Below are 56,675 nucleotides of genomic sequence, written 5' to 3'. Positions count from 1 at the left end.
CAGTACTGCTTCGGATAACTCATGATCTCCCCTTGGGTTCCCCATTCAAGCAAAAATGCATAGCGGTGTTTTTGTAAGTATCATTATCCTGTCGCTATACATCTTAATTGAGCTTTTTCTTAACAACCGGTTACCAAGCCAACATATTCCCCAAAAGACCTTGGCGCAAATTAGAGTCATTCACATAGCGCACGTTTTCTAGCTGTTGGTAGGTGGCGTAACGGTGGGCTTCTGCTTGGATAACGGCAGAGCAATCCTTGGCACTCATGGAACCGATGGTTTGCATGCCCCAACCAGTATTTTGGGCATCGATATGCTGGGTTGTGGTACTGTCCGGGGTGCTGGTGCTATCGGTCACTGTGGCCTCGTTGTGGAAACTGTTCACCTGGGTCATGTCTTCCATTTCCTGGGTATTACAGAATTCTTTGGCCTCTTCTACGCTTAGCCAGGGTTGATAGTCGTCGGCGATCGCCCCAGGGACAAAACTAAGGGGCAGTAACATTGTTAAACCAAAAACAGCGAGCTTGTGAGTTGTGTTAAACATGGTTGGTTTCTCCGGGGGCGAGTAAAAAGTAAGTGGTCGATTTAAGGGCTGAGGGGTAATCCCAGGGACTCCATGAAATTTGGATCATGGGCGGGACTATAGATATCAATGGGAACACTAATTTGGGTGCCAATGGTCGGACTTTGGATGCCGTAGGGAGCCAGGGGACTCGCGCCATTGCCATCAACAAAGTGACTACTGGTGCGTTGTTGGGTGGCGTTACCAGAGCCGACATAAAGCTGGCTGCTCGTGTTGGTCGTGGTATTGCCCCAGCAGGGTTGGTTGCCCGTACCCATAAAGACTTGGTTACTTTGGTTAGCGGGAGTTGGAGAACCGTGGATTGCCACTTGGAGGGACACATCGGTCATCACACAGGCGGCCTGGACGGGCATCCCGATAGAAGTCACGGGTACAAGTAAGGAAGGGGTAAAGATAATCCAGAAGGGGGAACCAGCAAAGAGAATTTTCATTGATTTGGCCTCGGTGAAGGGAACAGGGGAAAACAGGGCAGTTGTGAACGGAGAGTTGGGTTAAACCACTGCCCTGGTGTTGGTCTTAGAAAGAAAAAATAGAGCTTTGGTTTTGGAAGCTGTTCTGGAAGCTGCTGTTGTTGACGCTGTTGCCGAAACCAATCCCCGCGCCTGTTTGGCTGGCACCCACCTGGGCGACACTGGCATTATTGCCGAACCCAAAGGCGTCGGATTGGAGTTGGGTGCTGGATTGACCGAGGTTGTTGTTGACGTTGTTGAAAAAGCCATCAGCCACGGCAGTTTGGGAACCGACAATTGTAGACTGGGCGCCGTTGTTACCACCACTAAAGAAGCCGCTCTGATTTTGGAAATTTGATTGGCCCATGGTGTTAGAAGTGGAGTTCCCCACACCGACGGCGGCACTGGTTTGATTAGAAATCATTGTGCTGCTAGAAACATTATCGGCTTTAGCAGGTTGAGCGATACTTAGGACACCGAGAGCGAGGAAAGCACCAGCGGTAGCAAGTTTGAGGGATTGGGGACGAGAGAAAGTGAAAGTAGTCATGGGTCAGTTACCTGTTGATTGATTGTTGTGTGTTGCCAGGTGATAGTGACCAGAAATTTTGCTTATGCAGTTTTTTTCTTCCGCCCCAGAAAATTATCTAGAAAAGTTCAGTGGCGATCGCCTTGAGGGGAGACTCCGTTGTGATTGGTTTTTTCTCAGAAGGAACGAGGGTAAAGTCGGGTTCGAGGAGAGCATCGTCCACCCAGCCGGAAAAATAATCCACGGTGGTACTGTCTAGGTCGAGGGCAAAAAGTGTTAAGTCTCCCCGCAGGGCATTGAGATCCTGGATCCCTTCAGGGTTATAGCCCTGCTCACTAATGCCCACTGGCCCCAGGCCCACCTGTTGCCCCATCACTTCATCGAAACTCCGCCCAAAGCGATCGCCTGCCCAATGCCATTCTTCGCCGGGCCAGTAGAGGCGGTCTTCCCAGGGGAGTAAATCGGTTGTGTCTGGTTCACTGTCCCACTGAAAAGCCCCTTCTGGTACCGTCACCCGAAAACCCGTGGGATAAGCGACTTCAAAGCGTCCCTTCTTCGGCTGTTCATGGGCAATGCCAAAGGGGACGGTACTCGCCCACCAGAGCACCTCGGCGGTGGCTGCGGTTAGGGTGGTGCTGGGAGTTTCTGCCAACAGACTGCGATAAATAGGTAAGCCTGACTCTGGCACCTGGGCTTCTAGGGCAAAGCGCCAACAATTCCACGCGTCCCACTGGTCAATATTGCGCCACTGAATGTTACAAATCCCATTCCCCGTCGCCACCCAGAGCACATCGCCCTCAGCGTGGAGTTGGGTGGGAATCGCCCCGATCAAGGGACTGTTGTGAATCGTGTGAAACGAGATTTTGCCATCACGCCAATCTTGATTAAATTCATAGGCCACCAAGCCCCGTGCGGGAATGAGGCTTGAACCTTCGGCGGCATATTTTGTCCCCAACCAAAGAGTTGTTTGATCGTCGTTGATTGTGGCCTGGATGTCAGTAATTTGGGTGGCGATCAGTTCGTCCGGCTGCTGTAATTCGAGGCTGTCGGTGCTTGGTTCATAACGAATCAGGCTACTCAAACCGCTAAAACCTTCCCCTTGCTCTGAGGAAACCGCAAAAAATAACGTGTCTTCGACAGGAATGGCCGCTGTCACCGTGGGAATGCCTAGATCCGCACCAATGCCACTGGCCCGCAACTGTTCGAGGGTATAAAGATCTAAGGCGATCGCCTCGGTTTCCCCTGGGGGAATCAGTTCAAAAATTGCCTTTTCGGGGGGATTCTCAAAATCTAGAAAAGGATTTGGCCGTAAGAGGACACGGTATTGATAGGCTTCTCCCGCTAGCTCGACTGTTTGAAACGCCGGATCTTCCCCTGCTAAAAGCAACTCCTGATCCTGAACGGCATTAGAGGTGTTGTCCGTGGTTGGCGGCAGAATCGCCCAACTCTGGGTTTCCCGACAAAAAACCAATTGATGATGCCGAGTTTGCACCGTCACAGTATCTGAATCAGCTTGAATGTCCCACGCCGTAAAATCGAACTGATCCGCCACCGACAGATCCGCTTGAATCGTTAATCGTTGGGCTGCTCCATCGGTGCTGGGACAATTGGCCGGGGTAGATGGCGCTGTTACGTCCCCTGGCTGTTCCTCCAAACTAATAGACTGTCCATTACAAGCACCAAGGCAAATTAACCCAACCCAAACCCAAGGCGATCGCCCCAACCCATTTTGTCTAGCCCATAAACTTTGTCGCATCACCTTTACTGACTCCCTAAAACTATTGAAATAAATTTCCCTGCCGTTTTCACCTGAGAAAGTTTGCCAGGGGAAAGCTTGTGACTTATTTTGATAAAGATTTCTTGTTTGTTCCCTTACCTAATCCCAATTCTGAGCCGAATTTAACCATGGCGCAAATCCGCATCGACCCCCTGGCGATCCAACTCCAAACCCTCGAAACCGAAACTCTCCTCAAGGCGCTCCTGCGGGCCAAAGTTCACCTCGATGCCATCTGTGGCGGCAAAGGCTATTGTGGTACCTGTGTCGTTCATGTTGTTAGTGGTGCGACCCAACTCAGTCCGGTGACGGCCCAAGAACAAACCATCCTCAACAATCTGAAAAAATCTAGCGACACCTATCGCCTCAGTTGCCAAGCCTATGTGCGTGACGGAGAAACCGTTGTTTGTGACCTACCATCCCGCACCCTCACAAAATTACAACAAATTCTCGATCGTCTAAAAAATCGCTATGCCCCGAAAGATATCCGCCACCCCCGCACCGGAGAACTGCTTGTTAAGCAGGGGGGCATTGTGACTCAGGATATTCTCGAACGCCTGTTAAGTGCCTAAAGTCCTTTTCTGGGTGATGTATAAATTTTTATTAAGAGACAATTAAGTTTTGTTGATTGATTGTGGGTTCCGCCGGGGGTCTGAGATTTCCATGCTATGTTTAGTTTCCATAACAAAGTCCTAGTCTTATAACTCTCGTTTTTTAAGGGGTTTCTTAGATATCGTCCAAAATCCAGGACTTTCAAAGGGTTCTAGTCCCCTTTGAGAATGTGTAATGAGTTAACTCGATTTTTAGCCATACTAACCAAACAAATTACGGACTTGGACGTTTGAATTGCTTGGTTCCAGTGGTGCCCCCCTAAAAAATTAGATTTAGACATCGACAATGTTGTCGCCAATGACAATTTGTTGAGTTTTGTATCGTCGTTTGCTTGTTCCAAGCTACCGCCTATGGTTGGTACATCTACTTTGCACAACCAGATCATTCTCATCGCGGAAATGAATGAGCGTGTGTATAAGCCCATTGCCACGCAGCTCACCCGCGCTGGAGCCGTTGTTTGCGTCTCTGAGACGAGGCAGGCTTTACTCAAAGAATGCGACCGTCGTCATCCCCAGTTACTGTTACTGGGCACGCTCCCCCATACCAACAGTCTCGATTTATTTCGGCAATGTCGAGATTTTTGGCAAGATTTACCCGTGGTACTCCTCGCCCACCAACCCCTAGTCAATGATTACTTTCGTGATTGGGCGCTGAAACAGGGGGTGCGAGCGGTACTCAGCAGCTATGTGCAACATCTCGCCCAGTTACAGGCCACGGTACAGGATATTTTGTTTCCTCTGTTGGAGCCCGTTGCCGCCACGGCCAAGCGCACCATGCCGCCCACCCCAATCCCGGTGGTCACAAATCCAGCTAAGGGTACGGATATTTCCCGGGCCAGGGCCATCATTGCTTTGAATCAAATTAGTGAATTTAGTCAAAAGTATTTTGGGAACCTTGCCATCGGTAATTATTGGCGAAAAGCCCAGCAAACGCTCCAGTCAGAACATCCCCTTTTGGACTTTTGGGTGGTGGATCACTGGGGCAGTTTTGATCCGGAGCAAGGGGCGATCGCCTCTCCCGAACCGCACCTCAGTCAGGCCGAACTACAGAGCCTCAAAGTATGGGTAGCGACCTTTACCCAAGAGTGCGAACGCATTGTTGTAGACTTTGCCCAATTGCTCCGCCAATATGCCCTCAGCGAAGCTGATTGTCGCTTTCTCCTTTAGATTTTTTACCCCCCCAATCCCCCGTGAATAAAATCTCAATCCAACCCCTCGATAAAACCGTTCCCGTCCAGGGCCAAGAGACCTTACTCGATGTGCTGCTCCGGGAAGACATGAGTGTCATGCAGGCCTGTGGAGCCCAAGGGCGCTGTGCCACTTGTCATATTTACGTCAAATCCGGCGGGGAAGCCCTCAGCCCGATGAATGACCAAGAACGACTGACCCTCAGTTTCATTGCCACCGCCCAAGCCAATTCTCGCCTTGCCTGTCAAACGAAGATCTGTGGTGATGGGGCCGTTATCGAAGTACCCAGGGGGATGTACATCGGTTCCATGGGCGAGCTCAAATCCCTCGTTGGCACCCGCGCTAATCAAAATATTATTCACCCTTTGACCGGAGAAATTCTCGTCGAAGAAAACAAATTAATTCTGCGCTCGGCCCTCGAAAAAATGGCCAATATTGATGCGGCTTTAGAAACCAATCTTTTGGATGTGTTCCAACCCTCTTCTGTGTCAAATATTGCCAACTACTTTGATTAGTTTTGGCTTTTCTCGCTTTTTTAAGCTTGTCTTTCTAACTGTTGTGATTGCGATTTATTGATCCTATGGTTTCTTCTGCCCGTTCCCAAACTCTCCCATACCACCGTTCCTGGCAAAAAGCCTGCCACTATAGTCGTCATACCTTCTTTCAGTTTGATCCCACCCAAGGCACCGTAAGCGATCGCCATGGCCAACGGAATCTCCTTACCACAGAAGATTTTATTATCGGGTTACAAAAGGGCCTTGAGCACGAAGTCGGTGAAGCTTCCGGTTGGTTAATGTACCTGATCGGCCAGGAGTGGGGCGTCGAAGATGCGGCCCAATTTAAGGTTTGGTTCCAGGATGAGTTCGGCCTGTATTTTAAAGATGCGGCGCTCCGGTTTGCCCTCGAAACCTGGTGGTGGCCCCTGACGGCCCAGGGGTGGGGAAAATGGCAGGTGGATTTGTCTTCGATTAAGGAAGGCTTTTTATTTATTGATCTATTTGACTCGGCGGTGGCGAAAACCCTCGGTGATGTCGGTAAGCCCGTGTGTTTCCTTTATGCAGGGCTATTTGCGGGGTTCTTTTCGAGCTTTTTTGACCGGGCCTTGAGTAGCACCGAAATTCAGTGTTATTCCATGGGGAATGATTTTTGTCGGTTCCTAATCGGTTCGGAAAAACGGGTGAAAGCGGCGGAATTTTGGCTGACATCTGGGGCAACGGCGGCGGATATTGAAGCTCGCTTCCAGGCGCTCAAAACGGAAGCGGCACTTGATGCGGTTGGGCGCGAATAAAGCAAAGGCACACTCCGAGGACAAATCACATGGCACAAGATGATTCTCTACTCCGGCGCTGGTTTCCGACTTTTGTGGGACTTTTTGAAAAACTCAAACCGCCTACGGCAGCCCCTGCCCCTACCCGTGGGGCAACCCCTGCCCCTACCCTCGTTCGGCGATCGCCTCGACCGGATGGCCCTTTTTTTCTCAAGGGGTTTGAGGAAGCAGCTTTTCTCTCCCGGGATGATCTGCTGTTAGCTCTACAGTGGAGTGCGCCGCCTTCCGAATTGGATCAATACGCTGCCACTCTCCAAGGGGTTTCGCCGAGGCGATCGCCCGTTGTTGAAACCGAGGAATCTGATACCGACTTTTTCATTCGGGGTCTACAGAATATCGAAACCGTCGATGGCCTCAAAAATTTAGACCTTGTCGCCCTCCTCACCTGGGAAGAGCAAGGTCAAACTCTCCGAGAAGTTGACCCCGATGACTACGACCTGCTCGACGATTTGTTAGATGTCGCCGATATTTAGGGCGTTAGGTGGCTAAAACTCCTTGCAAAAACAGGATTATTAAAAAATAAAACAATTTACCGTCCCTTTTCGAGAAAAACCTAGAATTTTTCCAGCGTAAATTTTGCCTACTTTTTTCATCAGGATAAATTTTTATGATCACCCTCTTAGAAACCCTCCTTGAACGTTCCGACGGGGCTTATATTGAACCCCAAGATCTTGATCAAGTCGATCAGACTCTCCAATCCTGGGGCGATCGCCGGATCACCTATCAATTGATCCAAGAAAAAGAAGAAAAAATCGTCGACGAGACCCTCCGGCGCTTCCAAACCGAAAACGAAGTGCTATTGCGCTCGGCCCCGGAGACAGTTCTCAAAAAATGCAAAGGCGACCTCATCTCAGTCCTCCGCAACTGCGCCACAGCGATGCTCCTCCAGGACGAAGAACTCCTCAAAGATCGCTTCCTATACTGGATGCAAAATATTATGCGGGCCTTGAAAAATCAAAAATACAACAACGAAGTTTACCGCATTATCCAAGAGGTCATCCAAGCAGAACTTCCCGCCCCATACGCCCAACTGATGCTGCCCTATCTCCAAGTCACCCACCAATACCTGAGCGAATAACCATGACTTTGTCCCCTGTCCCTGGGAATTACTTTACCCCCCGCACCTATATTCAATGCCAACCGGAAACGGGCCTTTTAAAAACACGCCACGGGAATCGCCTTTTGGCCGTCCCAGAAGTGTTGCTCCGGAGCATCCATAAAGCCCTACGGGAAGAAACAGGTGAAGCAACCCCTTTCGCCCTCTATACCTTTGGTTTTTGGTGGGGGGGTGCTTTTTACGACCGCTTGAAAACAGAAATTGAAGCATACTACCAACGCACGATCCCCCAGATGAATGCCCTAGAATTTTTGGTGATGATGCGGCAAATTTGGGAAACCCACGGTTTTGGGCATTTAAATTTAGATTTTACCCACCGTGATTTGGGCCTAATCAAGGTACAGGTAGAGGCCTCGATGATGCAGTTGGGTACGGAAATTGGCCTGAAACCAGAACAAACACCGTCCTATCATTTGGAAGCGGGTTTTATTGCAGCTTGGTTTTCCCGTTGGGCTGGGAAAGGCATTCGGGCCTGTGCAGTGGATTTACCGAAGGATGCGGCAACGTTAATGGCGAATCCGCCACAATTTGCCAACTTCTTGGTGGGCTTAGGGCCAAAAATTGAACAGACGGAAATGTGGGTCAAACAAGGTCTTTCTAGCGCCGAGATTATCGAAAAATTTGCAGTGACCGATGCCTAAATTGACGTAGGTTTTGCTAAACCCTGGGCGCTGCGGCCTAGAGCATTTCTTGGCATGATGGAAGCAAGTTCAACAAGTGTTTTGCTGACATAATAGATATGACAACTGATGTTCTGACCAAACATAATGTTCAAATCCTTGGCAATGCCAGTTCAGACAAGGTACTCCTCTTCGCCCACGGCTTTGGCAGTGATCAAACCAGTTGGCGTTTAGTGGCCCCGGCCTTTGCGGCGGACTATCGTTTGGTGCTTTTTGATTTGCCGGGCTGTGGGCGATCGCAGGCAGACGAAAACGAGACATTACATCACACACACCTCGAAAGTTACGCCCAGGACATCCTCGACATTTGTGAGGCCCTCGACCTGGAGGAAGTGCAACTGGTTGCCCATTCAGTCAGTAGTATGACCGCCACCCTGGTGGCTCTCAAGCATCCCAATCTGATTACCCGTTTAGTGTTCATCAGTGCCTCACCCCGGTATATCCATGACCAAGATTATGTGGGGAGTTTTGATCAGGCCACAGCCGATGAAATCTTGGCGGAAATGTCCCAGAACTATTTCCAATGGGTGCGTAAATATGCGCCATCGATCATGAACACCCCGAAGCAACCATTACTCTCGGCGGAATTTTCAAAAACCCTCCTCCGTCTACGGCCTGATTATGCTTTTTTGACCTTTTCACTGATCCTCAAATCTGATTATCGTCGCGAGGTGAGCCAACTGAAGCTCCCAACGTTAATTTTGCAAGCCGAGAATGATCCTTTTGTGGCTAAAGCTGTGAGCGAATATCTCCACCAAGCCATTCGCGGTAGTCAACTCCACTGGATTGACGCCAAGGGGCATTTCCCCCAATTGAGTAATCCCCAGGCGGTGATCGCTGCCCTCAAAGATTTTCTCCATTAAACTCACAGAAACAGGCGATCGCCATCCCATGGAAAATTTGCCACAACGTTAAACAACAGAAAGACTACAGTGGGGGCCTTGATGAGCCGCTTCCTTCGGAGAGACCAATGTTTGGGAGTCAGGATACTGGGCCAAAAACGCGGTGCGCCAATGGATATGTCGTTCCACTTGTTTTGCCAAACCCAGTAAATGGTGGCGCTGTCTGTCAGAAAGGGTTTGGGGGCGATCATCGATCGCACAAAGGGTACCCAAACAATAACCATCGGCTGTATACAGAGGAACACCCACATAGAAACGAATCTTGGGCGCTTGAACCACGAGGGGATTGTCCCAAAAACGCTTATCCTGGCTGGCGTCAGGAATTTCAAAAAGCTCAGTATCCTCGATCGCGTGGGCACAAAAAGAAATAACCCTGGAGGTTTCTTCGAGGGTGAAGCCATAGCGTGACTTAAACCACTGGCGATCGCGATCCACCAGAGAGATTGCCGCAATTTTTGTGCCGCAGAGCCGCGCCACCAACCGCGTGATGAGATCAAAGGCTGCTTCCTGGGGGGTATCCAGTAAATAAGTACGGTGTAGTGCCGCAAGACGATGTTCTTCGTTAGTCAGGATTGGAGGAGCAATCATAGAATCCACGGACAATCATTAAAAAATGATGGGGGTATATTGTGGTGTGGCTTAACCAAAAATTAACTTCATCGGAGTGTTTACCCCAATAATGATGAGCAAAAGAATGACATCAGCTACTCAAATTAAATCTTAGCAATAAATAGTACAAGCCATACATATTTCTGACGGTTTTTTGTGTTTAATCTTAACTTCTATAAAAGGCATAAATCGCCCAAAATCTCTTGGCAGACTAGCTTGGAAGAATTTTGTGACGATTAGTAAGATACGCCAAAATGCCGAAAAATTACCTTGGGGACTAGCATTTGAATTGCCTCTTATCGATTTATTTTTGGGATATTTCAAGTGATTTTCAGCAAAAACTATGACAGTTTTATTTTGAGTTGAGAGGACAATTTTTAAAACTCATAAAAATCATGCGTCCCCGAATCAATTGAATCTCCATGGCAATTAACGTTACCTTATGAGCCTCTACTTTATCGTTCGCTAGATCACAATGTCTTCTGTCAATATTCTCCTGTGGTATCGCCGTGATCTCCGGCTCCATGACCACCAGCCACTCCAGGAAGCCCTAGCACAACAGGCCCAGATTTTTCCTTTCTACTGTTTTGACCCCCGGGGGTTTGGTTCAATTGGGCTAGATTTCCCGAAAACAGGTGCCTTTCGGGGTCAGTTTCTCCGGGAAGCCATCCAGGATCTCCGGCAAAATCTCCGCGCCAAGGGCAGTGATTTGATTGTGCGTCAGGATATCCCGGAAAAGTTAATCCCTGATTTATGTCAGCAATGGCAGATTGATGTTGTGTATTGTCACAGGGAGGTAACGGCAGAGGAAACCCGCGTTGAACGAAAACTGCGCCAAGCTCTCCAAGAACAGGGTGTTCGAGTAGAAACGTTTTGGGGAACGACCCTCCACGACCCAGGAGATTTGCCTTTTGGGATTAACGAAGTGCCGGAGGTTTTTACGCAATTTCGTAAGGATGTGGAAAAGTATGCGGCGATCGCCTCCCCAGTACCCACACCAACCCAATTGCCTCCCCTCCCCGAAACCGTTGCTCCAGGTGAGATTCCCAGTCTCCAGGATTTGGGTTTGCCGGAACCAACCATTGATCCCCGTGGTGTGCTCCCGCTCAAAGGCGGTGAAACGGCTGGTATGAAACGGCTCCAGGCTTATTTTTGGGAAGGCGATCGCCTCAAGGTTTACAAAGAAACCCGCAATGGTTTGTTGGGAGCCGATTACTCCTCAAAATTTTCACCCTGGCTGGCCCTTGGTTGCCTGTCGGCCCGCTACATTGCTGCCCAAGTCGCTGAATACGAACAAAAACGGATCGCTAACAATTCCACCTACTGGCTGATTTTTGAGCTGCTCTGGCGGGATTATTTCCGCTGGATCTGTGCCAAACACGGCAACCAAATTTTTCAACCTGAAGGTTTACAGGGGGTAAAAATTCCTTGGAAACAAGACCACGAAGCCTTTGAACTGTGGCGGACGGGCCAAACGGGGATTCCCTTCGTCGATGCCAATATGCGCGAACTCCTGTATACGGGCTTTATGTCCAACCGGGGCCGGCAAAATGTCGGTAGTTTCCTGACGAAAAATCTGGGGATTGACTGGCGGTGGGGGGCGGCTTGGTTTGAGTCACAACTCATTGACTACGATGTGTGCAGCAACTGGGGGAACTGGAATTACACCGCTGGCGTAGGGAATGATGCGCGCGGCTTTCGCTATTTCAACATTCCCAAACAGGCCAAGGATTACGATCCCCAGGGGGACTATGTGCGCCACTGGCTTCCGGAGTTGGCAGCCCTTCCCGGAGAGCAGATCCATCAACCCTGGCGTTTATCGGTAAAAGAGTTGGGCGATCGCCAAATTATTTTGGGGGAAACCTACCCGAAACCGATGGTTGATCTGCAAACCTCTGTCCAAGAAAACGAACGCATTTACCAAAAAGCTCTGGGTCTGGCCCCTAAATCCCAATCCCGAAAGCCTCGTAAAAATTTCAAACGTAATCAAGACACTCCCAAGGCCCGTTGGCGGCGTTAGTCTCCTGAAACGGGGCCGTTCAAAAAAACTTTTGCCTCTCCCCTTGCGTTTTAAAAAATCCCCTGTTATAGTTGTTAAGGCTTAAGGGCGTTTAGCTCAGCGGTAGAGCGCCTGCCTTACAAGCAGGATGCCACTGGTTCAAATCCAGTAACGCCCATCCTTAAGAAGAATATGCCAAGGTCACCTTCTGGGGTGGCTTTTTATTTTTCCGTGACCCATTAGGCGCAAACGGGGCCTTAACAGGGATTTAAGAAAATTTGTGTTTCCCCATGAACGGCAAACAAACTCCATATTTGTTCGCTTCTGGGGGAGCACCATGGTTAAATGTTAGTGCCGTTGTATAATAAGCGGCGAAATTAATAAAAGCAATTATTTTCGTACCGAGTTTATCTGGGCGATCGCCTTCGGGGTGACAGTGTGGCAAAGCTAAGGTTATTTACACGCCTGAGCCTCGCGAATAAACCGATTCGTCACGAGTTCCCGCCATAGATAACGGATGAGTTTAAAACATAAAATTTGCAGATCCAGAGGAAATTTATGACCAGTCAGACAGACCGTGTAGTTATTATTGGTGTTGCCGGGGACTCCGGCTGCGGAAAATCTACCTTTTTACGCCGGCTTACCGATCTGTTCGGCGAAGAGTTCATGACGGTAATCTGCCTTGATGACTACCATAGCCTTGACCGCAAAGGCCGCAAAGAAGCTGGGGTAACTGCCCTCAATCCCAAGGCCAACAATTTTGATCTCATGGCAGAGCAAATCCGTGATCTAAAAAACGGAAAGGCCATTGATAAGCCCATCTACAACCACGAAACCGGGGAAATTGACCCGCCCGAACGCATTGAACCCAACAAAGTTGTTGTGATCGAAGGGCTACATCCCCTCTACGATGCCCGGGTGCGGGAATTAGTCGATTTCGGCGTGTACCTCGACATCAGCGATGAAGTCAAAATCCAGTGGAAGATTCAACGAGATATGGCAGAACGGGGCCACACCTACGAGGATGTTCTCGCTTCAATTAATGCCCGGAAACCGGATTTCAGCGCCTATATCGAACCCCAACGGGAATTTGCCGATGTGGTGATCCAGGTGCTCCCCACTGAGCTTGTCGATGACAAAGAAGGAAAATATCTCCGGGTACGCCTCGTCCAAAAAGAAGGAGTTGCAGGCTTCGAACCAGCCTATCTCTTTGATGAAGGCTCCACCATCAACTGGCGTCCCTGTGGCCGGAAGCTCACCTGTAACTATCCCGGCATCAAGATGTACTATGGCCCCGATAACTACTTCGGCAATGAGGTTTCTGTCCTAGAAGTAGACGGGAAATTCGATAATCTCGAAGAAATGATTTACATCGAAAGCCACCTCAGCAAAACGGGCACCAAGTATTACGGTGAAATGACTGAGCTGCTTCTGAAGCACAAGGACTACCCCGGTTCTGACAATGGCACAGGTCTGTTCCAAGTGCTCGTTGGCCTCAAGATGCGCCAAACCTATGAATATCTCACCACTGGGAAAGGGGCGATCGCCGCAAGCGTATAGAAAAAATCAACACCAATAAGTAGTTGTAGGGGCCTGCCATGGCAAGCCCCTACATTTTTTTTATGGCAATGACGATATATGGCGCTTTACATCTGGGATTGCAGATAATTTTGCAGGCCAATTTTCTCGATCAGTCCCAACTGTTGCTCTAACCAGTGGGCATGGTCTTCCTCGGTGTCGGCCAGCATCTGCCGGAGGATATCACGGGTTTGGTAATCTTGTTCTGTCTCACAAATGGCGATCGCCCCCTTGAGATCCCCAATGACTTTGTACTCATAATCGAGATCGTTTTGGAGCATCTCAGGCACAGTCTTACCAATGTTCAACCCATCCTGTTGGGACAGATCAGGAGTGCTTTCGAGGAACAAAATCCGCTCAATCAATCGAGATGCGTGGCCCGTCTCATCCTGCATCTCGTGGTTAATGCGTTCATAGAGCTTCGTCAGGCCCCAGTCTAGGTACATCCGGGAATGGGTAAAATACTGATCCCGGGCTGCTAGCTCATTGCGCAGCAGTTTGTGGAGTTGTTCTAAAACGTTTTGATTACCTTTCATCGGAATTGTCTCAATACTCTAAGTGAATAAAAACATGGCCATAGCGTGGCCCATACCCTTGCCCTATCTACATCATCGACTGTAAATAGTTTTCTAAACCAGAATTTTCGATCAGCCACTGCTGGGACTCAAACCAGTCGATCTGTTCTTCGGTTTCTTCAAGAATTTCGCCCAAAAGATCACGACTGACATAATCTTGTTCTGTCTCACACAATTGAATCACTGCTAGTAACTCATTGCGGATCGTTGTGGCGGTCGCTAGCTCATTGGCCAACATTTCTGGCACATCTTCACCAATCATCAATTTGCCAAGGCTCTGGAGGTTGGGCAAGGCCTCTAAAAACAAGATCCGTTCAATAAGACTGTCGGCCTGCTTCATGGCCTTGATGGAGTACTTATATTCTTGATCATTCAATGTCCCCAAGCCCCAATTCTTGGCCATTCTCGCGTGGAGAAAGAACTGGTTAATTGCAGTCAACTGGGACTTTAAAACTGCATTAAGCTGGGTGTTAATGCCGGATTTTCCTTGCATTTCGCCTTATTTCACTCCAAATCGGCCACCTTTAATCTAAAAGGTGTCATAAATACTTCGGTATGTCTAGCTTAGGGCAGTTCCCAACATTGGGGGGCTTTACTCACAAAATTTTATTTTCTGATCAACTTTAGGAGAAAGAATGAGAATCTATTGCAATAATTTTCAGAATAGGGCATAGTAGGGGATGACAGTTAAATCAAGCATTTTCCCCTTGAGGTCACCATGTACGTTTGCCTTTGCCGTGGCATTACCGAAAAGCAAATCCGCCAAGCTGCGGAACAACAAAGCTGCTCTATGAAAGAGCTTTCGAGTGTGATGGGCGTCGGAATGGATTGTGGCACTTGCCTAGAATATGCCGCCCAGCTATTGCAGGATCACCATGAACAAGGCTGTGTGAAGCAACCCTGTACTTCGAGCATTGCCTAAGATAGACAAAATTTTATTTGCAAGTCTTTCTGTTTAGATCTTTTTGTTTTAGAGAAGGTTTTGGATTTATTAAGGTATTGGATTGTTAAAAAAGCCCAGTTCAGGATCAATGGCGTTTCAAGTTAGGGTGGTCAACTGCTGATAACGGGCGACGAATTGGGCAGTGAAAACTAGTTTATGGATAATTTAGGACGTGGTGGGATTTTCTCTCGCTGGAGTCGGCGGCAAATTTTACAGACAGGATTAGTCGGTTTGGGAACAGGGGCGATCGCCACCTATGCCTGGCGTAAAAAAAACTCTCTTGCCCAAGCTGAAGTCAAAATTCCTCCGGTGACCTTCGACCAAGACAGCATTACCCGCAATGGCTTTGACCCGATGCAAATTTTGCGAGATTTTGACTACGGGGAAGTGAGCGAAGAAAAGGGGCAACGGGTGCGAGAATTTCACCTAGAAGCCAACAGCAGCACTATTTACCTCAATGCCGCCCTTGAATATGTGAGTTGGAATATTAATCAACGGGTGCCGGGGCCAACCCTACGGGCAACGGCAGGCGATCACGTCCGAATTATTTTTCATAATGCCGATGGACACTCGCACACCCTCCACTTTCACGGGACTCACCCCGACACGATGGATGGGGTCAAACCAGTGCGCCATGGTCAAACCACTATCTATGAATTTGACGCAACACCCTACGGTGTCCACCTTTACCACTGCCACATTGCCCCGGTGACGCGCCACATCGGTAAAGGCTTATTTGGACTCTTTATTATTGATCCCCCCGAACCAAGACCGCCCGCTGACGAAATGGTTTTGGTGCTAGGGGGCTACGACATTAATGATGATGAAAAAAACGAATTGTATGCTTTCAACGGCATTCCCAACGTGTTCCGCGATCGCCCCATCCCCATCGTGCAAAATCAACTGGTACGACTTTATGTCTTGAATATGATCGAATTTGATCCGGCGATTACCTTTCATATCCACGCCAACTTTTTTCAGCTTTATCGCACTGGCATGGCGATGACGCCCCACGAAGCAAGCGATGTGGTCACCATGGGCACCGCCGAACGCCACATCCTAGAGTTTGCCTATCCTTTCCCTGGTAAATATATGTTCCATCCCCACCAAGATTACATCGCTGAACATGGTTGCATGGGCTTTTTTGAAGTGCTCCCAGCCGGAGCCTAGATCTTTATTGACAAAACTTACTAAAAACCTTAGCGTATTGCAATATTAGCTTGAAAATTATTCTTAATTAGTATGAAATCTATGAAGCCCGTTGAATTGTTCTTAACCCTGAGTTTAGCTGTTAGCCTTGGGGCTTGCGGTACTTCTGTCCCAGACAACGGTGGGGAGGGGGGGGGAAATGCTGCCACGACGGAAGCCGTAGAACAGAATAGTGCTAACCATGGCGGCGAAGGCGGAGAGGGTGGTGAAGGGGGCGAAGGTGCCAGTTCCAGCAATCCCGATGAAGACTATGCCACGACCCTCTCGTTGATGTTGGGTCATTTGATGGTGGCCGAAGAACTGATTGCGGTGGGGGAATATGAACAGGCAGAACCGCATATTGGCCACCCTGTAGAAGAATTGTATGGTGCCATTGAGAGTCAATTGGGCGATCGCGGCGTGGCCGATTTTAAAAATGTCCTCAATAGTGCCCATGATTTGATTAAGACAGCACCGGAATCCCCCGAATTACAAACCCAACTCGATGCTTCCATTGAGGCCATCGATACAGCCCTTGCGGCTTTGGGCGAAGCAGAATTGCAGTCCCCTGAGTTTGTCCTTGGTGTCATGAATAATCTCCTCCAGGTGGCCGGGGAAGAATACGCGGCGGCGATCGCCAATAATCAGATCGTCGAAGCGGTGGAATACCAAGATTCCCGTGGTTTCGTTTTCCATAGCGAGATGCTTTATGAACAGATTGCGGATCAACTCAGCCCGGAGACCAGAGAGGCGATCGCCACGGCTTTAGCCGATCTCAAAACCGCTTGGCCCACGGTGGAACCGCCTCAAACCCCCGTAAAAACGCCCCAGGAAGTATTGAGTCGTATTGTTGAGATTGAAGCCGCCAGCAACAGCTAATCCCCAGCTTCTGTGAATATCATTACAGTGGCCCCGGTTTTGCTGGGGCTTTTTTAAGATTTTTTGGTAAGGCAAATGTTCTTTAAAATTCCCCAGGTGTTGACACCAGAGGCCCTCGAAAAAATAACCACAACCTTGACCGAAGCCGAATTTGTCGATGGCAAACTTACGGCAGGTTGGTATGCCAAACTGGTCAAAGAAAATCAACAATTGGCCAAGGCAACCCCCACGGCCCAAGCTCTAGAAGAGCAAGTGCGCCAAGCCCTCCAGAGCAATGCTCTCTTTCAAACGGCGATCCGTCCCAAAACTGTCCACACCCTGCTGTTTAGCCGTTACGGCCCCGGCATGGCCTATGGTCGCCACACCGACAATGCCCTGATGAATGGGATGCGCTCGGACGTTTCATTTACCCTGTTTCTCAATGAACCTAGTGACTATGAAGGGGGCGAACTTGTCATTGAAGGGGCAGATTCTGAACAAAGCTATAAACTGCCTGCTGGAACGGCGATCGCCTATCCTTCTACTTCGTTGCACCGGGTGAATGTGGTGACAAAAGGGACACGCTTGGTGGCGGTGGGTTGGGTGCAAAGTTGGATCCGGGATGCCCAAAAGCGGGAAATTGTATTTGATCTCGATGTCAGTCGCCGTAGCCTGTTTGCCCAGAGCGGTAAAACCACAGAATTTGATCTCCTCTCGAAAAGTGTGGCGAATCTCCTACGGCTCTGGAGTGAGTAAACAAACTCACCTAAGACTTTATTGAAAATAAGTATCAATACTATTGACGAACTTCCCAAGTATCGATACACTTTATCTAGTTTAAATAAGAATTATTTTCATTAAAATATCCCATGAAAATTGTCCACTCCTGCGGTACAACCGACATTACCCAGCAGCTCCGCCAAGATAGCCATGCCCCAGAGCAATCCCAAGGTAGACAGCCCCACACGGCTCCTGATCTTGCCCAATATTATTTAGCGACCCTCAGTTTAGACCATGCTTTAGCGGAGTCCTGAGGGCTGGGCAAGATATTTCGTTAAAACCACTTTATTTTCTCGGTATAAAAAAATGATTGATTTCTTTTATTTTATGTTTGCGGCTTGCCTCGGTTTTTCGCCAGTTGATGCGGAATCACCCCGCTAGCATTCTTGCTAACTAGACTCCATAAAAATAACGACTTACTCTCACTTGATCACTCTTGTTTAGGGGTAAGGTGCAGTTTATCTCAGACTGGGAGTGGTGTGGGCGATCGCCTGGGCATCGGCAAAAATAGCCGCCGCAACCTGGGGTTGGGCCTGGCTCTCAAGAAGATGGCCGAGTTGATTGAGCACCACAACTTGGGTCTGTACGTCCTGGCGATCGCGGGCCAGATGAAGTTGTTGCCGCAGGACGGTTTCTGCTGCCTGGAGATTATCCTGAGTCAAATAAGTATCGGCCAAGGCTGTGAGGGTTAAGTTCAGCTGATCCCAAGTACGAAACTGTCGATAAATCGCCTCGGCCCGGTGCCAGTGAAACAGTGCTGTTTCTAAGTTGCCTTCGCTGTGGGCCTGGCGAGCCAGTTCAAAATGACGATCCGCATCTTTACGCTGGAGTAATTTTTGTTCGGCGTTTTGTTTGCGCCCCTGACCAAAGGCTGGCACTGTCCCTAAAACCCCTACGGTACCTAAACTTAAGAGTAAGCAGAGAGTCAGCCAAAAGGGGAAGGTTACAGTCCGGGAAGGAGCGGGCGATCGCATAAAAAATTAAACCCAAAAAACAGCGCGCTAAAAAAACCAAAGTCCTTCCATCTTAGCGGTAAATCTCGATCATCTTACCGAGATGAAAAAGAGGTAAGAAATTGACTTTCCTTACCCCAGGCGTTGTGTAGATTGGCCGTTCAGCGGTTAATGCCGTTGGCACATGAAATGATATTACGAAAAACCCTGACCACGATTTTTGGAGGGCATGCAGAAACAGTTTTCTATCTGTTGTCGTAACGTTGCCTCATCTAAATCTTGGCCGATCAAGACTAACTGATTTTTTTTCGTTTCCCCAGGTTTCCATTCCGAATCATCGATCGTAAACCGCTTTCCACTCAGGTGAAACACATGGCGTAGCGGGCTTTCATCAAACCACAGAATTCCCTTCGCCCGGAACACATTCACGGGTAACTGATTATCTAGGAAATATTGAAACTTGCGGATCGCAAAGGGTTTGTCACTTTGGAAAGAAATTGACGTAAATCCATCGTTTTCTAAATGGTTTGAGTGGTGATGATGGTGTTCATGGTCGTGGTCATGGTCGCACTCTGGGGTGCAAACATGGTCATGATCGTGGTGGTCATGGTTATGCCCATGGTCGTGGTCGTGGTGATCGTGGCTGTGGTGGTGATGCACATGAGTATCTGCCGCATCAAAATACTTATCCGACTCAAAAAGACCCACACTGAGTAGCAACGGCAAGGGTACTTCAGACTTTTGGGTGCGCAGGAGTCTAGCCCCTTCTTTAATGTCGCGGATTCTGACTTCTAGGGCATCAACGTCTGACTCCTCAACCAAATCCGTTTTATTCAACACGATGATGTCACCGTAGGCGATTTGGCTGTAAGCCGCTTCACTATTAAATAAATCCAAACTAAAGTTGGCACAATCCACCATGGTCACAATGGAATCTAGGCGGGTTAGGTCTCGTAACTCTGTCCCCAGGAAGGTCAAGGCCACAGGTAATGGATCTGCCAGCCCCGTTGTTTCAACGACGAGATAATCAATTTTGTCACCCCGATCAAGGATTTTATGCACCGCATTCACCAGATCTTCATTGATGGTGCAGCAGACACAGCCGTTGCTGAGTTCCACCATGTTGTCTTCGGTGGTGACAATTAGCTCATTATCAATGCCGATTTCCCCAAATTCGTTCACGAGGACAGCAGTTTTAAGTCCCTCTTGGTTGCTGAGGATGTGGTTTAGTAGTGTCGTTTTGCCGCTGCCGAGAAATCCGGTGATAATCGTTACGGGAAGGCCACTTTTACTGGCATCTAAGGTATCGGCACCTGGGGCTTGGCTACTGACTGTGGGCATAATATTTTTCACTTTCAATTAGAAAACAACTTCTTCTTATCTTACACAGTATTTTTGGCGTCTAGAGTCGGGGCGATGCTTCGGGAAAAGTTAGGAATGCGCAGAGGTGAAGGCCACGGTCAACTTGGAAAAAATGCGTCAGAGGAGAAGGGCGATATTGACCATGGTGATCGCCAAAATTAAGCGACATTGACAAACCTGTCTGACGGAATTTGGGCCAGGGATTGAAATGTGGGTTTAGCAAAATAAAAGCCTTGGAAAAGGTTAATGCCTAGCCCTTGGAGGGTGGTTAATTCTGCTTGGGTTTCAATGCCTTCGGCAATGACAAGACTAGAGAGTTCCCCGGCAACTTGCAGCACACCTTTGACGATCGCTTGCCGCACTTTATCTTGGTCAATGCCGCGAATTAAGGCCATGTCAAGTTTGATCAAATCAGTCTGAATTTCTGATAGAAGATTTAACCCAGCATAGCCTGCCCCAAAATCATCAATGGCTGTTTTAAAACCACGGGCCCGATAATATTCAACGATTTTTCGGAGGTGGACTAAATCTGTGATTTGTTCACTTTCGGTAATCTCAAAAATAATTTGCTCAATGGGAAATCCATAGGTTTCCGCCGCTTCTAGGGTTGTGCGAATGCAGCGTTCTGGTTCATAAACGGCATTGGGTAAGAAATTAATACTCAAAAAACAGGGAATATGCAGTTCTGCGGCAAGACGAATTGCTGTGGTGCGACAGGACTGGTCAAATAAGTAGCGGTTGCTGTCGTTAATGTGTTGAAAAATTGCTTGGGCTGACTCATTATTTAAACCCCGCACCAGGGCTTCATGGGCAAAAATTGTTTGGGTTTCTAGGTTGACAATGGGTTGAAAGGCCATTGTGAATTCGAAATCGAGTTTATTTCGATTCGTGCATTCTCTACATTCCATGGTGCACCTAATTTGTAGGGTCTCTTAACTATCCTGGCGATGATCAATATTGAACATCAACATATTCAGCGGTTAGGGTTTGTTTCCATGAAGATCAATATTTATCCATAAAAAATCGCCTCTCTTGGATCTTAGTTCAAAAAAGGCGATCGCCAAATTGACCTCGGTTAAACGAAAGGTTTAGATACCGAGGCGTTGGTAGACTTGATCGAGGTGACGCAGTTGGAATTGCGGATCAAAGCAGGCTGCAATCTCCTCGCCAGAGAGGTGTTGGGTAATTTCCGCATCTTGCTCGACGTTGGCGCGGAAGTTCCCGCCTTCAGTGTTCCAGGCGGTGTGGGCGCAACCTTGCACAAGGCGGTAGGCATCCTCACGGGTCAAGCCTTTCTCGACGAGGGCCAGCAGTACCCGCTGACTGAAAATCACGCCGCCATAGACGTTCATGTTACGTTTCATGTTCTCTGGATACACCAAAAGATTCTTCACGAGGCTAATGGTTTCCCGCAGCATAAAATGCACGAGGATGCAGCTATCGGGCACGGCGACCCGCTCGACGGAACTGTGGGAAATGTCCCGCTCATGCCAGAGGGCAACGTTTTCGAGGGCGGCCATCGCATTACCCCGCACCAAGCGCGCCATCCCGGTTAAGCGTTCAGAACGGATCGGGTTGCGTTTGTGGGGCATCGCCGAAGAGCCTTTTTGACCCTTGGAGAAATATTCTTCGACTTCTAATACATCGGTGCGTTGGAGGTTGCGAATTTCCACGGCAAAGCGTTCGATGCTGGCGGCTAACACGGCCAGTTGGTTCATGTAGTTGGCGTGGCGATCGCGGGAAATCACCTGGGTCGAAGCAGTATCGGGATCCAGGCCGAGTTTTTGACAAGCTAAAGCTTCAACGCGGGGTTCAATGTTCGCATAGGTTCCCACAGCGCCAGAGATTTGTCCCACGGCAATTTCTTTGCGCACAGCGACTAGGCGATCGCGGTTCCGGAGCATTTCAGCCAGCCAACCCGCCAGCTTAAACCCAAAGGTCATCGGTTCGGCGTGGATGCCGTGGGAACGACCCACCATGACGGTGTAGCGGTGTTGTTGGGCTTGGTAGCGAATCGCTTGGATCAGTTCTTCGACACAGGTCAGGATCAGATCGAGGCTATCCACCATCTGCAGAGCAAGGGCCGTATCCAGAACATCGGAACTGGTCATGCCGAGGTGAATATAACGCCCCGCATCGCCGACATATTCATTGACGTTGGTGAGAAAAGCGATCACATCATGGCGCACTTCTTTCTCAATTTCTAAAACCCGCGCTTCGTCGAACTGGGCTTTGGCTTTGATTTCTTCTACGGCTTCTGTGGGGATATACCCTAACTCTGCTTGCGCTTCACAGACGGCAACTTCGACTTTCAGCCAGGCCTTGAGTTTTGCTTCATTTGTCCAGAGATTCCCCATTTCGGGGAGGGTATAACGTTCAATCACGAGATGTGCCGCAGAATACAACCTAGCTATTTTACAAGGGGTTGTTCAAATTTTGGCAATGTTTTTACGGGGGTTTACGGGGGAAGCGATCGCCTTTGGGACAGAAGCCTCTCGTCGGCATTGCCCTAAAGTTCGGTTTAGACCATAAAGCGCCATCAAGCTCAAGATATGTACAGTTTCCGGCCTGCCCCCAAAGGAGGGAGTTAAGCTAAAAGTAGCCGATGTTGTTCTAAATTATCGTTGGCGATCGCCGAGGGGTTTGTACCATGACAAACAAACTATTCACCACAGAAATCACCACGGGTGACATCACCCTCACCAGTAATGTGACCAGCGTGACGGCACGGGCCAATCGCATCTCTCGCGTGGAAGAAAAACGAGACGATCCCCGCAAAAACCCTGCTGCTATCTACATTGACCTAAGCGTTGATCACCCAGAAAAATTCCATGATGTCCTCGAAGCTACCGAAGCCGTTGATCTAGCCCTGAGCCTCAATGATGCGGTGGAAATGGGCCTATTGATGGTGGCCATGGGCCTAGAGCATAAAACCGATGCGCAAATTAAGCAGGTACTCGACCGTCTGCGGATTTAATTGAACAGTACCGTTAGCCAAAGGTCTTTAATGTTTATGCCTTAGCGGTTATTGAAAAAGTCCCAGATGATGCGGGGGAGTTCAATAATCTGTGTAATCACCTGCCCCGGACTGAATCCCGAAGACCAGTTGCAACACCAGCACAATGGCCGCAATGGTCACAGCGGTTTGCACGCTGGTTTTCACGATTTTGATAAACGCGGTAAAAACTAACCAAGAAATAATTAAAGCGGCGACGATCACAATAATTTCGATCGGCATCGGTGCTCACTCTCCACAAGGTGCGATTTGGCCTGGCCTTATCCTAGGGCAAAAGGGGAAAAGATTATTGGGGAAGCTGTTTCACTTCAGCGAGCCAGCGGTCTTCGTCGGAACTATCTTTGGCGATCGCCAGATAACTATGTTCGGTGCGATCAACGATCAAAATTTTGTCGCCCCGTCGGGGAATCACTTCGGCCCAGTGGGGTAAACTCACCGGGACAGTCATCAGGTTCCGAGCCGAATCGTACACATCCGCCTGGCCAATTTTGCCAGCGACATAGTGGGGAAGAGTTTTAGAAGAGACCACCCCCAGGCACCCAATCAGGCGATCGCTGCTGACATCTTCCCCAAAGGCGGCAAATACTTTCCCTAGGGGGTAAGCCAACAGTTTCCCGATCCAAAAGGCGATCGCCCCACTCCCAAAAAAGACCACAATCCCTAAAAATCCCGTCGGTGTCCTCAGGCCCACGTTGAACATCCACCCCAACAGACCCCACAGACTGAGATCTGTGGCCAGCAGCAACATTAACGGCGCTTGCCCAAAGCCAAACCAAGACAGCACCGACCAGAGACCAAACCCTTCGCCCTCAACCTCGGTATCTCCATCGAGATCACCATCAACGTCGGCATCTAAGTCTATATCGGCGTCGATGTCTGCATCAAAATCGGCTTCCATATCGAGGTCATCGTCCCCACCCCCAGAGAAAATGACAAACAAATACAACAGGATGCCACTCCCCAGGAGCACCCAGTAGCCTAAGTTTGACGCATCAAAAATCATGGACGCACCATATCCGGGACAGAGTAAAAAATTCGCACGGGTCGCCCCCCAAATCTAGGAATTTTTTTGGCGATCGCCACCACCATAATCTAGCTCTAGACTTATTTCCCAAATTTTTGTTGCGCGCGCATCACCAGTTCCGCCGTAATTTCTTCGACTTCTTCTTCACGGGCAAGTTCTTCGATGGTTTGTCGCGCCTGGGAACGGGCATAAAAAGGAATATTTTTGTATTTGGTTTTCGCTTCTTCCGTCCAGGGGATTTCGTCAGGAAAATTAGGATAAGTCATCGTTTCAGTACCTTAGGGGGAGTTTTCTGAATCATAGCAAGGATTTCCGGGGGTTAAAAGCGCGGTTTCGTTAAATTTCTTGATATTTTTTTAGTGCAAATGTTTTTATACTCAAAGTGAACCCCAAGTCACTTGCCATCGATTCTCTAACGGAGCGCCAGGGCGGCAATTGGCGGTTGAGATTGCGTCATATTCAAAAGATTTTTTCTATACCAACAACTCTAAAAGCTGGTTTTCATTCAGTTCTTGAATTCCCAATTGTCGGGCTTTGTCTAGTTTAGATCCGGCATTGTCGCCCGCCACAAGATAGTCAGTATTTTTGCTGACAGAACTCGTGACTTTGCCGCCGGCTGCTTTGATTTTTTCGGCAGCTTCAGTGCGTTTGAGGGTCGGTAATGTCCCTGTGATCACAAAGGTTTTACCGGAAATCTGATGATTGGCTTGGGTTTGGGCCGTCTGGGTTTGGGCCGTCTGGGTTTGGGCAAAGGTCAAGCCCGCTTGTTGTAGCTTTTCGATCAACTGTTGATTCGCATCTACCCGGAACCAATCGACGACGGATTGGGCAATTTCTTCGCCAATGCCATAAACCCCCTGTAATTGAGCGAAGCTGGCTTTTTGGAGTTGTTCTAAAGTTGGGAAGTTTTGCGCCAAAATTTCTGCATTGACTTTCCCCACAAAGCGAATCCCCAGACCATACAAAACACGGGCATAGTCTTGATTTTTTGAGTGGGCGATCGCCTGGATTAAATTCGCCGCTGACTTTTGTCCCATACGGGGGAGAGACTGCAACTGTTCGCTGGTTAGGTCATAAATGTCGGCGATGGATTGCACCAGACCATGCTCAATCAAAAGAATCACATTTTTTTCGCCTAAACCCTGGATATCGAGGGCGTCGCGGCCAGCCCAATGGACGAGGGAACCCCGCAAAATCGCCGGACAAGAACTATTCACACAGCGGGCGACGGCTTCCCCAGGGGGACGAACCAGGGCTGAGTTGCATTCGGGACAATGGCTTGGAAATTCGTAAGGAATAGTTGCTTCTGGGCGTAAATCAACTAAAACTCGCAAAACTTCCGGGATAATTTCCCCTGCTTTGCGAATGACGACTGTATCACCGATTCTAAGATCTAATTCTTTAATGCGGTCTTCGTTGTGGAGGGTGGCCCGTTGTACCGTTGTTCCGGCCAATTGCACTGGTTCCATGACGGCCATGGGGGTGACAGCCCCCGTTCTGCCCACGTTGACGATGATGTCTTTGACAGTGGTTGGGGCTTCCTCGGCGGCATATTTTAAGGCGATCGCCCAGCGGGGAAATTTTTGGGTGAAGCCCAACTCAGCCTGGAGAGAAAAGTCATTGAGTTTAACGACAACCCCATCGGTCAGGTAAGGGAGTTTTTTGCGGCCTTCATCCCATTTTTCAAAATAATTTTTTACGGCAGTTAAATTAGGGCAAAGCTCACGGTTTGGATTGACCCGAAACCCCATTTTTTTCAGAAATTCGAGGGCCTCCCATTGGCTATTTAACTGAGGGGAATTGTGCGATTCTGGGAGGTGGAGGGTGTAGGCAAAAAAGTCTAACTTGCGAGCCGCAACAATTCGGGAATCAAGTTGTCGTAGGGTACCAGCGGCGGCATTTCGCGGATTAGCAAATAGATTTTCGCCCGCTTTTTCCCGCTCTTGGTTAATCTTTTCAAAGGTCTCTAGGGGTAAAAAAGCTTCCCCCCGCACCTCCACTAAAGGAGGCGGATTATCGAGGTTTAAACGTAAAGGAATGGTACGAATAGTACGCAGATTTTGGGTGATTTCTTCTCCTGTCACACCGTCGCCCCTGGTGGCTCCGCGCACTAAAATCCCGTTTTCGTAAGTTAAGGCGATCGCCGAGCCATCGATTTTAAGTTCGCACACATAACCGGAATCGCTGGGGATTTCTCCGGCCAACGCCCGCTGCCACCGTTGTTCCCACTGGGTCAGTTCCCCAAAGTCAAAGGCATTTTCCAGACTGTAGAGGGGGATATTATGTTTGACGCTGGTGAATTGGGTGGCGGGCTGGTCGCCAATCCGTTGGGTAGGACTGTCGGGGGTGATGAGTTGGGGATGTGCCGTTTCCAGGGCCACCAGTTCCCGATAGAGCTGGTCATAGACAGCATCCTCCATGAACGGCGCATCGAGGACATAGTAGGCATAGGCCGCTTTTTGCAGTTGCGATCGCAGTTGGGCCAGGCGGGTTGGGGGGGCGTCGGACATGGGTTTGGGGGAAAGATTTTCAAGCCGCCATTATAGGCGATCGCCCCAGGGAAATTATTCCGTTGCCTCTGCTTCTGGGTCGGTTTCGGTGGGGACGGCTTCGAGGGCCTTAAGATCTGCGGCACTGAGTACGGCCATTTCCTTAATTTGGTCTTTGTAGGTGGCGGGGGCGAGGTTGATCGCGGTCATGAAAAAGGGTTTCGCGGCGGCTTCATTCCCTTGATTTTTTAAGACCATGGCTTTGGCGAGGACTGGCCGAAAGTCTGTTTTATTCACTGTGGCGGCTTGGTCATAGATGGCGATCGCCTCCCCGAAGCGTTTTTGGGCGACGTAAATTTGCCCCAGCATCAGTTGGATAGATGTCACTTTTTCTGGATCAATGTCAATGGTTTCGTCTTCTGTTAATTGCCCCATGTCCTTGAGGGTGGTTTGGAGCAGTTCAATTGCCCCCTCTGGCCGATTTTGTACCAGGAGCAGATCCACCATGCCCTGGAGAGCGTTGATGTGGGTCGGATCTGTCAACAGCACTTTTTTGTAAGTGGCCGCCGCTCCTTCGTAATCCTTGGCCTCCTGTTCCACCTGGCCCAGCAGGACGAGGTAATCGGGATTATCACGGTGGATTTGTGCCAGACCATCGAGGGCAGTGGCCGTTTTTTCTAAATCATTAAGCTTGAGGCTGGTATCCAAGAGACCCCGCAGCGCTTTCTCGTTATTGGGTTCTTTTTCTAACCAGATTTCATAACTTTGTTGGTCTTTTTCGAGGAGGGCGATCGCCGGATCTGGGGTTGTTGCGGGTTGCACCTTGGCCGCTGCTGCCGTTTGCCGGGCCAACATCCACTGGTCGAAGCGGGGCATCACCAAAAGTCCCCCTGCCAGTAGAAATAAAAGCCCGGAAAGACCATAGACCCAGGGGCGGGGACGATAGTATTTTTCGATAATGTGACTCGCCATGGCTATAGATAGTGGGGAAAACTAGAGGGATAAAAACCAGACCCAAAAGACCGAAAAAGTCAGAAGGTTGGCAAAATTTTATCTAAATTTTACTGATTTATCACCTCTGACACCCCATTGAGTACAATAGGCAGGCGCTAAACGTCTTCGTCCGTCCTATATGATCGAAGGCAGAATGCTAATTTTTATCGTGATGGCGATCGCCTACCGATGATGTTGATGTCTGATAGTTGACTATCTGGTATCGAAAACGATCTGTATTTTTTGTTAGCCCACCTAGAAAGCATTGGATAAGCCCGTGTCTGAATCTAACCATCATCTATCGTCTCCACCAGCGCCGAATCCCCATGAGGACCAGACGACCTCCCAAAAACTACGGCAACATCCCATTCCCCCCGCGAGCCATCCCCGTCAATATCGGGCCATTGGCATTGTGCGCGGCAAATATACCCCCGAAGATCCAGAGCAAATTAGTAAGGGGGCGATCGCCACAGCAGATGGCACCATCGAAGCCGTTTTATTAGGTCGTGTGATTAGCCTGATCAAAAATCACATTGACCTCAACCAAGAGCACGTTTGGGTCGTCTATCCCCGCACCCGCCAGGATGATAACCATCTCCACCTCCAGATTCTCGGCATTTGGGAGCCCGAAAACCTTGATGATCCAGAGGCCCTCACGGAGTCTATTCCCACCAGTGACCAAGTCGAAGACGGCTATTTTTCCATTCGCGGCCAGGTGGTTTTCTATGATGCCGAATCCAAAAAAGTCATCGTTAAAATTCGCCAATCCCCGAAGAAGCAAGGGGACAAGCCCAAGTTTTTCAAGATTCAACTGATCGGTGCTCTGCCGGATCGCCCCGTTAACCATTTCTACGATCTCCAGGCGAAGCTCCTCGATAATATGCTGATGATTCAAACCTGCGAAGATATTGGCTATATCAGCAGTCGTCGCAAAGGCCCCAAGCCAGGCGGAAAACCCTTTAACCGCGACAAGAGCAAGCCCAGACCCATCGCCGATCATCACGCCAGTGATAGCCATGGGGCAACTGCTAGAGCGAGACCGGTGCCCCGACCCAAACCAAAGGATAGTGAGGGCTAAATCACGGTCGTTTTTAGGCTAACTTCCAGTTTCCCCCTTTGATGAAGAGAAGTCATTGGGGGTTCTTTGTTGGCTGAGTTTGGCTAGGGTATCAAAGGCGAATTTTTGCACTAGGATTTCTAGGGCCCGGGCGATCGCCGTTGCCTGGGGCGGCAGTTGATCAATGAGGGCTTTGAGGTGTTGGGCCCTGGCCGCGAGGGCGGCTTGGTGAAAGGCCGTTAACCATTCAGGGGGAAATTTTTGTAAGGCCTCTGGTGTTAAGGCTGGGAGTTGTTCATCCCGTGCTTGGGGAGGATAGAGGGCCAGGTGCATCGGGTTGGCCGGGGTCGCCCCCGTGAGCTCAAAGGAAAAACAAGAACCGACTCCCGGCTGGCTACTGACGACGATTTCACCGCCCATGAGGTTGACAAATTTTTGGCTGAGAGCCAAGCCCAAACCACTGCCTTGACCCATGCGATCGCCCGCTTCTAATTTCACAAAATTATCAAAGAGTCTGGTGAAATCTGTTTCAGCAATGCCAATCCCTGTATCTGTGACGCTAAACCGGAGACGGAGGGGATTTTGCGCTAGGGTTTTGACCGTCAGTTGAACGCAGCCACTGTCGGTAAATTTGAGGGCGTTATTCAAAAGATGGAGCAGCACGGAGTGGAGTTTTGCTTGGTCGGCGTTGATATAGCGGGGCACCTGTTCGTCCCAATGGATATCAAGCTGGATATTTTTGTGCTGGATTTCGAGGGCGTACATTTGGGCGAGATCATCCAGAAGATCATGGAGATTAAAGAGGTTGGGGTTTAGTTGTAGGGTGCCCTTTTCAAATTTCGCCAGGTTAAGAATATCGTTGAGCAACGCAAGGAGATGCTTCCCCGACCGATGAATGATGCTGAGGTATTCCTGGTGATCCGTCGAGAGGTCTGGCGATCGCTCCATAATTTGGGTAAAGCCTAAGACCGCATTCAGGGGGGTTCTTAGTTCGTGGCTCATGCTTGTGAGAAACTGATTTTTGGCATGGTTCGCAGCCTCCGCCAATTCCTTCGCCAGTTCGAGTTGCTTATTGGCCTGCTGCCGCTGGTAATAGTTGTAGATTAAGTTCCCGGCGATCGCCAAAATATCCGCATCTTCCTTTGACCACAGCAGATGATCTACCGCTGTCGAAGAGCAAGCAATGTAACCCCAGGGTTGCCCGGTCGCATCCTGAATCGGCACCCACAATACCGCCTTAAGATCTAAGTAAGCGACCAATGTCTGTTCCGGTTTTGCCGTTTCCGGGAGGGGATGTTGGCGATCAAAGAGAATGACTTTTTGTTGCTGCCAATGGTCTAACCACCAAGGATAGGCACTGAGATCGATGGTGTTAAAGTTTTCGTCGAGGTCGAGGTGAGGGCCAGCATGCCAACTCACAAGGCGCTCGACAGAGTTGGCCTCCATTTGGCTGATCATCACCGAAACGCGGTCTGCCTGGAAAGTACGCCCCAGTAACGCTAAAACTTTCTCTAAATTCAGCTCAGCTTCAACGACCATTAGATGGGACATCTCAGCCAGCATGGTTTCGAGCTTGAGGCGATGGCGGAGCACCTCATCAAAGTTTTTTCGCTCCGTAATATCTAGGGCAAAACCATCAATAACTAGATCGCCACCATCGACCGCATGGATATTAAAGGAGCAGTCGTAGAACCAGTGCCAATTTCCAGTAGCATCCCGGATCCGATATTCCAGCTCAAAGTTTTTCCCGGTGTGTAAGGTTTGGAGGACTTGATCGACATCGACGACATCTTCTGGGTGGATCGACCGGTGCCAGAGTTCCGGTTCATCTAGCAAGCGTTGCACTTCATAGCCAAGGATCTGCTCCACCTGGGAAGAATAAAACAAACCACCCCGTTGGGGCGAATATTGGTAGATGATCGCGGGGATGCCATCAACCATTTTTTGATAGCGATGCTGGCTTTCAACGAGAGCGATTGCCGCCTGTTTGTATTCACTAATGTCTTCGATAATGGTCAAAAGATATTCTGGTTGGCCCTGGTCATCGTAAATATAAGAGCAAATCACCTTCACCCAAATAAAATGTCCCAGGCGGTGACGGTAACGCTTTTCTAAAACAGCACTGGCCGCTTGGTGGCGGTCGAGCTTTGCCCGTGCCTCATGACAGATACAAATATCTTCAGGGTGGGTGAGTTCTTGCCAGGTGAACTGCTGTAATTCTGCTTCACTGTAGCCGCAGATCTCACAGAAGGCTTGATTGACCAGAGAGAAATGATTGGTGCGGTCGATTTGCACAATCCCCAGGGCAGCCTGGTCGAAGATTGTTCGTAGGCGCGCTTCCTGGGATTGTAGTTTGAGTTCTGCTTCTTTGCGTTCAGTAACATCGGTCATGACCCCCACATGGCGCAACAGTTGCTGAGTGTTTGGGTCGTAGATTTTGAAAGAGCGGGCATAGATCCAACGCACAACCCCATCGGGGCGGACAATCCGGTATTCTTCGTCGAAGTTTTGGCCCTGCTGCATTTGGGCGATCGCCCGTTGGATTTGCCCTTCGTGGTCTGGGTGTACTGCTGCTAGCCAAGATGTGCCGTCATCAAGGAGACTTTGACAGCTAAGGCCCCAAATTTTTTCGTAATTCGGACTAACATAAATCACTTCGGTGGGGTCAGGGGAATTGATCCAGAACGCTTCGTCGATATGCTCAACCAGTTCACGGAAGCGCGTTTCACTTTTTTGCAGGGCATTGAGGGTCTGCTGCATTTTCGTAATATCTTGAACGGCTCCCCATAGAAAACTGGGTTGTCCCTGCTTATCCAGCTTTAGCTCATGATAGTCCTTGAGATAACGCACTTCGCCGTCGGGCGTAATAATGCGATATTCAGAACTTGGGAGAGATTGACCGGTAAAGATATTTTCAATATTGGTGCGAATGCGATCGCGGTCGTCGGGGTGCACCCGCTCAAAAAAGGTTTCCGCATTGGGTTGAATTTCACCGGGGGCAAAGCCAAAGATTTGAAATGTTTCTGGAGACCAGTAGGTTTGATTTGCCTGGACATCCCATTCCCAAACGCCAATCTGGGCGATCGCCTGGGCTTGGGCAAGGCGGGCTTGACTCGCGGCAAGGGCTTGGGTGCGTTGCTCGATGAGATCTTCGAGGTGGGTTTGATAACGGTTAACCTGTTGGGCTAGGTGATTACGGGCGGTCACATCCGTCAAGACGACTAATAGCCGAGAGTGATGGTTTGTTTGTTCGCAGACAGCCGCCAACTCCACTTCTAGAATGTCGCCATTTTTCTTGATGAACTGATAGGCATCATCTTCTACGGAGCCTTGGGTCGTTAAGGTGAGCAGGAGGATTTGTTGGGCTTTCTGGCGGGAAACTGGTGTCAAAAAATCAGTTACATTGCAGCCAATAACTTGCCGCCGTTCATAACCCAGCACCTGCAACCAACGATCGCTAACCGCAAGGATTTGCCCCGTTGCATCCATCGAATGCAACATTGCCGGCGTTTTTTCGTAATAGTGGATGGCCTGTTGGTTTAATTCGAGGGCGATCGCCTTTTTCTCGGAGATATCAATGATCACCCCATCGAGCCACAGCAAATTTCCCTGGTCATCAAAGACCCCTTGCCCCCGTTCATCGACCCATCGCACTGTCCCATCACGATGTTTGAGGCGATATTCAAAGGCGAAGGGCTTTTTCTCCTGTACTTTTCGCTCAACGATTTGGCGCACAAAGGCCCGGTCATTGGGGTGGATTAGGCTCGCATAATGGCGATCGCCCCCTGGGAGAAAATCCGCAGCAGGATAACCCACCAATTGTTCAATGGTTTCACTGAAGTAAATCCCGTGCCATTCCGCCGTGTTTAAACAGCGATACACGGTGCCCGGAATATTTTGAATCAATGTTTGGAGGCGATCGCCTTGGAAATCACCTAAAGGTGCAGGCGAAAGTGTCCCCTGGCCATGGCCCAACATCGTCCGTAGGGCAACCCGCAGCGTATGGACCAGCAGCGGCCCCGTCAGTTCAGACCACAAAAAACAATCCAAAACCCCAAGGCGTAACATTTCATCCTGTAGCGCCACCTCATCCGCCAACCCAATCCAAGGCCACCGTTGCAGCACTTCAGCATGGTCAATCAGATAAGGCAGTGGTGCATCGCTGAGATAAAGATTATGGCGGCCCAAACTTTGCAGGGCAGACTCCGTCGTCAAATCAAGCCAAACCAGTTGTAAATCTTCAGCCTGTTCCCCTACCAAAAGCGTTTGCAGCCGTTGGTAAACGCTGATATCCGTTGATAAAACCGCAACACTATAATGAGTAGCAACCATAGGGCGACAGGCACTGTAGCATTTTTAAAAGAAATCTGTTTATCCTGACGAAGGTGAGGCTATGGCTCCATAGCAACCCTTGTTCTCTATCCTAAATGTTTCCCAATAACCGTGGATTATCTTCAGTTTTTTCAACACACAGAACGGCAGCGGGTGAGCGATGGTCAACTGACACCGTTGGTACCGTCTGGTTTGACTCGACCCCTTATGGTGCTGATCCTATCCCAACTCGGCGATTTTGACAGTCTTGAGTATGCTTGGTGGCTCCAAAAAGATGCTGATCTCTGTCGCCGGGTAGATTATGTCGCGGTGGGCATTGGCGATCGCCGTTCCGGTCAAAAATTTTGTGACTACACGGGTTTCCCGGCCGAGAAATTATTCATCGATCCCAAGGCAACGATTCATCAAGAACTGGGCCTATATCGCGGTTTAACCTGGAAAATTCCCGGACTCAACGCAGGCCAAAATGCCTGGGTGAATCTGATGCTGATGTGTGCTGGCATTGGCAGTCCGGGCACCCTCAAGGAAGTTTTGCGGGGTTATACAGGGGATAAAAAAGCGCCCCAACTGTTTGCCGATGATGAAGTCGTTAAAGCGGCTCCTTTACCAGCCCTAAAAGGAGAATTTTTTGCGGCGGCTGGCGGGAAGGGTTTTCAGCGGCCCTTAGAATTGGCGACCCTCCGCCTGCGGAATATGGCCGAAGTCCTGGGGAATTGGTCTACCTATGTGCCCGATGCCCAGTACATGACCCAAAGAGGAGCGACATTCTTATTTGATGCCGATGGTGCGTTGCAATATGAACACTGCGACCAAAATATTTTAGGGTTTGCGGCGAATATGAGTCGGCCTTTGACCTTCCTGGAAAATCTTCCTGATGTGCAGCGGGTCGCGTAGGTGAATTATCGGTTTCGCTTTGCCCCCTATCAGCGCCCCTTTAAAACGCCTTTGCAAACTCACCATGGTCTGTGGACGGTGCGGGAGGGAATTATTCTTTCCCTGCGAGATGAAAGGGGACGGATTACTCAGGGGGAAATTGTGCCTTTGCCGTGGTTTGGGACAGAAACCCTAGAGGAGGCGATCGCCTTTTGTGCTGCCTTTGGGGGAAACATTACCAGTGAGCAAATTGCGGCAATTCCTGATGCTTTACCAGCTTGTCAATTCGGTTTTGAAACGGCTCAACTTAACCTTGCCAGTACCGAAAATTTAGTATCCTTACCCCCTACAAAATTCTGTCAGTTAATCCGGCGATCGCCCACCCTGTTCCAAGATCTACAAACTTTACTACAACAAGGATTTCGCACCTTTAAACTGAAAATTGCCCTGGATATACCCGCAACAGAAATCGCCCTCTGTCAGCAGATCCTCGAAACCTTGCCCGCTGATGGTCGGTTGCGCCTCGATGCCAATGGCGGTTTAACCCTAGAACAAGTGAAACAATGGTTAGATTGGGGCGAATCTCAAGCAAAACTAGAATTTATCGAGCAGCCCTTAGCTCCTGCGCATTTTTCGAATTTATTGCAGTTAAATGCCGAATTTCAGACCCAAATTGCCCTCGATGAGTCCGTTTCCCAGGTCGCTTCTTTAGAACATTGTTATGCCCAGGGTTGGCGCGGTGTCTTTGTGATCAAATTGGCGATCGCCGGCTTTCCGTCCCGTCTTCAAGATGTCTGTCAAACTAAAAAGCTGGATTTTGTACTCTCTACTGTTTTTGAAACGGCAGTCGGCCAACGGGCACTTTTAAATTTTTCTCAGGATTTTGTCCAGTCCCGACGAGCCTTGGGTATGGGCGGCACCCAGTGGATTTGATGTTACGATGCTGAATATCCGTTTCCAACACCTGTAATGATTATGAATATTGCAGATTTGCATCCGAAATATGTCACAGATTCAAGCGGGAAACAAACAGAAGTCATTTTACCCATCCGAGAATTTGAAGCACTCCTCGAAGAACTTGAAGATCTCACTATCGTCATTCAGCGGCAACAGGAAGGAACCACAGAACATCAAGTATTTATCGAAGAATTAAAAGCTGATGGACTCCTACCAAATTAGCTGGAAAGCTTCAGCAAAAAAAGAACTCCGAAAAATTCAGCCTCAGATTATTCCAAAAATCATTGAAGTCGTTGAATCTTTAGCGGCTGATCCTTATCCTAATGGTTGTAAAAAAATGGCTGGAATGTCTTCAACTTATCGTATCCGCAAAGGCAAATACCGCATTATTTATTCTGTCTTAAAAAATGCATTAATCATTGAAATTATTCGTGTTGGTCATCGCCAAAATATTTATGAATAAGTAGAAACGACTCTTTGTTGATAAAAACTTAGGCGATCGCCTCTGGTTCGAGTTCAATCTGGTGGGCTTGGCAAAACTGATAAATCTCTTGTTTGGCTCGTTTTGCCCGTTCAACCTGAAGACGGTGTTTAAACTGCCGATTGATATCTGCCAAAATATTTTCGGTGATGGTTTGTTTTGGCTGGAGTTGAGCGATAATCGTTGCTCCGAGACCTTTGTGCCAAGTCGTTTGCTGGGAAGATAGGGGCAAACCATGGAGGATATAGTTCGCAAAATGTTCACAGTTATGGAGAGCGATGTTGTAGCGGGCTGTCTCGACAAACTGTTGCACTCGCGTTACCTGCGTTTGGGTAATTTTGACTTGGCCCCGCAACTCGATGCCCTTTGGCCCCCACCCCAGGGAATTAGATAAACCCGGTGTTTCACTGAGAAAGTAGTGATCGGCTAAGCCCCCAAGAACAGCAATACTTTCTTTGAACACGGACAATTGATTTTCAGGCACCAATTCAAAATAGTCCACTAAGATTAAGGCCTGGTTGAGCTGGCCCAACAATCGTTCCATTGCCCGTTGAATCGCTAAATCTGGATTAGGGGCGATCGCCTTTTCCCAGAAGCCCTCACAGGTTACTGTCGCCTGGGTCAAGTTGTTAATAATTGACTTGGTTTGAATCTCCATGGTCATCCGCTTGATTTTTGGTCTTCAATCATCCTGACGGCGATCGCGTTACAGTTCGTCACAAAAGCTCCCTTTTCGGTAATCCTTTCCATTACGCTGACAAATACTGTTCTTTGATCGACTCTGCTGCCCATGACTGCCCAAATTCCCGCCCACAAGAAAGCGAAAGGTTTACCCCGGGGAAGTGTTCGTCCGGCCAAGGCCCTGTGTAGTGACTGTGGCCTCTGTGACACCCATTTTATCCACTATGTCAAAGAAGCCTGTGCTTTTCTAAACCAGCAGTTTGACAAGCTCGAAACCAAAGTCCATGGCCGCAAGCGGGATCTAGACCAAGAGCAGGAAATGTATTTTGGCGTGCATCAAAAAATGGTGGCTGCCCGGAAAACGGAACCCATCGAAGGGGCGCAGTGGACGGGGATTGTCAGTTCCCTCGCCTGCAAAATGCTCGAAGAAAAACTGGTAGAAGGCGTGGTCTGTGTGCAGAGTTCCCCTGATGATCGTTTTCAGCCGATGCCGATCATCGCCACTACCCCAGAGGAAATCCTCGCCGCCCGGGTCAACAAGCCAACCCTCTCGCCCAATTTGACGATCCTAGAGCAGATTGAACAGGGGGGATTTAAGAAACTATTGGTGATCGGTGTGGGTTGCCAGATCCAAGCTTTGCGGGCAGTACAGGATAAATTGGGCCTCGAAAAACTTTATGTTTTGGGTTTGCCCTGTGTGGATAATGTCACTCGCGCGGGTTTGCAGAAATTCCTCGATACCACCAGTCGCTCCCCGGAAACAGTGGTCTACTACGAGTTCATGCAGGATTTTAAGGTGCATTTTAAGCATGAGGATGGTTCGACGGAAACAGTCCCCTTCTTTGGCTTAAAAACCAATCAACTGAAGGATGTGTTTGCACCGTCTTGTATGAGTTGCTTTGACTATACCAACGGTTTAGCGGATCTCGTAGTGGGTTATATGGGCGCTCCCTTCGGTTGGCAGTGGATGGTCGTGCGCAACGAAACAGGCCAGGAAATGTTTGATCTCGTCGCCGATCAAATTGAAACGCAGCCGGTTAGTTCTAAAGGCGATCGCCGCGCCGCTGTGCAAAATAGTATTCCTGCTTACGATAAGGGCGTTACTCTACCAATGTGGGCCGCGAAACTGATGGGAATTGTGATCGAAAAGATTGGCCCGAAGGGTTTAGAGTACGCAAAATTTTCCATTGATTCTCACTTTACGCGGAACTATCTCTATACCCGCCGCAATTACCCAGGCAAGCTGGAAGCCCATGTGCCAGAGTTTGCGAAAAAAATCGTCGCCCAGTACGAACTGCCTAAAGACTAGGGGCTATTTCCCCCTCCAGAAGCGGTACCAATTCATTCGGGAATTCTGTTACAGTGAGGGGGATGTTTGGTTTTATAAAGTTTTATGTCAGGTTGGCTAGAGCACAGCGTACAGGTAGAAGTTGACGCCCCCATCGATCTCGTTTGGGAACTCTGGTCAGATCTCGAACAAATGCCCCAGTGGATGAAATGGATTGATTCTGTCGCCATCCTCAAGGACGACCCAGATCTGTCCCGCTGGAAATTGGCCAGTGGTTCCTTTGAATTTACCTGGCTCTCTCGGATCACAAAGGTTGTTAAGCACCAAATTATTCAGTGGGAATCCGTTGATGGCCTGCCGAATCGGGGGGCGATCCGTTTCTATGACCGCCATGGCAAAACGATTGTTCGCCTCAGCATTGCCTATGATATCCCTGGTATTTTGGGACAGGTTATGGATAATCTCTTCTTAGGCCGGGTCGTGGAATCAACCATTCAAGCCGATCTCCACCGTTTCCGAGACTATGTTAAAAATCTTCAGGAACAATCGCCCACCTCTGTCTAGATCCCTGGGGTGTGTCATCAATTCAGCCAGATGTAGCTATGGGTTTTGCAAGAAAGTTGTGATTCGATCTGCAACTTGGTGCTGAGCGGCACAGGATTGGTAGGACATTAGCCGCGATCGCCCACCTGACTTCAAGCAGACATTGGTGCTACAAGGCCGCCCTCGGCGCACATTTCGGATTACGGTTACAGTGTCGATGTCGTTGATGGAGTAGATGAGGGACTGCTGCTGACCTAAACTATTGCGACGAAGAATGTTTAGCTGTGCTGCGGTGCGGTCTATTAAGCAGGCGTAGGGAATTTTTTCTAAAAAGCAATAAACTGCGACCACTATTGACAGTACTAGAAAAAAAAGACTTTCGCCCCCTCCTGCCATCAGCACTAATCCTAGGGAAAGTAACGCCGTAATTACAAATACGATTCCTAAGAGGGGATTTATAAAGTAAATCTTAAGCGGTTATATCTACCGCGAAGTAATGGTCTTAAGCGATGTAGGACGCTTGATCTACATGGCGACGAATGAAGCCAAATCCCTTATCCAGTCTTGATTTAATTTTTTCTTTATAAACAGGCTCTAAGGTTGCTTGGGCTGTACATTCTTCTGGAAATTCGATATGTAGTTGGCGGGGAGTGCTTATTAGGATGCGCATGGTGGATTTGTCATCTCACTAGGGCTTGGAGATTAGGATTCAATGACAAACCTTAGTTTTCTGTCCCTTTGGGTTCTTCCTGATGGATCACTTTCGCCCGATGCAAAAGGCGATCGCCTTGGCGGTAGCCCGCATTTTGAATTACCACCGCATCCCCTGGGCCGACATCACCGTGATTTTTTACTAATTGATGCTCTTGGGGGTCATAGTCCACAATTTCGCCGACGGTGCCAATGGGGGTCACATCCCAGCTCGCGAGGAGTTGCTCAAAGGGCTGCGTGAGGGCCACCAGAGTTCTAGCGGGGAACTGGGCATTGTCTTGGGCGGCCTTGGCAGCGGCAGACCATTGCAACAGCCAAGCTTCGAGGATATCCAGGGCTTCCTGTTGCCAGCGTTGCTCATTTTGCGCTTGTTGGCTGTCGAGTTGGGTTTCTAGGCGGGCATACTCGGCTTTGAGGGTTTCTTCCTGCTGGGCCTGGGCTTCGGCTTGGTCGGTTAACTGTTGTTGGAGGTGATCGATTTTGTCGGTATATTCCTGCTGCTGGACTTGGAGATGGTGTTGGAGCTGCTCGATTTCCTCGGCGTGGTTGATGGCCTGGGTTTCTAGTTGGGCGCGGAGGCGATCGCCTTCTGTCTGGAGTGCTTCGAGTTCGGCGGGGTCAATCCCAGTTGCTTGGGTTGTTTTGGGGGTAAATTCTAACGGCTGAATCCCTGTGGGCAGAAATAGAGCGAGAAATTCATCCACCGATTGATCGAAATATTGAGCCAATTTCACCACGGCTTCGACGGGGATGCTATGAATGAGCCCAGCTTGCAGTCGGTAAATTTGCCGCGCTGCGACCCGCGAATAGGCCGCCAGTTGAATGACATCGCTCACATTGGCTTGGGCCATGAGGGTTTGGAGTTGGGCAGCGTGGGGATGGCTCATGGGGAGGGGCAGTTTCGTCTGTAGGGATACTCTGGCATTCTCACCCATGGCTGAGAAGGGATGCAGCCTTTTTTATTAAATCGTTAAAAAATCACGATTTTGGGGTGTTTGTCGGGGCATTTTCGCTGCGGGATGAAAAAATCTTGATATGCTGTTTCCTTGATGCTTGTCCTGTTGAGAAAAGCGATGAATCTTAAGCGCATTTGGGCGATCGCCAGTAATTGTTTTCGAGAAGTGATCCGCGATCGCATTTTGTATTTTTTGGGATTTTACGGCCTGGTATTTGCCCTGGCGGTACGAATTTTACCCGATGTGTCGGCGACGGCAGGGGCGAAGATCGTCGTGGATTTTGGCCTGGGGATGATCGGTATCTTGAGTGTGCTGGTGGCTGTTTTTGTGGGCACGGGCTTGGTCAACAAAGAAATTGAAAAACGCACAATCCTGGTGCTGATCCCCAAACCGATTAGCCGCGCCGAACTGATCGTCGGGAAGCATCTGGGGCTGTCGGCGGTGGTGGCGGTGATGTTAGTTGCCATGGGAATTATTTACTTCGCACTCTTGGCTTGGTCACAAAGTATGATGCCGCTGCTGTGGCAAGGGTCAACGGTACCGCTGGGGCCAATCTCCCTTTCCCTCGGTTATTTATTTATTGAGCTAATGCTGATCATTGCCGTGGCGATCGCCTTTGGGGTATTCACCAGTTCTCTGTTGGCGACCTTGTTCTCCTTTGGGATTTACCTGATGGGCCACTTCAGCACCGATTTAGTGAAATTAGGGGAATTGAGCCAAAATGCCGGAGTTCAGTGGATCACCGAAAATCTCTATAAAGTTTTGCCGGATTTATCGCGTCTCAATTTCCGTAATGAGGTGGTTTATGGGGTGGTTCCCGATGGCCAAACTCTACTACTCAGTGCGATTTATGGCCTTGTCTACGTGATTTTGCTCCAGGCGATCGCCATCTTTATTTTCAGTCGACGGCAATTTTAATCAGGTTTGATTCCCCATTACGCCTGCTTCCCCGTTCAAGACTGTAAGCGCCACCCTTTAATCTCCTTCTGGCGAGCCCGGGCGACAACGAGGCAATCATTATCCACATCCTTGGTGATTGTTGAGCCTGCCGCAATGGTCACATCTTCGCCGATGGTGATGGGCGCAACCAGGACGCTATTGGCTCCGGTTTTACTGCGATCGCCAATCACTGTTTGATGCTTATTCACACCGTCATAGTTCGCTGTGATCGTCCCAGCGCCGATATTCACCTTTGCTCCTAGGGTGGCATCGCCGATATAGGAGAGGTGGGCCATGTTGGTATTGTTGCCGATGGTCGATTTTTTGACCTCCACGAAATTCCCGATCCGGCATTGCTCCCCAACCTTAGCCTGGCCGCGAATGTGCGTATAGGGGCCAATTTGGGCATTTTCTCCCACCTGGCTATCACTCACCACGCTGTAGAGAATTGTTGTATTGGCTTCAATGACGCTATTTTCAATCAAGCTGCCCGGCCCTAGGCGGCAACCAGTCTTGATCAAACTATTGCCCCGCAGATGGGTTTGGGGTTCGATCATCACATCTGGTTCGAGCTGCACGGTGTCGTCAATGGTAACTGTATCGGGCTGGTGGATCATGACCCCGGCCTTCATCCATTTTTCCTTGATGCGGTCTTGCAAAATTTCGTAGGCTGCCGAAAGCTGAAAACGGTCATTAATACCGCTAATTTCCTGGAAATCCGCCACATCCATCGCCATCACTTTATCGCAATGGAGAATAACGTCCGTGAGGTAATATTCCTGTTGATCGTTGTTGGTGGTTAATTTGGGTAGCGCCTCGGCCAACACCCCCCACTTGAAACAGTAGACACCCGCATTGATCCGATTATTCTTACGTTGGGCATCGTTGCAGTCGCGATGTTCGACGATTTGGGTGACTAGGTTGTCACCATCGCAAAACACACGACCATAACCCGTGGGATTTGGCAGTTGGGCCGTTAATAGAGTTGCGTCATTATTATTTTTCTGGTGGGTACTCACGAGATCTGCAATGGTTTCAGGGCGCAGGAGAGGCACATCGCCGTTGAGAATCACGACATCGCCCACAAAATCTTTGAGAGGTTCGAGGAGCTGTTGGACAGCGTGACCGGTGCCGAGTTGTTCCGTTTGTTCAACAAATTCTAGGTGAGGCAAATGGGCCAGGGCCATTTTTACCTCAGCCGCGCGGTAACCGACAATGGTGCAAATTCGTTCTGGTTTAATGAGAGCACAACTTTCAATCACCCGTTCCACGAGCGATCGCCCGCCGAGGGGATGAAGGACTTTTGGGAGATCCGACTTCATCCGTGTACCTTTGCCTGCTGCCAAAATTGCTACCGCTACCATTGCCTTTGCTGTGTTCGATTGACTGACATCGTTTCAGTGTGGAGTATATCGTATTGTTTGGGACTTCCGGCATCGGTGCCGGAGAAGATTCTTGTTTACACCCAAAAACTTGGGGGCTGAAGCGGTTACCGAATTAGTGCTAAATTTCTCAAACGTTCTTTTCCAGTGAATTTTTATGTTCCTCGCACCGACCCCAAGCCGCACTGTTCCCTACACCTCAATGCTGATCATCCCCACGGGGATCGGCGCGAAAATTGGTGGCTATGCGGGGGATGGGATTCCCATTGCACGGCTGATGGCCCAGGTGTGCGATCGCCTGATTACCCACCCCAACGTGTTAAACGGGGCGCAACTCTTTTGGCCAATGGCAAATACGTTCTATGTAGAAGGCTATGGCCTCGATCAATTCGCTGCGGGGAACTGGGGGTTACGACCCGTGCGACAAAATAAAGTGGGATTACTCCTCGATCAAGGCATTGAAGCAGAATTAAAAACCCGTCACATCCAGGGAGCCGAAGCTTGCCGCGCGACCTTAGGTTTGCCGATCACAGATTATGTTGTGACGGATGCGCCCTTGAATGTCACCCTCAAAGTTTCGGAAACGGGGGTCAGTTGGGGGACGATTGAAAATGTGGGCAGTTTGTTGCGGGCGGCGGAAAAACTAATTACCCAGGCCAAGGTGGAGGCGATCGCCGTTGTGGCTCGCTTTCCTGACGACGAAGATAGCGAATTGCTCGCCCAATATCGCCAGGGATCTGGGGTCGATGCCCTCGCGGGTGCTGAGGCAGTGATTTCCCACCTGCTCGTGAAAAAATTTCAGATTCCCTGCGCCCATGCCCCAGCTTTATCGCCTTTACCCATTGAACCGGAACTTTCCCCAAAAGCCGCTGCCGAAGAATTAGGCTACACTTTTTTGCCCTGTATCCTGGCCGGGTTGAGCTATGCGCCCCAATTTGTCACCACAGGCGATCGCCAAGCCGGAGAGATCTGGGCGGATCAGGTCGATAGCCTAGTGATCCCCGCCAGTGCCTGTGGCGGTAGTGCCGTTTTGAGCCTTGCCCAGACCCAAACATTGATCATTGCTGTAAACGAAAATGACACTGCATTAAGCATTTTTCCAGAATCCGTTGGGATTAAAGCCCGTCGGGTAGACTCATACTTGGAGGCAATTGGGATCATGGTCGCCCACCGTGCTGGATTAGATTTTTCGAGTCTGCGACCCACTGTGCCCCCCCTCAATGCAATCTAGATCAATATTTATTGTGAATCAATCCAACCAACCGCCCTTAGAACCGTTATCCCGCCAACAGGTGCTCCTTCTTATGGGGATCACAGCGCTGTTGCTGTTCATTGTGGGAAATCTCTGGCGGTTAATCGGCAATGTAGAACTTTTGGCCTGGGAATTTTCGGGACTGGCTCTTATCCAGGGGGTGGCGATCGCCTTGGGGATCATTGTCGCCAGCAGTCTCCTCTACGCCGTCTGGGCGGAATATCGTCGCAGTGTCGATACTTACCTTGAATTTGTCCTCAAACCCCTGGCCGTGCCCGATGCCATTTGGTTGGGACTGTTGCCGGGGCTAAGTGAAGAATTTCTGTTTCGGGGAATTATGCTACCGGGCCTGGGTTTGGGATGGGGCGCCCTCTGTTTATCGAGCTTGATTTTTGGGGTACTCCACATCAGCGGCGCCCAGCAATGGTCCTATGCCGTTTGGGCGACGGTAATTGGGTTTATTCTCGGTTACAGTGCGATCGCCACCGGAAATTTACTTGTGCCTGTGGTTGCCCATATCGTGACAAACTTCACCTCAAGCCTGATTTGGAAACTCCGCCACGAATCACCCTAGCCTTGGGCGGCAAAAATTGAGCAAAAAAAATACAGGACTTGCACCCGCCACGCCGTCTTACCTCAGCTTCTGACCTGGAAAATCCAGGGGGGAAGAACAGCTCTCAGCTTTCGTTTCCGAGTACAAGCTCGGTTTACTGCCGCGAGAACTTAATCGGCTTCCCAATTAGCTCAAGCATAGATCAACAAACAATATTGGTAGTCACCAACGCGGTAGGCTTGATCCTGTTAGAAGTCATCTTAAAGGATTTTTTTATCCTTATGCAACCGTACAAAGTTCGGCGATCGCCACCGGACTATCCACCTTGACAGAAAGGGTCAGACGCTCTTTGGGATTGTTTTGTACCCGCTCAATGGCGAAGGCTTTCCCACCATAGATTTGAGTTAAGGCAGCGCTGAGATCTGCTTTCACCGCCGCAAACCCTTCATCGGTATTTGGCCCGTTCAGGCGGTCATTGCTGATGTAGAGAAATTCATTGCCCTTGAGGGTAATCTCTGTTTCTTGTTCAAGCAAGCTCCCAAATTTAGCCGCCGACTGGACTAAATCGGCGATCGCCTCGGTGTGGGGTTGATTTTCCACGCTACTCCAGCGCCGCTGGGCATAAAGGCCATAGCCCCCTTGGTGCTCCATCATGTAGTTGATTTCGTAGGTGACGAGCATAATCCCTGGGCCATCGGGCACATGGCGGTAGTCCACCACATCAATTAAGGTGCCCCCAATTTTTTCATCCCGGATCCATCCCTGAAAAACGCCAATTAACGATGCCTCATCAAAACCAGCGGGCATTTGGGCCGGGAATTTTACACAAAAACGTTCAATATACACAAGCTTTTTACTTTTCAGTGACGACTTAGACAATAATTGCTTCGAGCAACATTAAAGCAGATCAAGGTGGACATAAATGGGGTGAGCAACTTTGCCCACCCTATTTTCTCTGAGGAACCTAACGCAGCATTGTGCCGCTTAGTTGATACCAAATCCTTGCTTCAGGAGCCATTGCTTAAAGCTCACTGGGCTGGTGATCCCTGCCTCGATCATCCGACCGTTACAAGCGTGGGCCGCTTCAATAAAGAGACGGGATTCTTCCACCAAGCGCTGGGACTGTTCAAGGCTGGCAGCTTTATCTTTATGCTTCAGGGCGGAGAAGAAGAACTGGGCAAATTTCCCCTTCGCAAAGGGATCAAAGAACAGTTCCGTATCGTAGAAATACTTGCGGAACTCGGCACTCACCACTTCTGGATCATCGCTAATATCGATGTTCTGGAATTTCAACAGGGCCTGAGCCGCACTAACCATGGCGGCGATCGCCTTATCCGCCGCCAGTTGAACATCGCCATTTTGCGGATTATCAAGCAGCACCGTTGCATCAAAGTGGAGGCTTTCTGCGTCAGCCATACTAAAGTCCGTGAGGGTGACCACTTCTCCGGCACATTCACCGACACCAATATCCCCAAGGGTAAATTCACGGGTATCCGCCCAGTCAGAATAGAACGAAGGATCTTCTTCATAGCTAGGCACTTCCGTGAAGGGCTGGAGTCGCTCCTTCATTTCCTTACGGCCAATGCGGTTGAAAAATTCTGTAAATTTCTCATTTTCCAGGCGTTCCTGCATGAACGTATCAATGAGAAATTCCACCACATCAGGAATGCGCTTCGAGGGCAAAACCCCCATGGATTTGCCGTAGGTAGAGGCATTATTTGCCCATTCCCCACCTAGTACCAGGTTAAAGTGGGGCACCCGTCGCCGTTGTACCTGACGACTAGAACCATAGAAACCAATTTCTGCCACCATGTGTTGGGAGCAGGAGTTGAAACAGCCGCTGATCTTGACGCGGATATCCTTGACTGCCTGGTCATACTGCCACCCCTTGAGGGCCATGCGACGACGCAATTCCCCAGCTAAACCGCGAGAACTACCGATCCCCAATTTGCAAGTATCTGTACCCGGGCAAGCGGTAATGTCAATGATCGAATGGGCACCACCACTATGGAGGTTAATCGCCTTGAGATCCGCATAGAGGGCGGGAAGATCTGCTTCATGTACCCAACGGATCAAGATATTCTGCTCAACGGTTGTCCTTACTGTGTCATTGGTATATTTGCGGACGATATCAGCCAGACCCCGGAATTGGGGCGAGGTGGCATCTCCTAGGGGCAAAGAAACCGCAACAGTATAGAAGCCTGTTTGCCGTTGGGGATAGAGGTTTGTGGTTTTCCACTTGGTGAATTCTTCGCCATGATCGAAGGTTTGATCCGCAGCAACAGGAGCGGGTTTACCTTTTTCTTCGTAGGCAGTGAGACGCTCAACCCAGGCTGTCCAACCGGGATCAGCTTCGAGGAGCGCCCGTTCTTCGGTAACCAGACGTTTAAATTCTTCGAGACCGAGCTTTTGGACGAGGAACTTAATCCGGGCTTTGTTGCGGTTTTTCTTTTCCCCAAGGCGGGCAAAGACGCGGAAGATGGCCTGGGAGAGGGGGAAAATTTCCTCAAGGGGCACAAAATCTTCAAAGAGTTTCGCCAGGAACGGTACAGAACCTAAGCCGCCACCGACATAAACTTTAAACCCTTTGACAATTTCACCATCAATTTCTTTGGTTTTAGCGATAAAGCCAAGGTCATGCATGGAAGTCAAACCACAGGGATGATCTTCACAACCAGAAAAGGCGATCTTTAATTTACGGCCAAAATCCTGGATATCCCGGTGACCGAGGAAAAAGTCCGTTAGTTCTTGGGCATGGCCTGTGACGTCAAAGACTTCGTCATGGCAAACACCAGCGAGGGGACAAGCGGTAACGTTGCGTACGGAGTTACCACAGGCTTCCCGTACCGTAATGCCCACTGCCGCTAAGCGACGGTGCATATCCGGGACATTATCGAGGGAAATGAAGTGAAGTTGGATGTCCTGACGGGTGGTGATGTGGAGAATGTTGTCGGAATATTCTTCGCAAATGTCAGCGAGAACATCCATTTGTTCGGCGGTCATCCCCCCATAGGGAATTTTGATCCGCTGCATGCCTGGGGCCTGCCATTTGGTATCGGGGCCTTTGGTGAGTTCTGTTTTGGGAAAAGGAATTGCTTTGGCTTTGACCCCATCATTCCGGAAGCCGTTATCGTAACGCTGACCGTAGGCGCCCCGACGAAGACGCAGTTCGGCAAACACTTTTTCGTCGAGTTTGTCCTGGCAGCGGAGGGCCATTTGGTTTTCAAAGGTGTCAATTTCTTCGGCCATCTGGGGCGGAATGCGATCGCCAAGGACCTCTTTCCAAGTTTTGGGAGTTGTCGTCGTGGTCATAGGGTGTTCTTCTTCTGTAGGAGCTAATTCGGATTGGCCTGGAATGGTTTAAGGGTCAGGCCCGCAATATCGATAAAAATTACTCGGATGTACTATGGTGACACAAAATTTCGGTGATCCGAGCAAGTCCGATAAAATCTGTAATTTTGTGGCAGGAAATCATAGGGGCGCAGATTGGGCATTTTGGAAGGGTTTAACGAGCCAGCGGACAAAGCGATAAATGTAGGTAAAGATCACAGGCACGACGATCAGGGTCAAAACGGTGGAGGTACTAAAGCCCCCAATCACGGCGATCGCCATCGGACTCCGGGTCGCACCGTCGGCTCCCAACTCTAAGGCAATGGGCAACATCCCGGCAATGGTCGAGAGAGATGTCATACAGATGGGCCGTAACCGGGAGACCCCAGCTTCGACGAGGGATTTTTTCAGGGTTTTACCTTCCCGTAGGCCGGAGAGGGTAAAGTCCACCAGTAAGATTGCGTTTTTTGTCACCAGACCCATCAACAACACAATGCCAATCAGGGCAAATAAACCCAGTTCCTTTTGGGTAATCATCAGCCCCAACAAAGCCCCCCCAATGGAGAGAGGCAAAGCGGTTAGAATCCCAAAGGGATAGAGGAAGTTGTTGTAAAGCAGCACCAGAATTGCATAGATGCACAGGACAGCCGCCCCCAACGCCGTGAGGAAACGGCTAAAAATATCGCGCATAATTTCTGCGTCGCCCGCGGGTTCAATGGTCACGCCAGAAGGTAGGGGGTTCATCACGGGCAAGGCATTCACGGCAGCAAAGGCATCCCCTAGGGATGTTCCCTCCAGGTTGGCCCCCACTTCCACTTGACGGAAGCGATTAAAGCGGTCAATCTGGGCCGAACCACTACCGAGCTTTAATTCAGCCACAGCAGCTAGGGGGACTAATTCACCGGTGTTACTCGGTACCTGGAGATTTTTCAGGGTTTCAATATTGCTGCGTTGGGCGGGATCGAGTTGAACGCGGATCGGGATTTGGCGATCGCTTAAATTGAACTTAGGCAAATTAAAATCATTGTCGCCAATTAACGCCAGGGAAGCGGTGCGGGAAATGGCCGCCACAGAAACACCAAGATCGGCGGCCCGTTGGGGATCAGGCTGAATAATCAGTTCGGGTTTAACCAAGCTTGCGCTCGACGAAATGTCCACTAGCCCCGGCACGCTGCCCATCTGTTGCTCTAGGGTCGTCGCTGTTTCTAATAGAAGCGGGGCATTTTCACTTTTGAGCACAATGGAGAGATCCTTAGAGTTGCCTGTCCCGCCCGTACTTTGGAAGGAGACCCTTGCCCCCGGAATCGTTTGGAAATCACGCCGTAGGGTTTGTTCAAATTCTGCCTGGGAAACCCGTTCCGCTTGGGGCACAAGATTGACGTAAATGGTGCCGCTGTTGACGTTGGTCGCCGTTGCCAAAACACTACTCACAGCGGGATTGGCCTGGAGGCGATCGCTCACTTCCGTCATCACTTGCTCGCTATCGGCCAGGGTGGCACCCGGGGGCAGATCAAAGGCGATCGTACTAATGCCCGTATCGCTACTGCTAAAAAGTCCTGTAGGAATGAAGGGGATCAGCTGGAGGCTACCGATAAAAAAGGCTAGGGCAACGAGAAGAGTCGTAAGACGGTGGCGCAGCGCCCAGCCGAGCAGATTCCGGTAAAAACCCGGTTGTTTCTGGCCATTAAAAGCCCCCAGTTTTGATTTTAATAGGTAGGCACTCAGCATCGGCGTCATAGTGGTGGCCACCAGGGTCGAGAACATCGTTGAGACGGCGACGGTGACCCCAAAGGGTTGGAAGAATTGTCCCGGCACGCCCCCCATAAAGGCCACGGGCAGAAATACAGCCACAATGGTTGCGGTGGTTGCCACTACGGCGAGGCCAATTTCCCTGGCGCCATCGATGGCAGCCTGGAAAGGTCTTTTGCCCATTTGCAGGTGTTGGTCGATATTTTCAATCATGCAGATCGCATCATCGACTAAGTTACCGATCGCCAGGGCCAAGGCGAGGAGGGTCATCCCGTTCAGGGTATAGTCGAGGGCCTGCATCACAAAGAACGTCGGCACAATGGAGAGGGGCAAGGCGGCGGCGGTAATTAAAGTGGCCCGCCAGTCCTTGAGGAAAAAGCCCACTGTAATCACCGTTAAAATACAGCCCGCCCACAGGGCCATAATGGTGCCGTCGTAGGAGGCTTGAATTTCTGTGGCGCGGGTAAAAATCAAATCGAAACGGAGATCCTCTGGGAGGGTGGTTTGCAACTCGGCGATCGCCTTTCGGATCCCTTGATCAACGCCGACAACGGTACTCCCCGGACTCCGGAGTACGGAGAATGCCACCACTGGTTCATTGTTGAGGGTCGCTGCCACCCTGGGTTCCCGGAAGCTATCTTCCACGCGGCCAAGGTTTTCTAAAGACACCAGATCTCCGTTGGGTAACGTGATCGGGTATTGCTGCAATTCTTGAATGCTCTCTGCACTACCAAGAGTCCGGACATTTTGCTCATTGCCCCCCAGTTCGAGGCGGCCCCCTGGACGGTTGAGATTAAATTGAGCAATCTGGTCATTAACTTGGGTTGCGGTGATCCCCAAGCTCTGTAACAAATCAGGATCAAGATCGACGCGAATCTCCCGGTCAACACCGCCCAGCCGTTGAATTTCGGCCACTCCTTCTACATTGGTGAGTTCTCGGCCAATGCGACGATCGATGAGATCACTGAGTTCTTCGACGGTACGCTCCCCAGAGGAGAGGGCATAGGTCATCACGGCTCCCCCAGCAAAATCAAGTTTTTGGACAATGGGATCGGTGATGTCCTGGGGTAGAGACGAGCGAATTTGGGCGATCGCATTGCGCACATCATTGGTCGCCTGGTCGGTGTCGGTGCCCAACTCGAAATTCACGACCGTCTGGGAATTGCCATCGGTCACGGTGGAGGTGATTTGATCAATATTGGCGAGGCTCGCAACGGAATCTTCGATTTTCTTGGTAATTTCCGTTTCAATCTCTTCTGGGGCGGCCCCTGGCTGGCTAACGCTCACGGTCACGGCAGAAATATCGATGTTTGGCGTATTATCAATGCCAAGATTCAAAAACGAATAGATCCCCACGATGGTCATAATCATGAAGGCTACGAGGGTCGGCACTGGATTTTTGATGGACCAAGCAGAGAGGTGAAAGGACATACCAGGGGCAACTGTTGCGATTTGTTACGGTTTCTATTCTAGGCACAGTTGTTGGAAATATGGGGGTTAGTTGTTGACCTGGAGTTGGGAGCCCTGCTGATCTTTGTAGACTTCGATGCGGCTTTGAAAGGCTTCCTTGAACTGGGGAATGTGGGTCACAGCGAGGATACAGGCAAAGTCAGCGGCGATCGCATTGATCGCCCCGATTAAGCGGTTACAGCCTTCGGTGTCCTGGGTGCCAAAGCCTTCATCGATGACCAGCATTTGCAAGGTGGTGCCCGAACGGTAGGCTAAGAGTTTTGCGAGAGCGAGGCGGATTGAAAAGTTGATCCGGAATGCTTCCCCCCCGGAATAGGTTTCGTAGGCGCGGGTGCCCCGGGCGTCGGCAATGACAATATCGAGGGTGTCGATCATCTGGGCGGCAGTTTTTTTGCTGCCTTTCTTGGCTTTTTGGGTGAGGAACTGGACATGGAATTGGTGCTCTGTGAGGCGACCAAGGATTTGGTTGGTTTCGGCCTCTAGTTGGGGCAGGGCATTTTCGATCATCAGGGCCTGAATCCCATTTTTACCGAAGGCTTGACCGAGTTCGTGGTGAATACGATATTGACGTCGCAGTTCCTTGAGTTCTGTTTTGCTGTTTTTCTGGGCGGTGGCGATCGCCTGGAGATTTTCTAAGGATTGTTGCCGTTGGCCGCGTTGGGTAATTGCTGTTTCTAGGGCTTGGCGACAGGTTTGCAATTGATTCTCTAGGTGGTTAATCTCCCCTTGATCAGCGTGAAGATGGTCTAAATTTTCCTGCAATTGCACAATTTGTTCTTCGAGTTGCGCCAGCTCCGTTTGGGCGACCGTTTGACGCTGGTTTAAATCCTGTAGTTGCGCTTCGAGGCTGGTTTGTTGCCGTTGGGCTTGGCCCAGTTCGAGGTAACGCTGTTGCCAAATTTGCCCCTGCTGGAGTGCTTGGCGGAGTTGTTGGTGGGCGTTACGGTCGTAGTTGAGAGCGTTTAACTGTTCCTGGAGCTGCGTGAGGTGGACTTGCCAGGGAGATGTTTGTCTATTTTGGTCGAGTTGATGGCGCTGGGTTTCAAGTGCTGCTTCTTGTTGGGGGAGTTCCCGTTGGAGGGTGTCCAGGCGTTGGCGCGCTTGGTTTAATTCCACCTCTTTGAGTTCTGCCCAACGGTATTCTTTTTCAGTTTCCCTGGCGATCGCCAATTGGGATTCATCATATTTCAGGGTCTCTAACTGGTGCTGCACTTCCGCCAATTCTGCCCGCAGATCCTCGGCGTAGGCCTCCAGGCGGAGGGCGCGTTCTAGGTTGAGTAATTCCTGTTCTACCTGTTTCAATTCCTTTTCGAGGGCTTGGTTCGTTTCAATGGCCTGCTCCAGGCGGATCATCTGCTGGTCATAGCTTTCATAGCGGCTCCGGACTTGGTCGAGGGCCGTCAGTTCCTGGTTGTAGTCGCGCAGCAGTTGATCGCAACGTTTAAGTTCATTTTGGAAGGTGAGAATTTCTGCTTCAGTGGCACTGTACTGGGCCTGGGTTTTGGCCATCACATTTTGGTGGTGGTCATGGTCGAGGTTTTGTTCGCAGAGGGGACAAGTCGCCCCCGGTTGTTGCAGCAGGGCAAGTTTTTGTTGGAGCTCCTGGAGTTGCGTTTGACAGTTGCGTTTAGCGTCCTGGAAGCGGACTTGTTGGGTTGAAACATCAAGGTGTTGTTGCTGAATCTGGTCTAGATGTTTTTTCTGGCGGTCTAGATCGGCCATGGTTTGATCGAGGCGTTGCAATTCCGCCCGCTGTTGGGGAATTTGGGCAATTTTTTCCGCGAGGTTTTGCTGTTGCTGTCGGGATGCGGCCAATTGTAACTTCAGTTTTTCGGCGGCCTGACTAATTTGGTTTTCTAGCTGCTGCCGTTGCTGGAGGAGGGGTTGGGCTTGGTGGTGGGCGGCTTCGAGGCGATTGATCTGGTTGCGGGTGCGCTTTAGTTGGTCTAGGACGGTGGTCAGGTCGGGGGCGATCGCCAAGGTTTCTTGGACTGCGGCTTGCTGCTGGGTGAGGGTCTGGATCTGTACTTCTAGCTGCTGAATCTGCCGTTGTCCCTCGTTTTCTTCGGTCTGGATAGTTTGCTGAATGGTTTGTTGTTCCTGCTGGAGGTCTTGGTATTGCTGGGATTTTTGGTTGAGCTGTTCTTCCTGCTGCTGGAGGGTCTGCCAACGTTGGTATTCGGCTTCGATGGTGTCGGTCTGGTGTAGGATCGCTGTATTTTGCGCTAAATCCTGTTGGAGTTGTTGGGCCTGGGTGCTGAGGCGCGTCAGGTCTTGGTGGCGGCGCTGGTACTGTTGCTGGGACGTATCGACTTGGTTTTTTAGGAATTGCCGTTGTTGGGCGATCGCCTGGATTTTTTGGAGCTGATCCTGGAGTTGGTTTTCCCGTTGCTTGCCTTCGCTAATGGTCTGTTCGATGGCGGCGAGTTCTGCTTCTAGCTGGGGTTTTGCCCGGAGTTGTTCAGTTTGAGGCGCGAGGCTTTCTTCGAGAAGATCGGCCTTGAGTTTAAAAGATCTTGCTTTGTCCTTGGCAAGTTGGGCGAGGCTTTCGTAACGGTCAAGCTTGAGGAGATCACTCAAAATCTTTTTGCGGTCTGCGGGCTTGGCCACCATAAATTCATCGGCGTGGCCCTGACGTAGATAGGCGGAATTGATAAACGTGTCGTAGTCTAGCTTGATCTCTTGGTCGATGAGCTCTTGGGTTTCCCGAATCCCCTTACCCGTAATTGCGGTAAAGTCCCCCGTCGGCGATCGCACTTGGAATTGTAAAGTCGCCCCTCGCCCCCGCGATCGCATTCGAATGATTCGATAAACCTGTTGGTGACAAAGTAGCTCAAAATCAACCCGTACATCCATTTCACCCATGTGGATCACGTCATCGGCACTGCTGGTGCGACTTTTGCCCCAGATCACCCAAGTCACCGCTTCTAACAAGGATGATTTCCCAGCTCCATTTGGCCCACAAATACAGGCCGTGTGAAAGCCCGTGAAATCTAGAACAGCATCACGGTAACTGAGGAAATTTTTCAGAGTAAGCTTTAGGGGCGTCATGGGCAGACTGTCGGCAACAAACACTAATCCCCATCATATCCCCGTTGTTTCGTCCCCCAACCCCAAAGAATTTTACAGATCTATTACCTCGTCAGAAAGTGACTGCTACCATGGACGCAGAAAAATCGGTGGTAGCCGGAAACGTTTTGCCCTGATTGATGGTCTACAGTTCCAGTCCTCCCTCCCCAATTCCCGATGAAAAAGCTACTCTTTACCGCCTGTTGTGTTTTGCCTTTGGCGATCGCCCCCCAGGTACGGGCCGAAAACCTAACCCACCTCAGCCAACTGCTATCAAGTCGTCAATGTCAGAATTGTCAACTGACCCGGAGCGGCCTTGCCAATGCCCGTTTAGATGGGGCTGACCTGCGGGGGGCGGATTTGCGTCAAGCGAACTTGAGTCGGGCAGATCTGAGCCTTGCGGATTTGCGGGGGGCCAATTTAACGGGAGCTTCTTTGGTGGGGGCCAACTTAGCCGGGGCTGACCTAGAAGGGGCTATTTTAGACGGCGCGGATCTCCGGGAAGCCTATTTAGCCGGAGCAAATTTTACCAATACTTCCCTGCGGACGTTCTACATTGCGCGGGCGGTAGGACTGTTGGATGCTCCCGTTTCGGCGGAGCAGCTTTATCAATGGGGCTTTGTGGAAGGGGAAAATAAAAATTACCGCATGGCGATCGCCTACTATGACGCCGCCGCTAACCGAGAACCTGACAATGGGGCCATTTATCTCTCCCGGGCGATCGCCCGCTACCAACTACGAGATTTTGCCCAGGCCCAACAGGATGCCACCTTTGCTCAGACCCTGTTCACCAGCCAAGGATCGACCGTTGGAGTGGATGCTAGTCAAAGGTTACTCGACGAAATTGACCTCGCCCTCAACCCGAAACAAGATTCTGGGAATACTGCTGGCAATATCCTCAGCGCCATTAGCTCCGTACTGTTACGCTTCTTCTTTTAATGAAAATCTCTAGAGAGGTTTTCGCCATCTCTTTTGTCTCGACCTAAGAGGCTATTTATACAGTAAATGAATTTCCTAATTTGTCCCCTAAATCTCCCCCAAATTCGGGGCTGGGGGGCTTCATAAATGGACTCTAAGCTCAATTGCGGTGATTATTCTGGTAGCGGATCCGCGATCCGGCCCACTGGAGCTTATCGCGAATGGTTTGGTAAAACGAATAGGTTTCCCGCAGGATAATGAATTTGCAGTAGCAATGGGCTTTTTGGACATTGACCCACTGGCCCGGCCAAACTGAAGTCGCCAAGGCCCCATCCATCCAGAGCTTGTTGTTCAGGTCGTAGTCTCCGAGGGGCCAGATATCGACATTGGAACGGGCGGGCAAGACAATCGGGCGACTCGACAGACTCAAAGGACAGATGGGCGTTACCACGATCGCCTCTAGGCCAGGGTGCATAATCGGCCCATTCGCAGAAGCAGTGTAACAGGTTGACCCAGTGGAAGTTGCCACCAACAACCCGTCCCCGTGGTACTGATCCACAATGGTGCAATCGACTTCCATTTCAAAGACGGCTGTGGGCATCCGGTCAACGGCAGCGGGTTTGACACACATTTCATTGAGGGCATAGAAGGTTTCGCTGACAATTTCTGGATCTTGGCGATCGCCTTCACAGATTTTGGCCTCTAACATCATCCGGGTTTCCACCGCGTAGGTGTCGTTGCGGAGTCGCTCCCACAGGGCCTGACTATTTTCAAGCTGCTCAAAAGGTTCGGTCAAAAAGCCCAGGTGGCCGCCGACATTCACCGCCAAAATCGGAATATTTTCCTTAGAGAGGTGACGGGCTGCTGCTAAAACGGTGCCATCTCCCCCCAGGACAATGGCGAGATCAATCGGTTCACTGACCGAGGCCAAAAACACAGGGTAAGGATTATCCTTAAAGCCGCTGGGGCCGAGCAAAATCCGACTCCCCTGGGCTTCTAATTCGTGGGCACAGCGTTCGGCCCATTTTTTAGCGAAGGGGTCACCCGCTTTATAGGCAATGATTACTTGATCAAGGTTCACGGCATTTCTAAGATGACTCGGGGCGCACCTGAAAACTTTGTTGGCTTTGCTCGACCCCAGCCGTAAAGGCAGCGGTAGGTCTATCACTACTATAGGTAATTACCCAAAAGGTGGTCGTTTCTGGATAGACATAACTCACCTGGGTGAGGTCGCCTCGGTTCAATTCTAAGCGCCCTTGATCCGCCGTTTGGGTAAGGCCCACCGTAATGCCAGTGGCCTGGAAGGTAGCCACCTGTTGTTGGAGATAATCCTCTAAGGTCAGGGTTTCCGGGCGTTCTTCTTGGACGATGGTGATGCTGTTCAGGCGGCCATCCTCTGCTTGGAAAGCAAGCAATTCTAGGGTTTCGGCATTTTGATTAAGCCATTCAAGGCGATCGCCTTTATCCCAGGCCTCTAAGGTGGCTGCCATGGCGGGGAGATCTAAGCCTGGATTGCCGCCCACATACCCCGGTGGAACGTCCAATTGCACCTGTTCTGTAGTGAGGGTTTGCCACTGGTTGCTGGGGGTCAGGATTTCGGTTTCCAGGCCAGGGGGATTTGCCCCACAGCCCCACAGAAAGAGCAGCAATACCCCCAGTCCTAAGCTGCGCCATCGGCATAATTGCATCGTGAACACTGTCCCTTTAGCCGCGTTTTTCTACTGGAATATAGATTTGATTATGCACACCGGTATAGACCTGGGTCGGTCGGAAAATCCGGTTGACACCCAGTTGTTCTTTCCAGTGGGCGAGCCAACCTGCAACCCTGGCGATCGCAAACAAGGGCGTAAATAGATCGCTCGGAATCCCTAACTTGCGGTAAACCAAGCCCGAATAGAAATCAACGTTGGCGAAAATCCCCTTGTGGCCGTATTTTTCCTCAACGATTTTTTCTAATTCCAGGGCAATCTTGTAGTACGGGTCTTCCCCTTCGAGTTCGAACAGTTCCTCCGCTAACCTCTGGAGGATCACCGCCCGGGGATCTTTAACCTTATAAACCCGGTGGCCGAAGCCCATGATCTTTTGTTTATTCGCGACACAGGTCTCGACATACCCACGAACATTTTCGACGGAGCCAATTTCTTCGAGCATCAAAAGCACTTCTTCGTTCGCCCCTCCATGCAACGGCCCGGCCAAGGTGCCAACGGCAGACGCAATCACCGCGTAGGGATCCGTCAAGGTAGAAGCCGTCACCATCGCCGAAAAAGTGGAAGCATTGATCGTGTGTTCGGCGTGGAGCATCAAGCAAATATCAAAAATCTTCGCCTGGAGATCGTAGGGGCGACGCTCGGTCATCATGTAGAGAAAATTCGCCGCATAATCAAGGCTATCGTTGGGCTGAACCGGATCATTTCCTTTGCGCATCGAATTGGCCGCCGCAACCATGGTGGGGATTTTGGCTAACAGACGAACAACAGCGTGGCGAATGTACTCTGGATCATCCAAGGCACGCCGGGAATAAAATAGCCCCAGGGCCGCCGCCGACGTTTGCAGAGAATCCATCGGGTGACCGGTTTCCGGAAAACATTTCATCATGTCTCGGATGCGGTA

Annotated in this window: 56 protein-coding genes, 1 tRNA gene and 1 other RNA gene (2 of these 58 cut by a window edge); 28 read left to right on the top strand and 30 right to left on the bottom strand. The window is 50.1% G+C overall.

The window, feature by feature from the left end:
• From AACQ84_RS13490 to AACQ84_RS13470, 5 genes are all read right to left on the bottom strand, one after another.
• A protein-coding gene (locus AACQ84_RS13490; protein WP_012308276.1) for a hypothetical protein crosses the window boundary here: on the bottom strand, window positions 1-23 show its start. 1,396 nt of this gene lie to the left of the window's left edge; 23 of the gene's 1,419 nt are visible here — the first part of the coding sequence; it begins with the start codon at window positions 21-23; its stop codon lies off the left edge, out of view.
• A 107-nt stretch (window positions 24-130) separates the two neighbouring features.
• Window positions 131-544 carry a hypothetical protein gene (locus tag AACQ84_RS13485; protein WP_012308275.1) on the bottom strand — a complete coding sequence of 138 codons (414 nt, stop codon included), beginning with the start codon at window positions 542-544 and terminating at the stop codon, window positions 131-133.
• 41 nt (window positions 545-585) lie between these two features.
• On the bottom strand, window positions 586-1,014 hold the full coding sequence (locus AACQ84_RS13480; protein ID WP_012308274.1) for a hypothetical protein: 429 nt from the start codon (window positions 1,012-1,014) through the stop codon (window positions 586-588).
• An 85-nt stretch (window positions 1,015-1,099) separates the two neighbouring features.
• Window positions 1,100-1,579 (bottom strand): hypothetical protein, encoded by a 480-nt coding sequence (locus AACQ84_RS13475; RefSeq protein ID WP_012308273.1) that lies wholly within the window; start codon window positions 1,577-1,579, stop codon window positions 1,100-1,102.
• 97 nt (window positions 1,580-1,676) lie between these two features.
• A complete protein-coding gene (locus tag AACQ84_RS13470) occupies window positions 1,677-3,314 on the bottom strand; it encodes a hypothetical protein (RefSeq protein WP_012308272.1) in 1,638 nt (545 codons plus the stop codon).
• A gap of 80 nt (window positions 3,315-3,394) precedes the next feature.
• Between AACQ84_RS13470 and AACQ84_RS13465 the strand changes: the two genes are divergently transcribed.
• The 8 genes from AACQ84_RS13465 to AACQ84_RS13430 all read left to right on the top strand — a co-directional run bounded on the left by AACQ84_RS13465 (window position 3,395) and on the right by AACQ84_RS13430 (window position 9,118).
• On the top strand, window positions 3,395-3,904 hold the full coding sequence (locus AACQ84_RS13465) for a 2Fe-2S iron-sulfur cluster-binding protein (protein WP_012308271.1): 510 nt from the start codon (window positions 3,395-3,397) through the stop codon (window positions 3,902-3,904).
• A 390-nt stretch (window positions 3,905-4,294) separates the two neighbouring features.
• Window positions 4,295-5,110 carry a response regulator gene (locus AACQ84_RS13460; RefSeq protein ID WP_143589404.1) on the top strand — a complete coding sequence of 272 codons (816 nt, stop codon included), beginning with the start codon at window positions 4,295-4,297 and terminating at the stop codon, window positions 5,108-5,110.
• A 23-nt stretch (window positions 5,111-5,133) separates the two neighbouring features.
• Window positions 5,134-5,646, top strand: coding sequence for a 2Fe-2S iron-sulfur cluster-binding protein (locus AACQ84_RS13455; protein WP_030007395.1), 513 nt, complete (start codon window positions 5,134-5,136; stop codon window positions 5,644-5,646).
• A gap of 65 nt (window positions 5,647-5,711) precedes the next feature.
• Window positions 5,712-6,419 carry a V4R domain-containing protein gene (locus AACQ84_RS13450; protein WP_030007396.1) on the top strand — a complete coding sequence of 236 codons (708 nt, stop codon included), beginning with the start codon at window positions 5,712-5,714 and terminating at the stop codon, window positions 6,417-6,419.
• A gap of 29 nt (window positions 6,420-6,448) precedes the next feature.
• Window positions 6,449-6,931 carry a hypothetical protein gene (locus tag AACQ84_RS13445; protein ID WP_012308267.1) on the top strand — a complete coding sequence of 161 codons (483 nt, stop codon included), beginning with the start codon at window positions 6,449-6,451 and terminating at the stop codon, window positions 6,929-6,931.
• A gap of 134 nt (window positions 6,932-7,065) precedes the next feature.
• Complete coding sequence (locus AACQ84_RS13440; protein ID WP_012308266.1) at window positions 7,066-7,536, top strand: hypothetical protein; 471 nt, start codon at window positions 7,066-7,068, stop codon at window positions 7,534-7,536.
• A gap of 2 nt (window positions 7,537-7,538) precedes the next feature.
• Window positions 7,539-8,216 (top strand): hypothetical protein, encoded by a 678-nt coding sequence (locus AACQ84_RS13435; protein ID WP_012308265.1) that lies wholly within the window; start codon window positions 7,539-7,541, stop codon window positions 8,214-8,216.
• 98 nt (window positions 8,217-8,314) lie between these two features.
• Window positions 8,315-9,118, top strand: a complete 804-nt coding sequence (locus tag AACQ84_RS13430) for an alpha/beta fold hydrolase (RefSeq protein ID WP_012308264.1) — start codon at window positions 8,315-8,317, stop codon at window positions 9,116-9,118.
• A 48-nt stretch (window positions 9,119-9,166) separates the two neighbouring features.
• Here AACQ84_RS13430 and AACQ84_RS13425 read toward each other — a convergent pair whose 3' ends face one another.
• Window positions 9,167-9,745, bottom strand: a complete 579-nt coding sequence (locus tag AACQ84_RS13425; RefSeq protein WP_012308263.1) for a GAF domain-containing protein — start codon at window positions 9,743-9,745, stop codon at window positions 9,167-9,169.
• A 496-nt stretch (window positions 9,746-10,241) separates the two neighbouring features.
• Here AACQ84_RS13425 and AACQ84_RS13420 point away from each other — a divergent pair, with 496 nt between their 5' ends.
• The 3 genes from AACQ84_RS13420 to AACQ84_RS13410 all read left to right on the top strand — a co-directional run bounded on the left by AACQ84_RS13420 (window position 10,242) and on the right by AACQ84_RS13410 (window position 13,325).
• Complete coding sequence (locus AACQ84_RS13420) at window positions 10,242-11,786, top strand: DASH family cryptochrome (RefSeq protein ID WP_012308262.1); 1,545 nt, start codon at window positions 10,242-10,244, stop codon at window positions 11,784-11,786.
• Between the two features lie 85 nt (window positions 11,787-11,871).
• Window positions 11,872-11,943 (top strand) — tRNA-Val (locus AACQ84_RS13415).
• A 380-nt stretch (window positions 11,944-12,323) separates the two neighbouring features.
• On the top strand, window positions 12,324-13,325 hold the full coding sequence (locus AACQ84_RS13410; protein ID WP_012308260.1) for a phosphoribulokinase: 1,002 nt from the start codon (window positions 12,324-12,326) through the stop codon (window positions 13,323-13,325).
• 86 nt (window positions 13,326-13,411) lie between these two features.
• Here the strand turns inward: AACQ84_RS13410 and bfr (AACQ84_RS13405) are convergent, their stop codons facing one another.
• Complete coding sequence (bfr, locus tag AACQ84_RS13405) at window positions 13,412-13,879, bottom strand: bacterioferritin (protein ID WP_012308259.1); 468 nt, start codon at window positions 13,877-13,879, stop codon at window positions 13,412-13,414.
• 67 nt (window positions 13,880-13,946) lie between these two features.
• A complete protein-coding gene (gene bfr, locus AACQ84_RS13400; protein WP_012308258.1) occupies window positions 13,947-14,411 on the bottom strand; it encodes a bacterioferritin in 465 nt (154 codons plus the stop codon).
• A gap of 225 nt (window positions 14,412-14,636) precedes the next feature.
• Between bfr (AACQ84_RS13400) and AACQ84_RS13395 the strand changes: the two genes are divergently transcribed.
• From AACQ84_RS13395 to AACQ84_RS13375, 5 genes are all read left to right on the top strand, one after another.
• Complete coding sequence (locus AACQ84_RS13395) at window positions 14,637-14,840, top strand: (2Fe-2S)-binding protein (RefSeq protein WP_012308257.1); 204 nt, start codon at window positions 14,637-14,639, stop codon at window positions 14,838-14,840.
• Window positions 14,841-15,017: 177 nt separating this feature from the next.
• Window positions 15,018-16,031 (top strand): multicopper oxidase domain-containing protein, encoded by a 1,014-nt coding sequence (locus tag AACQ84_RS13390; RefSeq protein ID WP_012308255.1) that lies wholly within the window; start codon window positions 15,018-15,020, stop codon window positions 16,029-16,031.
• A 72-nt stretch (window positions 16,032-16,103) separates the two neighbouring features.
• Window positions 16,104-16,928, top strand: coding sequence for a hypothetical protein (locus AACQ84_RS13385; protein WP_012308254.1), 825 nt, complete (start codon window positions 16,104-16,106; stop codon window positions 16,926-16,928).
• Window positions 16,929-17,003: 75 nt separating this feature from the next.
• Window positions 17,004-17,663, top strand: a complete 660-nt coding sequence (locus AACQ84_RS13380) for a Fe2+-dependent dioxygenase (RefSeq protein ID WP_012308253.1) — start codon at window positions 17,004-17,006, stop codon at window positions 17,661-17,663.
• 113 nt (window positions 17,664-17,776) lie between these two features.
• Entirely contained in the window at window positions 17,777-17,941 is a 165-nt protein-coding gene (locus AACQ84_RS13375; RefSeq protein WP_012308252.1) for a hypothetical protein, read from the top strand.
• A gap of 204 nt (window positions 17,942-18,145) precedes the next feature.
• Here the strand turns inward: AACQ84_RS13375 and AACQ84_RS13370 are convergent, their stop codons facing one another.
• From AACQ84_RS13370 to purB, 4 genes are all read right to left on the bottom strand, one after another.
• Complete coding sequence (locus AACQ84_RS13370; protein ID WP_012308251.1) at window positions 18,146-18,661, bottom strand: tetratricopeptide repeat protein; 516 nt, start codon at window positions 18,659-18,661, stop codon at window positions 18,146-18,148.
• 174 nt (window positions 18,662-18,835) lie between these two features.
• Window positions 18,836-19,981, bottom strand: a complete 1,146-nt coding sequence (locus AACQ84_RS13365) for a CobW family GTP-binding protein (RefSeq protein ID WP_012308250.1) — start codon at window positions 19,979-19,981, stop codon at window positions 18,836-18,838.
• A 179-nt stretch (window positions 19,982-20,160) separates the two neighbouring features.
• Window positions 20,161-20,859, bottom strand: a complete 699-nt coding sequence (locus tag AACQ84_RS13360; protein ID WP_200807232.1) for an EAL domain-containing protein — start codon at window positions 20,857-20,859, stop codon at window positions 20,161-20,163.
• A 231-nt stretch (window positions 20,860-21,090) separates the two neighbouring features.
• Window positions 21,091-22,386 (bottom strand): adenylosuccinate lyase, encoded by a 1,296-nt coding sequence (purB, locus tag AACQ84_RS13355; protein WP_012308248.1) that lies wholly within the window; start codon window positions 22,384-22,386, stop codon window positions 21,091-21,093.
• A gap of 266 nt (window positions 22,387-22,652) precedes the next feature.
• On the opposite strand from purB, the gene AACQ84_RS13350 reads away from it, so the two are divergent.
• On the top strand, window positions 22,653-22,979 hold the full coding sequence (locus AACQ84_RS13350) for a hypothetical protein (protein ID WP_012308246.1): 327 nt from the start codon (window positions 22,653-22,655) through the stop codon (window positions 22,977-22,979).
• An 81-nt stretch (window positions 22,980-23,060) separates the two neighbouring features.
• Here the strand turns inward: AACQ84_RS13350 and AACQ84_RS13345 are convergent, their stop codons facing one another.
• The 5 genes from AACQ84_RS13345 to AACQ84_RS13325 form a co-directional block, all read right to left on the bottom strand.
• Window positions 23,061-23,240, bottom strand: a complete 180-nt coding sequence (locus AACQ84_RS13345) for a hypothetical protein (RefSeq protein WP_012308245.1) — start codon at window positions 23,238-23,240, stop codon at window positions 23,061-23,063.
• 64 nt (window positions 23,241-23,304) lie between these two features.
• Window positions 23,305-24,021, bottom strand: a complete 717-nt coding sequence (locus tag AACQ84_RS13340) for an OB-fold-containig protein (RefSeq protein WP_012308244.1) — start codon at window positions 24,019-24,021, stop codon at window positions 23,305-23,307.
• 101 nt (window positions 24,022-24,122) lie between these two features.
• Entirely contained in the window at window positions 24,123-24,308 is a 186-nt protein-coding gene (locus tag AACQ84_RS13335; RefSeq protein ID WP_012308243.1) for a PCP reductase family protein, read from the bottom strand.
• Window positions 24,309-24,515: 207 nt separating this feature from the next.
• On the bottom strand, window positions 24,516-26,552 hold the full coding sequence (gene ligA / locus AACQ84_RS13330; protein ID WP_012308242.1) for an NAD-dependent DNA ligase LigA: 2,037 nt from the start codon (window positions 26,550-26,552) through the stop codon (window positions 24,516-24,518).
• Window positions 26,553-26,606: 54 nt separating this feature from the next.
• Window positions 26,607-27,503 carry a tetratricopeptide repeat protein gene (locus tag AACQ84_RS13325; RefSeq protein ID WP_049761662.1) on the bottom strand — a complete coding sequence of 299 codons (897 nt, stop codon included), beginning with the start codon at window positions 27,501-27,503 and terminating at the stop codon, window positions 26,607-26,609.
• Window positions 27,504-27,801: 298 nt separating this feature from the next.
• On the opposite strand from AACQ84_RS13325, the gene AACQ84_RS13320 reads away from it, so the two are divergent.
• On the top strand, window positions 27,802-28,602 hold the full coding sequence (locus AACQ84_RS13320; protein ID WP_198161479.1) for a hypothetical protein: 801 nt from the start codon (window positions 27,802-27,804) through the stop codon (window positions 28,600-28,602).
• An 18-nt stretch (window positions 28,603-28,620) separates the two neighbouring features.
• On the opposite strand, the gene AACQ84_RS13315 is transcribed toward AACQ84_RS13320, so the two are convergent.
• On the bottom strand, window positions 28,621-32,913 hold the full coding sequence (locus AACQ84_RS13315; protein WP_012308239.1) for a PAS domain-containing sensor histidine kinase: 4,293 nt from the start codon (window positions 32,911-32,913) through the stop codon (window positions 28,621-28,623).
• 111 nt (window positions 32,914-33,024) lie between these two features.
• Between AACQ84_RS13315 and AACQ84_RS13310 the strand changes: the two genes are divergently transcribed.
• From AACQ84_RS13310 to AACQ84_RS13295, 4 genes are read left to right on the top strand one after another with little or no spacing between them, the layout of a single operon-like run.
• Window positions 33,025-33,807 carry a peroxiredoxin-like family protein gene (locus AACQ84_RS13310; RefSeq protein WP_012308238.1) on the top strand — a complete coding sequence of 261 codons (783 nt, stop codon included), beginning with the start codon at window positions 33,025-33,027 and terminating at the stop codon, window positions 33,805-33,807.
• Window positions 33,808-34,719 (top strand): o-succinylbenzoate synthase, encoded by a 912-nt coding sequence (locus AACQ84_RS13305; RefSeq protein WP_012308237.1) that lies wholly within the window; start codon window positions 33,808-33,810, stop codon window positions 34,717-34,719.
• A 42-nt stretch (window positions 34,720-34,761) separates the two neighbouring features.
• Complete coding sequence (locus AACQ84_RS13300; protein WP_143589402.1) at window positions 34,762-34,965, top strand: hypothetical protein; 204 nt, start codon at window positions 34,762-34,764, stop codon at window positions 34,963-34,965.
• Window positions 34,946-35,206 (top strand): type II toxin-antitoxin system RelE family toxin, encoded by a 261-nt coding sequence (locus tag AACQ84_RS13295; RefSeq protein ID WP_012308235.1) that lies wholly within the window; start codon window positions 34,946-34,948, stop codon window positions 35,204-35,206. The genes AACQ84_RS13300 and AACQ84_RS13295 overlap by 20 nt, the downstream gene beginning before the upstream one ends.
• Before the next feature lie 28 nt (window positions 35,207-35,234).
• Here the strand turns inward: AACQ84_RS13295 and AACQ84_RS13290 are convergent, their stop codons facing one another.
• Window positions 35,235-35,888, bottom strand: a complete 654-nt coding sequence (locus AACQ84_RS13290) for a hypothetical protein (protein ID WP_012308234.1) — start codon at window positions 35,886-35,888, stop codon at window positions 35,235-35,237.
• A 126-nt stretch (window positions 35,889-36,014) separates the two neighbouring features.
• On the opposite strand from AACQ84_RS13290, the gene AACQ84_RS13285 reads away from it, so the two are divergent.
• Entirely contained in the window at window positions 36,015-37,214 is a 1,200-nt protein-coding gene (locus AACQ84_RS13285; RefSeq protein ID WP_012308233.1) for a Coenzyme F420 hydrogenase/dehydrogenase, beta subunit C-terminal domain, read from the top strand.
• Window positions 37,215-37,298: 84 nt separating this feature from the next.
• The gene (locus AACQ84_RS13280; protein WP_012308232.1) at window positions 37,299-37,757 is read left to right on the top strand and encodes an SRPBCC family protein; all 459 of its coding nucleotides are present in this window, start codon (window positions 37,299-37,301) and stop codon (window positions 37,755-37,757) included.
• A gap of 36 nt (window positions 37,758-37,793) precedes the next feature.
• Here the strand turns inward: AACQ84_RS13280 and AACQ84_RS13275 are convergent, their stop codons facing one another.
• Complete coding sequence (locus AACQ84_RS13275) at window positions 37,794-38,087, bottom strand: hypothetical protein (RefSeq protein ID WP_143589401.1); 294 nt, start codon at window positions 38,085-38,087, stop codon at window positions 37,794-37,796.
• A 371-nt stretch (window positions 38,088-38,458) separates the two neighbouring features.
• Window positions 38,459-39,334: a nucleotide exchange factor GrpE gene (grpE, locus tag AACQ84_RS13270; protein WP_041443654.1), complete on the bottom strand. Its 876-nt coding sequence runs from the start codon at window positions 39,332-39,334 to the stop codon at window positions 38,459-38,461.
• Window positions 39,335-39,520: 186 nt separating this feature from the next.
• On the opposite strand from grpE, the gene AACQ84_RS13265 reads away from it, so the two are divergent.
• Window positions 39,521-40,321 carry an ABC transporter permease gene (locus AACQ84_RS13265; protein WP_012308229.1) on the top strand — a complete coding sequence of 267 codons (801 nt, stop codon included), beginning with the start codon at window positions 39,521-39,523 and terminating at the stop codon, window positions 40,319-40,321.
• A gap of 35 nt (window positions 40,322-40,356) precedes the next feature.
• On the opposite strand, the gene glmU is transcribed toward AACQ84_RS13265, so the two are convergent.
• The gene (glmU, locus tag AACQ84_RS13260) at window positions 40,357-41,706 is read right to left on the bottom strand and encodes a bifunctional UDP-N-acetylglucosamine diphosphorylase/glucosamine-1-phosphate N-acetyltransferase GlmU (RefSeq protein ID WP_012308228.1); all 1,350 of its coding nucleotides are present in this window, start codon (window positions 41,704-41,706) and stop codon (window positions 40,357-40,359) included.
• A gap of 175 nt (window positions 41,707-41,881) precedes the next feature.
• Between glmU and AACQ84_RS13255 the strand changes: the two genes are divergently transcribed.
• On the top strand, window positions 41,882-42,955 hold the full coding sequence (locus tag AACQ84_RS13255; protein ID WP_041443653.1) for a DUF3326 domain-containing protein: 1,074 nt from the start codon (window positions 41,882-41,884) through the stop codon (window positions 42,953-42,955).
• A gap of 13 nt (window positions 42,956-42,968) precedes the next feature.
• Window positions 42,969-43,550 carry a CPBP family intramembrane glutamic endopeptidase gene (locus AACQ84_RS13250; protein ID WP_012308226.1) on the top strand — a complete coding sequence of 194 codons (582 nt, stop codon included), beginning with the start codon at window positions 42,969-42,971 and terminating at the stop codon, window positions 43,548-43,550.
• Between the two features lie 39 nt (window positions 43,551-43,589).
• On the opposite strand, the gene ssrS is transcribed toward AACQ84_RS13250, so the two are convergent.
• From ssrS to sbcC, 5 genes are all read right to left on the bottom strand, one after another.
• Window positions 43,590-43,772, bottom strand: a non-coding RNA gene (gene ssrS, locus AACQ84_RS13245) — 6S RNA.
• A 36-nt stretch (window positions 43,773-43,808) separates the two neighbouring features.
• The gene (locus AACQ84_RS13240) at window positions 43,809-44,375 is read right to left on the bottom strand and encodes a hypothetical protein (protein ID WP_041443652.1); all 567 of its coding nucleotides are present in this window, start codon (window positions 44,373-44,375) and stop codon (window positions 43,809-43,811) included.
• A gap of 138 nt (window positions 44,376-44,513) precedes the next feature.
• Window positions 44,514-46,841, bottom strand: a complete 2,328-nt coding sequence (locus AACQ84_RS13235) for a nitrite/sulfite reductase (protein ID WP_012308224.1) — start codon at window positions 46,839-46,841, stop codon at window positions 44,514-44,516.
• Between the two features lie 159 nt (window positions 46,842-47,000).
• Window positions 47,001-50,039 (bottom strand): efflux RND transporter permease subunit, encoded by a 3,039-nt coding sequence (locus AACQ84_RS13230; RefSeq protein ID WP_012308223.1) that lies wholly within the window; start codon window positions 50,037-50,039, stop codon window positions 47,001-47,003.
• A 66-nt stretch (window positions 50,040-50,105) separates the two neighbouring features.
• Window positions 50,106-53,153, bottom strand: coding sequence for an exonuclease subunit SbcC (sbcC, locus tag AACQ84_RS13225; protein WP_234991381.1), 3,048 nt, complete (start codon window positions 53,151-53,153; stop codon window positions 50,106-50,108).
• A gap of 171 nt (window positions 53,154-53,324) precedes the next feature.
• Between sbcC and AACQ84_RS13220 the strand changes: the two genes are divergently transcribed.
• On the top strand, window positions 53,325-54,086 hold the full coding sequence (locus AACQ84_RS13220) for a pentapeptide repeat-containing protein (RefSeq protein WP_012308221.1): 762 nt from the start codon (window positions 53,325-53,327) through the stop codon (window positions 54,084-54,086).
• 139 nt (window positions 54,087-54,225) lie between these two features.
• Here AACQ84_RS13220 and AACQ84_RS13215 read toward each other — a convergent pair whose 3' ends face one another.
• The 3 genes in view from AACQ84_RS13215 to AACQ84_RS13205 are tightly spaced (at most 16 nt apart) and all read right to left on the bottom strand, a layout consistent with a single transcriptional unit that may run on beyond the window.
• A complete protein-coding gene (locus tag AACQ84_RS13215) occupies window positions 54,226-55,146 on the bottom strand; it encodes an NAD(+) kinase (RefSeq protein ID WP_012308220.1) in 921 nt (306 codons plus the stop codon).
• A gap of 7 nt (window positions 55,147-55,153) precedes the next feature.
• Window positions 55,154-55,753, bottom strand: coding sequence for a hypothetical protein (locus tag AACQ84_RS13210; protein ID WP_012308219.1), 600 nt, complete (start codon window positions 55,751-55,753; stop codon window positions 55,154-55,156).
• A 16-nt stretch (window positions 55,754-55,769) separates the two neighbouring features.
• On the bottom strand, window positions 55,770-56,675 hold the 3' portion of the coding sequence (locus tag AACQ84_RS13205) for a citrate synthase (protein ID WP_012308218.1). Its footprint extends 237 nt past the window's final position; only the last 906 of its 1,143 coding nucleotides appear in the window; its start codon lies beyond the right edge, outside the window — the gene reads right to left on this strand; the stop codon is at window positions 55,770-55,772.

Origin of the sequence: Picosynechococcus sp. PCC 7002, assembly GCF_963860125.1 — a bacterium.
Taxonomy (GTDB): domain Bacteria; phylum Cyanobacteriota; class Cyanobacteriia; order Cyanobacteriales; family MRBY01; genus MRBY01.
The sequence above is the reverse complement of the archived record's forward strand: the minus strand, read 5'-3'. Positions and strand labels throughout refer to the sequence as shown.

What these genes read in the sequence shown, in the direction of transcription:
- AACQ84_RS13485 (WP_012308275.1), bottom strand. Translation starts at nt 544, where the DNA reads ATGTTTAACACAACTCACAAGCTCGCTGTTTTTGGTTTAACAATGTTA.
- AACQ84_RS13480 (WP_012308274.1), bottom strand. Translation starts at nt 1,014, where the DNA reads ATGAAAATTCTCTTTGCTGGTTCCCCCTTCTGGATTATCTTTACCCCT.
- AACQ84_RS13475 (WP_012308273.1), bottom strand. Translation starts at nt 1,579, where the DNA reads ATGACTACTTTCACTTTCTCTCGTCCCCAATCCCTCAAACTTGCTACC.
- AACQ84_RS13470 (WP_012308272.1), bottom strand. Translation starts at nt 3,314, where the DNA reads ATGCGACAAAGTTTATGGGCTAGACAAAATGGGTTGGGGCGATCGCCT.
- AACQ84_RS13460 (WP_143589404.1), top strand. Translation starts at nt 4,295, where the DNA reads ATGGTTGGTACATCTACTTTGCACAACCAGATCATTCTCATCGCGGAA.
- AACQ84_RS13450 (WP_030007396.1), top strand. Translation starts at nt 5,712, where the DNA reads ATGGTTTCTTCTGCCCGTTCCCAAACTCTCCCATACCACCGTTCCTGG.
- AACQ84_RS13445 (WP_012308267.1), top strand. Translation starts at nt 6,449, where the DNA reads ATGGCACAAGATGATTCTCTACTCCGGCGCTGGTTTCCGACTTTTGTG.
- AACQ84_RS13440 (WP_012308266.1), top strand. Translation starts at nt 7,066, where the DNA reads ATGATCACCCTCTTAGAAACCCTCCTTGAACGTTCCGACGGGGCTTAT.
- AACQ84_RS13435 (WP_012308265.1), top strand. Translation starts at nt 7,539, where the DNA reads ATGACTTTGTCCCCTGTCCCTGGGAATTACTTTACCCCCCGCACCTAT.
- AACQ84_RS13430 (WP_012308264.1), top strand. Translation starts at nt 8,315, where the DNA reads ATGACAACTGATGTTCTGACCAAACATAATGTTCAAATCCTTGGCAAT.
- AACQ84_RS13425 (WP_012308263.1), bottom strand. Translation starts at nt 9,745, where the DNA reads ATGATTGCTCCTCCAATCCTGACTAACGAAGAACATCGTCTTGCGGCA.
- AACQ84_RS13420 (WP_012308262.1), top strand. Translation starts at nt 10,242, where the DNA reads ATGTCTTCTGTCAATATTCTCCTGTGGTATCGCCGTGATCTCCGGCTC.
- AACQ84_RS13410 (WP_012308260.1), top strand. Translation starts at nt 12,324, where the DNA reads ATGACCAGTCAGACAGACCGTGTAGTTATTATTGGTGTTGCCGGGGAC.
- bfr (WP_012308259.1), bottom strand. Translation starts at nt 13,879, where the DNA reads ATGAAAGGTAATCAAAACGTTTTAGAACAACTCCACAAACTGCTGCGC.
- bfr (WP_012308258.1), bottom strand. Translation starts at nt 14,411, where the DNA reads ATGCAAGGAAAATCCGGCATTAACACCCAGCTTAATGCAGTTTTAAAG.
- AACQ84_RS13395 (WP_012308257.1), top strand. Translation starts at nt 14,637, where the DNA reads ATGTACGTTTGCCTTTGCCGTGGCATTACCGAAAAGCAAATCCGCCAA.
- AACQ84_RS13390 (WP_012308255.1), top strand. Translation starts at nt 15,018, where the DNA reads ATGGATAATTTAGGACGTGGTGGGATTTTCTCTCGCTGGAGTCGGCGG.
- AACQ84_RS13385 (WP_012308254.1), top strand. Translation starts at nt 16,104, where the DNA reads ATGAAATCTATGAAGCCCGTTGAATTGTTCTTAACCCTGAGTTTAGCT.
- AACQ84_RS13380 (WP_012308253.1), top strand. Translation starts at nt 17,004, where the DNA reads ATGTTCTTTAAAATTCCCCAGGTGTTGACACCAGAGGCCCTCGAAAAA.
- AACQ84_RS13375 (WP_012308252.1), top strand. Translation starts at nt 17,777, where the DNA reads ATGAAAATTGTCCACTCCTGCGGTACAACCGACATTACCCAGCAGCTC.
- AACQ84_RS13370 (WP_012308251.1), bottom strand. Translation starts at nt 18,661, where the DNA reads ATGCGATCGCCCGCTCCTTCCCGGACTGTAACCTTCCCCTTTTGGCTG.
- AACQ84_RS13365 (WP_012308250.1), bottom strand. Translation starts at nt 19,981, where the DNA reads ATGCCCACAGTCAGTAGCCAAGCCCCAGGTGCCGATACCTTAGATGCC.
- AACQ84_RS13360 (WP_200807232.1), bottom strand. Translation starts at nt 20,859, where the DNA reads ATGGCCTTTCAACCCATTGTCAACCTAGAAACCCAAACAATTTTTGCC.
- AACQ84_RS13350 (WP_012308246.1), top strand. Translation starts at nt 22,653, where the DNA reads ATGACAAACAAACTATTCACCACAGAAATCACCACGGGTGACATCACC.
- AACQ84_RS13345 (WP_012308245.1), bottom strand. Translation starts at nt 23,240, where the DNA reads ATGCCGATCGAAATTATTGTGATCGTCGCCGCTTTAATTATTTCTTGG.
- AACQ84_RS13340 (WP_012308244.1), bottom strand. Translation starts at nt 24,021, where the DNA reads ATGATTTTTGATGCGTCAAACTTAGGCTACTGGGTGCTCCTGGGGAGT.
- AACQ84_RS13335 (WP_012308243.1), bottom strand. Translation starts at nt 24,308, where the DNA reads ATGACTTATCCTAATTTTCCTGACGAAATCCCCTGGACGGAAGAAGCG.
- ligA (WP_012308242.1), bottom strand. Translation starts at nt 26,552, where the DNA reads ATGTCCGACGCCCCCCCAACCCGCCTGGCCCAACTGCGATCGCAACTG.
- AACQ84_RS13325 (WP_049761662.1), bottom strand. Translation starts at nt 27,503, where the DNA reads ATGGCGAGTCACATTATCGAAAAATACTATCGTCCCCGCCCCTGGGTC.
- AACQ84_RS13315 (WP_012308239.1), bottom strand. Translation starts at nt 32,913, where the DNA reads ATGGTTGCTACTCATTATAGTGTTGCGGTTTTATCAACGGATATCAGC.
- AACQ84_RS13300 (WP_143589402.1), top strand. Translation starts at nt 34,762, where the DNA reads ATGAATATTGCAGATTTGCATCCGAAATATGTCACAGATTCAAGCGGG.
- AACQ84_RS13295 (WP_012308235.1), top strand. Translation starts at nt 34,946, where the DNA reads ATGGACTCCTACCAAATTAGCTGGAAAGCTTCAGCAAAAAAAGAACTC.
- AACQ84_RS13290 (WP_012308234.1), bottom strand. Translation starts at nt 35,888, where the DNA reads ATGACCATGGAGATTCAAACCAAGTCAATTATTAACAACTTGACCCAG.
- AACQ84_RS13285 (WP_012308233.1), top strand. Translation starts at nt 36,015, where the DNA reads ATGACTGCCCAAATTCCCGCCCACAAGAAAGCGAAAGGTTTACCCCGG.
- AACQ84_RS13280 (WP_012308232.1), top strand. Translation starts at nt 37,299, where the DNA reads ATGTCAGGTTGGCTAGAGCACAGCGTACAGGTAGAAGTTGACGCCCCC.
- grpE (WP_041443654.1), bottom strand. Translation starts at nt 39,334, where the DNA reads ATGAGCCATCCCCACGCTGCCCAACTCCAAACCCTCATGGCCCAAGCC.
- AACQ84_RS13265 (WP_012308229.1), top strand. Translation starts at nt 39,521, where the DNA reads ATGAATCTTAAGCGCATTTGGGCGATCGCCAGTAATTGTTTTCGAGAA.
- glmU (WP_012308228.1), bottom strand. Translation starts at nt 41,706, where the DNA reads ATGGTAGCGGTAGCAATTTTGGCAGCAGGCAAAGGTACACGGATGAAG.
- AACQ84_RS13255 (WP_041443653.1), top strand. Translation starts at nt 41,882, where the DNA reads ATGTTCCTCGCACCGACCCCAAGCCGCACTGTTCCCTACACCTCAATG.
- AACQ84_RS13235 (WP_012308224.1), bottom strand. Translation starts at nt 46,841, where the DNA reads ATGACCACGACGACAACTCCCAAAACTTGGAAAGAGGTCCTTGGCGAT.
- AACQ84_RS13230 (WP_012308223.1), bottom strand. Translation starts at nt 50,039, where the DNA reads ATGTCCTTTCACCTCTCTGCTTGGTCCATCAAAAATCCAGTGCCGACC.
- AACQ84_RS13220 (WP_012308221.1), top strand. Translation starts at nt 53,325, where the DNA reads ATGAAAAAGCTACTCTTTACCGCCTGTTGTGTTTTGCCTTTGGCGATC.
- AACQ84_RS13210 (WP_012308219.1), bottom strand. Translation starts at nt 55,753, where the DNA reads ATGCAATTATGCCGATGGCGCAGCTTAGGACTGGGGGTATTGCTGCTC.